This is a genomic window from Paenibacillus tyrphae (genome assembly GCF_024158745.1).
GTDB classification, from domain to species: domain Bacteria; phylum Bacillota; class Bacilli; order Paenibacillales; family NBRC-103111; genus Paenibacillus_G; species Paenibacillus_G tyrfis_A.
This window is the reverse complement of record NZ_JAMZAW010000024.1, coordinates 1-57671: the sequence shown is the minus strand read 5'-3', so window position 1 is coordinate 57671 and position 57671 is coordinate 1. Positions and strand designations below refer to the sequence as shown.

Annotated in this window: 51 protein-coding genes and 1 pseudogene (1 of these 52 running past the window's edge); 22 read left to right on the top strand and 30 right to left on the bottom strand. The window is 55.3% G+C overall.

Going from position 1 to position 57671, the window contains the following annotated elements:
* A protein-coding gene (locus tag NI000_RS28800; protein ID WP_253414799.1) for an NAD-dependent malic enzyme crosses the window boundary here: on the bottom strand, positions 1 to 439 show its beginning. The gene continues 965 nt to the left of window position 1, outside the view; 439 of the gene's 1404 nt are visible here — the first part of the coding sequence; the start codon lies at positions 437 to 439; the stop codon falls past the left edge of the window.
* Positions 440 to 570: 131 nt separating this feature from the next.
* Positions 571 to 1617: a peroxiredoxin family protein gene (locus NI000_RS28795; protein WP_253414798.1), complete on the bottom strand. Its 1047-nt coding sequence runs from the start codon at positions 1615 to 1617 to the stop codon at positions 571 to 573.
* A gap of 159 nt (positions 1618 to 1776) precedes the next feature.
* On the opposite strand from NI000_RS28795, the gene NI000_RS28790 reads away from it, so the two are divergent.
* Positions 1777 to 2592: a C40 family peptidase gene (locus tag NI000_RS28790; protein ID WP_253414797.1), complete on the top strand. Its 816-nt coding sequence runs from the start codon at positions 1777 to 1779 to the stop codon at positions 2590 to 2592.
* Positions 2593 to 3102: 510 nt separating this feature from the next.
* Here NI000_RS28790 and NI000_RS28785 read toward each other — a convergent pair.
* From NI000_RS28785 to NI000_RS28760, 6 genes are all read right to left on the bottom strand, one after another.
* On the bottom strand, positions 3103 to 4572 hold the full coding sequence (locus tag NI000_RS28785; RefSeq protein WP_253414796.1) for an ABC transporter substrate-binding protein: 1470 nt from the start codon (positions 4570 to 4572) through the stop codon (positions 3103 to 3105).
* Positions 4573 to 4595: 23 nt separating this feature from the next.
* Entirely contained in the window at positions 4596 to 5510 is a 915-nt protein-coding gene (locus tag NI000_RS28780) for a carbohydrate ABC transporter permease (RefSeq protein ID WP_253414860.1), read from the bottom strand.
* Positions 5511 to 5571: 61 nt separating this feature from the next.
* Positions 5572 to 6501, bottom strand: coding sequence for an ABC transporter permease (locus NI000_RS28775; protein ID WP_375541016.1), 930 nt, complete (start codon positions 6499 to 6501; stop codon positions 5572 to 5574).
* Between the two features lie 156 nt (positions 6502 to 6657).
* Positions 6658 to 8259 (bottom strand): response regulator transcription factor, encoded by a 1602-nt coding sequence (locus tag NI000_RS28770; protein ID WP_253414795.1) that lies wholly within the window; start codon positions 8257 to 8259, stop codon positions 6658 to 6660.
* Entirely contained in the window at positions 8237 to 10090 is a 1854-nt protein-coding gene (locus tag NI000_RS28765; RefSeq protein ID WP_253414794.1) for a sensor histidine kinase, read from the bottom strand. The genes NI000_RS28770 and NI000_RS28765 overlap by 23 nt, the downstream gene beginning before the upstream one ends.
* A gap of 168 nt (positions 10091 to 10258) precedes the next feature.
* Positions 10259 to 12922 carry an endo-beta-N-acetylglucosaminidase gene (locus tag NI000_RS28760; protein WP_253414793.1) on the bottom strand — a complete coding sequence of 888 codons (2664 nt, stop codon included), beginning with the start codon at positions 12920 to 12922 and terminating at the stop codon, positions 10259 to 10261.
* 431 nt (positions 12923 to 13353) lie between these two features.
* Between NI000_RS28760 and NI000_RS28755 the strand changes: the two genes are divergently transcribed.
* The 7 genes from NI000_RS28755 (at position 13354) to NI000_RS28725 (ending at position 19978) form a co-directional block, all read left to right on the top strand.
* On the top strand, positions 13354 to 14970 hold the full coding sequence (locus tag NI000_RS28755; RefSeq protein WP_253414792.1) for a transporter substrate-binding domain-containing protein: 1617 nt from the start codon (positions 13354 to 13356) through the stop codon (positions 14968 to 14970).
* The gene (locus NI000_RS28750) at positions 14963 to 16321 is read left to right on the top strand and encodes a sigma-54-dependent transcriptional regulator (protein ID WP_253414791.1); all 1359 of its coding nucleotides are present in this window, start codon (positions 14963 to 14965) and stop codon (positions 16319 to 16321) included. The genes NI000_RS28755 and NI000_RS28750 overlap by 8 nt, the downstream gene beginning before the upstream one ends.
* On the top strand, positions 16290 to 16613 hold the full coding sequence (locus NI000_RS28745) for a hypothetical protein (RefSeq protein ID WP_253414867.1): 324 nt from the start codon (positions 16290 to 16292) through the stop codon (positions 16611 to 16613). The genes NI000_RS28750 and NI000_RS28745 overlap by 32 nt, the downstream gene beginning before the upstream one ends.
* Positions 16614 to 16700: 87 nt before the next feature.
* The gene (locus NI000_RS28740) at positions 16701 to 17474 is read left to right on the top strand and encodes a transporter substrate-binding domain-containing protein (RefSeq protein ID WP_253414790.1); all 774 of its coding nucleotides are present in this window, start codon (positions 16701 to 16703) and stop codon (positions 17472 to 17474) included.
* A 38-nt stretch (positions 17475 to 17512) separates the two neighbouring features.
* Complete coding sequence (locus NI000_RS28735; RefSeq protein ID WP_253414789.1) at positions 17513 to 18190, top strand: amino acid ABC transporter permease; 678 nt, start codon at positions 17513 to 17515, stop codon at positions 18188 to 18190.
* Positions 18187 to 18957 (top strand): amino acid ABC transporter ATP-binding protein, encoded by a 771-nt coding sequence (locus tag NI000_RS28730; RefSeq protein ID WP_253414788.1) that lies wholly within the window; start codon positions 18187 to 18189, stop codon positions 18955 to 18957. Before NI000_RS28735 ends, NI000_RS28730 begins: the two co-directional genes overlap by 4 nt.
* A gap of 40 nt (positions 18958 to 18997) precedes the next feature.
* Positions 18998 to 19978: an agmatinase family protein gene (locus NI000_RS28725; RefSeq protein WP_253414787.1), complete on the top strand. Its 981-nt coding sequence runs from the start codon at positions 18998 to 19000 to the stop codon at positions 19976 to 19978.
* 409 nt (positions 19979 to 20387) lie between these two features.
* Here the strand turns inward: NI000_RS28725 and NI000_RS28720 are convergent, their stop codons facing one another.
* Positions 20388 to 21143 carry a J domain-containing protein gene (locus tag NI000_RS28720; RefSeq protein WP_253414786.1) on the bottom strand — a complete coding sequence of 252 codons (756 nt, stop codon included), beginning with the start codon at positions 21141 to 21143 and terminating at the stop codon, positions 20388 to 20390.
* 28 nt (positions 21144 to 21171) lie between these two features.
* Entirely contained in the window at positions 21172 to 21819 is a 648-nt protein-coding gene (locus NI000_RS28715) for a helix-turn-helix transcriptional regulator (RefSeq protein ID WP_253414785.1), read from the bottom strand.
* Between the two features lie 275 nt (positions 21820 to 22094).
* Between NI000_RS28715 and NI000_RS28710 the strand changes: the two genes are divergently transcribed.
* The 3 genes from NI000_RS28710 (at position 22095) to NI000_RS28700 (ending at position 23792) form a co-directional block, all read left to right on the top strand.
* On the top strand, positions 22095 to 22289 hold the full coding sequence (locus tag NI000_RS28710; protein ID WP_253414784.1) for a hypothetical protein: 195 nt from the start codon (positions 22095 to 22097) through the stop codon (positions 22287 to 22289).
* Between the two features lie 53 nt (positions 22290 to 22342).
* The gene (locus NI000_RS28705) at positions 22343 to 23005 is read left to right on the top strand and encodes a sugar phosphate isomerase/epimerase (RefSeq protein WP_253414782.1); all 663 of its coding nucleotides are present in this window, start codon (positions 22343 to 22345) and stop codon (positions 23003 to 23005) included.
* Positions 23006 to 23105: 100 nt separating this feature from the next.
* On the top strand, positions 23106 to 23792 hold the full coding sequence (locus NI000_RS28700; RefSeq protein WP_253414781.1) for a class I SAM-dependent methyltransferase: 687 nt from the start codon (positions 23106 to 23108) through the stop codon (positions 23790 to 23792).
* Positions 23793 to 23870: 78 nt separating this feature from the next.
* Here the strand turns inward: NI000_RS28700 and NI000_RS28695 are convergent, their stop codons facing one another.
* The 6 genes from NI000_RS28695 to coxB form a co-directional block, all read right to left on the bottom strand.
* Positions 23871 to 24332, bottom strand: a complete 462-nt coding sequence (locus NI000_RS28695; protein WP_253414780.1) for a DUF420 domain-containing protein — start codon at positions 24330 to 24332, stop codon at positions 23871 to 23873.
* 46 nt (positions 24333 to 24378) lie between these two features.
* The gene (locus NI000_RS28690) at positions 24379 to 25248 is read right to left on the bottom strand and encodes a cytochrome c oxidase assembly protein (RefSeq protein WP_253414779.1); all 870 of its coding nucleotides are present in this window, start codon (positions 25246 to 25248) and stop codon (positions 24379 to 24381) included.
* Positions 25249 to 25369: 121 nt separating this feature from the next.
* Positions 25370 to 25684, bottom strand: coding sequence for a cytochrome C oxidase subunit IV family protein (locus NI000_RS28685; RefSeq protein ID WP_036683386.1), 315 nt, complete (start codon positions 25682 to 25684; stop codon positions 25370 to 25372).
* The gene (locus NI000_RS28680; protein WP_253414778.1) at positions 25685 to 26308 is read right to left on the bottom strand and encodes a cytochrome (ubi)quinol oxidase subunit III; all 624 of its coding nucleotides are present in this window, start codon (positions 26306 to 26308) and stop codon (positions 25685 to 25687) included.
* Positions 26305 to 28116, bottom strand: coding sequence for a cytochrome c oxidase subunit I (gene ctaD / locus NI000_RS28675; protein ID WP_253414858.1), 1812 nt, complete (start codon positions 28114 to 28116; stop codon positions 26305 to 26307). Before ctaD ends, NI000_RS28680 begins: the two co-directional genes overlap by 4 nt.
* A gap of 69 nt (positions 28117 to 28185) precedes the next feature.
* Positions 28186 to 29193 carry a cytochrome c oxidase subunit II gene (gene coxB / locus NI000_RS28670; protein WP_253414777.1) on the bottom strand — a complete coding sequence of 336 codons (1008 nt, stop codon included), beginning with the start codon at positions 29191 to 29193 and terminating at the stop codon, positions 28186 to 28188.
* Between the two features lie 297 nt (positions 29194 to 29490).
* Between coxB and NI000_RS28665 the strand changes: the two genes are divergently transcribed.
* The 5 genes from NI000_RS28665 (at position 29491) to NI000_RS28645 (ending at position 34854) form a co-directional block, all read left to right on the top strand.
* A complete protein-coding gene (locus tag NI000_RS28665) occupies positions 29491 to 30201 on the top strand; it encodes a YhcN/YlaJ family sporulation lipoprotein (protein WP_375541015.1) in 711 nt (236 codons plus the stop codon).
* A 152-nt stretch (positions 30202 to 30353) separates the two neighbouring features.
* Positions 30354 to 32291 (top strand): DEAD/DEAH box helicase, encoded by a 1938-nt coding sequence (locus NI000_RS28660; RefSeq protein WP_253414775.1) that lies wholly within the window; start codon positions 30354 to 30356, stop codon positions 32289 to 32291.
* 99 nt (positions 32292 to 32390) lie between these two features.
* Positions 32391 to 32981 carry a guanylate kinase gene (locus tag NI000_RS28655; protein WP_253414774.1) on the top strand — a complete coding sequence of 197 codons (591 nt, stop codon included), beginning with the start codon at positions 32391 to 32393 and terminating at the stop codon, positions 32979 to 32981.
* 93 nt (positions 32982 to 33074) lie between these two features.
* Complete coding sequence (locus NI000_RS28650) at positions 33075 to 33596, top strand: DinB family protein (protein WP_253414773.1); 522 nt, start codon at positions 33075 to 33077, stop codon at positions 33594 to 33596.
* Positions 33597 to 33657: 61 nt separating this feature from the next.
* Positions 33658 to 34854: a virulence factor gene (locus NI000_RS28645; RefSeq protein ID WP_253414772.1), complete on the top strand. Its 1197-nt coding sequence runs from the start codon at positions 33658 to 33660 to the stop codon at positions 34852 to 34854.
* Positions 34855 to 35026: 172 nt separating this feature from the next.
* Here NI000_RS28645 and NI000_RS28640 read toward each other — a convergent pair.
* From NI000_RS28640 to NI000_RS28600, 9 genes and pseudogenes are all read right to left on the bottom strand, one after another.
* Positions 35027 to 35495 (bottom strand): annotated as a pseudogene (locus tag NI000_RS28640) (Gfo/Idh/MocA family protein); the annotation flags it as partial.
* A gap of 56 nt (positions 35496 to 35551) precedes the next feature.
* On the bottom strand, positions 35552 to 37231 hold the full coding sequence (locus NI000_RS28635; protein ID WP_253414771.1) for an alpha-L-fucosidase: 1680 nt from the start codon (positions 37229 to 37231) through the stop codon (positions 35552 to 35554).
* A gap of 20 nt (positions 37232 to 37251) precedes the next feature.
* Positions 37252 to 38439: a glycoside hydrolase family 88 protein gene (locus tag NI000_RS28630; protein ID WP_253414770.1), complete on the bottom strand. Its 1188-nt coding sequence runs from the start codon at positions 38437 to 38439 to the stop codon at positions 37252 to 37254.
* A 43-nt stretch (positions 38440 to 38482) separates the two neighbouring features.
* Positions 38483 to 40507, bottom strand: coding sequence for a heparinase II/III domain-containing protein (locus tag NI000_RS28625; protein ID WP_253414769.1), 2025 nt, complete (start codon positions 40505 to 40507; stop codon positions 38483 to 38485).
* Between the two features lie 105 nt (positions 40508 to 40612).
* Positions 40613 to 42151: an extracellular solute-binding protein gene (locus tag NI000_RS28620; RefSeq protein WP_253414768.1), complete on the bottom strand. Its 1539-nt coding sequence runs from the start codon at positions 42149 to 42151 to the stop codon at positions 40613 to 40615.
* 83 nt (positions 42152 to 42234) lie between these two features.
* Positions 42235 to 43113, bottom strand: coding sequence for a carbohydrate ABC transporter permease (locus tag NI000_RS28615; RefSeq protein WP_036683427.1), 879 nt, complete (start codon positions 43111 to 43113; stop codon positions 42235 to 42237).
* Positions 43114 to 43123: 10 nt separating this feature from the next.
* The gene (locus NI000_RS28610) at positions 43124 to 44071 is read right to left on the bottom strand and encodes an ABC transporter permease (protein WP_253414767.1); all 948 of its coding nucleotides are present in this window, start codon (positions 44069 to 44071) and stop codon (positions 43124 to 43126) included.
* Positions 44072 to 44244: 173 nt separating this feature from the next.
* Positions 44245 to 46554: a helix-turn-helix domain-containing protein gene (locus NI000_RS28605; protein WP_253414766.1), complete on the bottom strand. Its 2310-nt coding sequence runs from the start codon at positions 46552 to 46554 to the stop codon at positions 44245 to 44247.
* Positions 46555 to 46738: 184 nt separating this feature from the next.
* Positions 46739 to 47683 carry an MBL fold metallo-hydrolase gene (locus NI000_RS28600; protein ID WP_253414765.1) on the bottom strand — a complete coding sequence of 315 codons (945 nt, stop codon included), beginning with the start codon at positions 47681 to 47683 and terminating at the stop codon, positions 46739 to 46741.
* A 152-nt stretch (positions 47684 to 47835) separates the two neighbouring features.
* On the opposite strand from NI000_RS28600, the gene NI000_RS28595 reads away from it, so the two are divergent.
* Positions 47836 to 48504: a thiamine diphosphokinase gene (locus tag NI000_RS28595; RefSeq protein WP_253414764.1), complete on the top strand. Its 669-nt coding sequence runs from the start codon at positions 47836 to 47838 to the stop codon at positions 48502 to 48504.
* Between the two features lie 24 nt (positions 48505 to 48528).
* On the opposite strand, the gene NI000_RS28590 is transcribed toward NI000_RS28595, so the two are convergent.
* On the bottom strand, positions 48529 to 49167 hold the full coding sequence (locus NI000_RS28590) for a Crp/Fnr family transcriptional regulator (RefSeq protein WP_253414763.1): 639 nt from the start codon (positions 49165 to 49167) through the stop codon (positions 48529 to 48531).
* A 97-nt stretch (positions 49168 to 49264) separates the two neighbouring features.
* On the opposite strand from NI000_RS28590, the gene NI000_RS28585 reads away from it, so the two are divergent.
* The 3 genes from NI000_RS28585 to NI000_RS28575 all read left to right on the top strand — a co-directional run bounded on the left by NI000_RS28585 (position 49265) and on the right by NI000_RS28575 (position 51330).
* The gene (locus NI000_RS28585; RefSeq protein WP_253414762.1) at positions 49265 to 50218 is read left to right on the top strand and encodes a nucleoside hydrolase; all 954 of its coding nucleotides are present in this window, start codon (positions 49265 to 49267) and stop codon (positions 50216 to 50218) included.
* A gap of 8 nt (positions 50219 to 50226) precedes the next feature.
* Entirely contained in the window at positions 50227 to 50703 is a 477-nt protein-coding gene (locus tag NI000_RS28580) for an NUDIX hydrolase (RefSeq protein ID WP_309247942.1), read from the top strand.
* A 162-nt stretch (positions 50704 to 50865) separates the two neighbouring features.
* Complete coding sequence (locus NI000_RS28575; protein ID WP_253414761.1) at positions 50866 to 51330, top strand: hypothetical protein; 465 nt, start codon at positions 50866 to 50868, stop codon at positions 51328 to 51330.
* Positions 51331 to 51348: 18 nt separating this feature from the next.
* Here NI000_RS28575 and NI000_RS28570 read toward each other — a convergent pair whose 3' ends face one another.
* A complete protein-coding gene (locus tag NI000_RS28570) occupies positions 51349 to 51945 on the bottom strand; it encodes a stalk domain-containing protein (protein WP_253414760.1) in 597 nt (198 codons plus the stop codon).
* Positions 51946 to 52139: 194 nt separating this feature from the next.
* On the opposite strand from NI000_RS28570, the gene NI000_RS28565 reads away from it, so the two are divergent.
* Complete coding sequence (locus tag NI000_RS28565) at positions 52140 to 52319, top strand: hypothetical protein (RefSeq protein ID WP_253414759.1); 180 nt, start codon at positions 52140 to 52142, stop codon at positions 52317 to 52319.
* A gap of 41 nt (positions 52320 to 52360) precedes the next feature.
* Entirely contained in the window at positions 52361 to 52789 is a 429-nt protein-coding gene (locus NI000_RS28560) for a hypothetical protein (protein ID WP_253414758.1), read from the top strand.
* Positions 52790 to 52819: 30 nt separating this feature from the next.
* Here the strand turns inward: NI000_RS28560 and NI000_RS28555 are convergent, their stop codons facing one another.
* The 3 genes from NI000_RS28555 to NI000_RS28545 form a co-directional block, all read right to left on the bottom strand.
* Positions 52820 to 53041, bottom strand: coding sequence for a hypothetical protein (locus NI000_RS28555; protein WP_253414757.1), 222 nt, complete (start codon positions 53039 to 53041; stop codon positions 52820 to 52822).
* A gap of 154 nt (positions 53042 to 53195) precedes the next feature.
* Positions 53196 to 55319, bottom strand: a complete 2124-nt coding sequence (locus NI000_RS28550; protein WP_375541014.1) for an ABC transporter ATP-binding protein — start codon at positions 55317 to 55319, stop codon at positions 53196 to 53198.
* Positions 55320 to 55349: 30 nt separating this feature from the next.
* Entirely contained in the window at positions 55350 to 57101 is a 1752-nt protein-coding gene (locus NI000_RS28545) for an ABC transporter ATP-binding protein (RefSeq protein WP_253414756.1), read from the bottom strand.
* Between the last annotated feature and the right edge of the window lie 570 nt (positions 57102 to 57671).

Below are 57671 nucleotides of genomic sequence, written 5' to 3'. Positions count from 1 at the left end.
CGAGCACGGCGGTCCCGTCGGAAATGACCGCTACGGTATTCCGTTTGATTGTCAGCGAATACGCTTTTTTCGGATTTTCGTGAATTGCCGTACATACCCGCGCAACCCCCGGCGTATAGACCCGGGACAAGTCGTCGCGGTTTTTGATCGGAAGGTTCGGCTGAACGGACACTTTGCCGCCCAGATGCACAAGGAACGTGCGGTCGGAGACGTTGATCAGCTTGATGCCTTCGTGCTGCTTTAGCGCTTCCACCACTTGCGATTCCACGGATTCCGCAACATCCACAGTGATGTCCCGGATGGAGGAATCCTTACCCGGCCGAATCACGTCGATCGAAGTGATGTCTCCTCCGGATTTGCTGATTGCGGCGGCTACATCCCCGAACGTGACCTTCTCGTGGTCTAACTCCACACGCAAGATAATACTCGTCTGTGCCATGCTGATATCCTTCCTTTTATATAAAATGATGTATCGAACCTAGTAATATGACCTGCAATAATCACATGTTATCACGACATTTATTTTTCGCGCAAATGAAAAACTCTATAATCCCCTATTAAATTCTTTTTTCACCCGCTCTTCTTCGCTTTCCCGATGGCTTGCTCCAGCATCTCCTTATTCATCGGCCCGGGATGCTTCTCCCGGATCGTACCTTGCGCGTCGATGACGAACGTCGCCGGATAAGCGTTCACACGGTACGCCTTGCCGACTTCGCCTTGACGGTCCAGCACGATCGGGAACGTAAGCCCCCATTCCTTGACCCATGCGCGCACGACCGGCTCGCTGACCTCCGTCGACGTAGCGTTGACGCCGAGAATCGTCACGCCATTGCTCTCCTGCTCCGTATGCACCTGCTGCATATGCGGCATTTCCGCCTGGCACGGCGGACACCACGTCGCCCAGAAATTGAGCACGACCGTCCGTCCCCGGTAGTCGGACAGCTTGACCGTTTGGCCGCCAAGCAATTGCAGCTCGAAGTCCGGCGCCTGCTGTCCGATTTTGAGACCGATATTCGCCCCCGCTTCCACCGTACCTGTCGAAGGCTTATCCCACACATTGACGGCCAGCGACGTGATCAGCGCATATCCGACGACGAAGACGACCGTCCGCTGGAGAAGGGGCTGCCATTCCCTCTTCGCTTTGGATACGAGCCAGAATGCCGTTAGACCCGCCGCAAGCAGTGCCTTGAGTCCCCAAGTGATGCGGCTCTCCTCTTCCGTAACAAAAATCAGCGCCGCGTAGACGGCATACCCCCCAATAACCGAGACAAGCACCGAATCCATATAAACGGCTGCATTCAATTTTGCCTTTTTGGCGCTCAACCATACATAGATGCCGGACAGCAGCGTCGCCAGCCAGACGCCTTTGTCGCCGCCGCTGAAATAGAGCAGCGACATCGGATTGGACAGCACGCTCCCCGGGTCGAAGACAACGACACTTAGCTTCCAGTTGACCACCCATATAAGAAGCGCGTTCGATACGATCGCGCCGAACGTTCCTCTGATGGAAGAACCTTTTAACCGCAGCCTCGAAATGACGTAACCCGCCGCAACTGCCACAATGACGACCAGCATGCTTTTTTGCAGGATGAATGGCCCCCATGTCCACGTTTCCATTGTTTGCTCACCGTTCTCTCGTCAAATGTCCTGCTTTCATTGTGGGGCGGCGGCCGGACATTGTCAAATGGTGTCCCAGCTTGTGGAATCGGACGTTTTCCGTCCATGGATTCCCGGGCTTGTACATAAAACAACTAGAACTGCAGGAGGGATTTCCACTTGAAAAAGCAACTTACCGCACTGTTACTCGCCACTACCGTCACGTTCAGCGTCGGAGCTTTGACAGCCGAACACGCCCTTGCCGCGTCGGATGCCACGATTGTCAGCGGCGTGAATTTCCGCAAGGCGCCGAATACGGGATCAGCCACCTACGGTCTTCTAAAAACAGGTGAAAAAGTAGACATTCTCGATAAGGTTAATAATTATTGGTATAAAGTTCGCGACGATCAAGGCAGAGTCGGCTATATCTCCACAAGCAGCAAATACGTCCGCACCGACGGTTCCGGCGGAAGCACGTCTAATAGCGGCAGCACGTCCAATACCGGAGGCTCGTCCAGTAGCGGCAGTACGTCCAAACCGAGTACGGGCAATAGCAGTGAGCTCGTTAACAAGGTTATTGCCGCAGGCAAAAAATATATGGGCACTCCCTACGAATTCGGCTCCAACCGTTCGAACACCAGCACGTTCGATTGCTCCGACTTCACCCGCCAGGCGTTCAAGGAAGGCGCAGGCATCACGCTGCCCAGCGACTCGCGCGGACAAGCCGCTTATGTCAAGTCTCTCGGCGGCACGACAACCAACTGGCGCAATCTGAAGCCGGGCGATCTGATGTTCTTCATGGATTACAAAGGAACGAAAGCGTCGGCCTACCCGTCGGACAAGTCGAATCAGCGTATCTCGCATGTGGGCATTTACCTCGGTGACGGTAAAATACTGCATACGTTTTCGAAAGCATCGGGCGGCGTACGCATCGACTCGATTGCGGGAAAGCATTGGGAATACCGCTTCGTCTTCGGCGGAAGCGCGTTGAAGTAATCTTTATCGAAAGCTCCGGTTCTCCCCTTATCAAGGGGGCCGGAGCTTTTTTTATGCCGAGACATTGCGGGGCTCGCCGGAGACGTTGGGGCAGTCCCTTCCGCGAGCCGAATCAGAAATTAGAGGAACTGTGATGCCCTATCCCCTCGAATTTGCCAATGTGCACAAGAATAGCGAATCCCTGGTGCTCTATAGCCCCCGTTCCGGCAGGCACAAACATTTTTCGACACGCTTAAATGATCTCTGTTCCGCTATGCTCGGAAGAACTTCCCCGCATTCAGCTTAACGCATCGTGGTTCCTTTATTTTCAAGCTTGGCCTGGTCAAGGCTCGCCTGCTCCATGTTTGGTCCGTGCCAGATGCCGCGTTCGAGTCCGCGCCCGCCTCCGTCGCCCCTGCGCGGGATACGCCTCCCTCTTCCCTTCCGGAAACGGGGAAGAAGCTCGCGACAGCTCCCAAAAAAGCCGCCCCCGCGCAAAATGCCTGCGTCAGAGACGGCCATTCTCTACATTTATTTCTTCGCTCTCCACGCGTCGAGCTGCTTCTGCGCCTCGTCCATCACCTTGTTGATTCCTGCGGCTTTCAGCTTGTCGATCGCTTTGGGCAGCACCTCCGACGGCTCGACAGAGCCGGTCTCCAGCGCTTTCTTGAACTCCTCCGACACGCTCTTGACGGCGGCAAGCTCGTTCTCCACCTTCGAGGAGTCGAACTGGAAGCCGAGCAGCGGCGCGTTTTTGGCCGATTTGTTGAACTTGTCGTACTGCTCCCACTTGTCGGACGGGTCCTTGGGGAACCGGTTCAACAGGAACATGTTGCCAAGCGTAAACGACGGCATGGAGTAACCGGAATCCGGGATCATCTCGATGACGCCCTCGGAAACTTTTTTATAGTGCGTGCCTTCGAGGCCGTAGTTCACCAGATTCCGCAAGTGCGCGTCGGAATTCAACAGGTTCAAAAACTCCATCGCTTTCTCGGGATGCTTGGAATTCGCGGAAATCGACATCATGGAGCCGGTCACCGACCAGTTGAACACGATCGGCTCGTGAATCGGCTTCGATACGATCTCGTATTTGAAGCCTTCCGACCATAAATTGTCCGCAAACGGGACCGTATGCGCTTTGTCGACGAGCCATTTGCCGGTTTTCTCGTGATCGTTGCCCGTTTTGGTCGCAACGTCGGGCGGTAAATAGCCCGCCTTGTAATATTTGCGCATCGTTTCACTCATTTGCCGGTACTCGGGCGTCTCGAATACGTTGACGATCTTGTAATCCTGCGTATCGAGCCGTACCCCGAACGGGATGCCCTGTACGACGAAATCGAACGGAACGAACGGATCGACGTTGCTTGGAATCGGGTATACGCCCGGTTCGTTTTCCTTCATCGTCTTGAGCAGCGGCTCCAGACTTTCCAACGAACTGACGTTCGAGAGGTCCAGCTTGTATTTGTCAATGTATTGTTTGTTGAACCGCCATACCGCCTGCGCAGGCAGCTCCTTGTTGGTCGGTACCCCGTAGTTGTGTCCGTTCACCTTGGAACCTTCGAGGAACGAAGGGTGTACGGCCTTTTTGATGCCCTGCCCGTATTTGTCCAGCAGGCCGTCCATCTCGTAAAACGCCCCTTTGCGGGCATTCTGCACGTAGTCGAAAGCCCACGAGCTCGTAAACGCGATGTCGTAAGGCTCGCCGGATACGGAGATGACCTGCATCTTCTGCGAGTAGTCGCCCCAATCGATCATCTTCATTTTCACGGTGGCGTTGATTTTCTCTTTCGTATATTTGCTGACGGCCTCCATCACTTTGTCGGCATCCTTTTGCGGTCCGCCGATCGTGTACCAGATCAGCTCGACGGGCTGGCCGTCCGCTTTTCCGGCGCCCGCTCCTTCTTGGGCAGGGTTACCTGCACCGCCGGAGCAGCCGGCGGCCAGCGCGGACAGCATCAGCACCGAGGCGAGCCCGGCGGCGAGTCGTTTTCGTTTGAACATGCGGCGTTCCTCCTAGTACAATATTATTCTTTGACCGCTCCGATCGTCAGGCCCTGCACGAAATACCGTTGGAAGAACGGATATGCGAGCACGATCGGACCGGTGGCCAGGACGACCATGGCCATTCTTGACGATTCCTGCGGCAGCGACTTGGCGATTTCGAAACGCTGGGTGGCGTCGCTGAGACTGGAGTTTTGCACGATAAACTGAATGTTGCTCTCGATCTTCATCAGCAGCGACTGCAGCGGAATCAGATTCGGGCTGTCGATGTACAGCAGCGCATTGAACCAATCGTTCCAATAGCCGAGCGTGCTGAACAGACCGATCGTCGCCAGCCCCGGCAGCGAGATGGGCAGCACCAGATGCGTGAACACCTTCCATTCGCCCGCCCCGTCGATCCGGCCGGACTCGATGATCGCATCGGGCACCATCTGCTTGAAAAACGTGCGCATGATCAAGATCGAGAAAGCGCTGACGCACGTGGGCAAAATAAGCGCCCATATCGTATCCTTCAAATGCAGCACCTGCGTCGTCACGATGTAGGAAGGCACCAGCCCGCCGTTAAACAGCATCGTGAAAAAAGCGAAAAACGCAAAGGCGTTCCGGTACGCGAAATTGTTTCTGGACAGCGCATAAGCGTACAGTGCGACAGTCAGCACGCTGAGCAGCGTTCCGACGATGGTGACGAAGAGCGTCACCCCATAGGACCGGAACAGCTGACCTCCGGTTCGAAAAAGGTACCGGTACGCCTCGAAGCTCCACATCTCCGGAAACACCTGATAGCCGTTGTTCGCCAACGCTTGCTCGTCTGTCAGCGAGATGATGACGACGAAGATGAACGGAAATACGCAGGCAATGGCAAACCCGCCGGCGATCGCGTGGCATACGCCGTTCCAGAACGGCGACAGCTTCGTAAAGTCCCGGCTCTTCTTCCGCATGACAGCGGTAGGCGCATTCTGACTTGGCAAGCCGACTCCCCCCTTCCTTTTCGTCGAGTGTTTAAAATAAAGCGTTCTCTTTGTTGATCCGCTTCACGACGGCGTTGGTCACCAGCACCAGAACGAGTCCGACCACCGATTGATACAGCCCGGCCGCCGTGCTCATGCCGATATTGCCCGTCACCTTCAGTCCCCGGTATACGTACGTATCGATGACGTTGGTCACAGGGAACAGCGCGCCCGTATTGCGCGGCACCTGATAGAACAAGCCGAAGTCCGCGCGGAAAATGCCGCCAATCGCCAATACCGTCAGAATGATGATCATCGGCCGGATAAAGGGCAGGGTAATGCTCCAAATTTGCTGCCATTTGCCTGCGCCGTCGATCATCGCGGCTTCGTAATACGACTTGTCGATGCCGATGATGGCCGCCAGGTAGACGACGCTGGAATAACCGACACCCTTCCACAGGTTGACAAATACGAGAATGTAAGGCCAGTAGGCCGGCTCCGCATACCAGGAGACGCGCTCCATGCCGAGCGCCGTCAACGCCTGATTCAGCACCCCGCGATCCACGCTCAGGAAGCTGAACAAGAAATAACTGACGATAACCCAGGACAAAAAGTAAGGCAGGAACATGCCGGTCTGGTAAATTTTCGCCCACCGGCGGTTGACGATTTCATGCAAAATAACGGCCATAATCACCGATAAAACCGTGCCCAGCACGATAAACGCAAAATTGTACAGCAGCGTATTGCGCACGATGATGTAAGCGTCTTCGGATTGAAACAAAAATTCGAAGTTTTTGAAGCCGGTCCACTTGCTCCGCCATATGCTCGCCAGAAAGCCGTCCCGGTCGAAGCGGTATTCCTTGAAGGCAATGATCGCCCCCGGCATCGGCAAATAGCTGAACAGCAGGAAATAGAGGGCTCCCGGCAGCACCATGAGCAAAAAGGTTTTGTTGCGGTTTAGCTTCTTGAGTGTACGTCCAATGGTTCCCACAAGCTTTTCACCCCCGTTCTTTTGCGTCCGCAAGCTCCATTTCAGAAAACGCATACATCGCTTTCTTTTCTAACTTTACCCAATGCGGAGCGCGGCAGAAAGTTAAGAAACTTTAGAACGGGTGGAGAAACTAAAGAAACGTTTTCATCAGTCTCCCAGCTTGCTCCAATTGCGGTATTCCGTCGGCGAGAAGCCGTAATATTTGCGGAACTGCTTGTAAAAATAGCTCGTATCCGTATACCCGACCCGGACAGAAATGTCGCTCGTTTTCAGATTCGATTCGACGAGCAGCGCCTTCGCTTGGGCAAGCCGGTACTTGTTCACGTAATCGGAGAACGTCTCTCCCGTCTCCTTATGGAAAAGCTGGCCCAAATAAACCGGGTTCATATGAAAGGCCTGGCTTAGCGTCTTCAAAGACAGCTCATCCCCATAGCGGCGCTCGACCTCGCGCAGCACCTGCCGGATGACGGGGCTGTACTCCCGCTCCGCCGCATCGGACGCGAAAAGCACACGGTCGACGAAGCGCTCGACCAGCTCCTCCAGCTCCTGCATCGTCTGCGGCTTGACGACCTGCGAGAACAAGTGCTTGTAATCGCCAATGCCGCCTTCGTGCTCCTGCCGCACCAGATTCGCATGATGAACGGCGGCCGCAAGCACGGCCATCGCCGTGTTCTGGACATCGGACGGCGCAAGCCCCTCCGTCTCCCGAAGACGCGCGAACGCTTCCCCAACCCAAGCGAGCGCCTCATCCTTCTTCCCGGCCGACAGCAGCTTGCAGAAATGGGCCAGCTCTGCCTGCGCAGGCGCCGCAGGTTCCGCCGCTGCGGTTAGAGTAGGCGCTTCGTAGACAAGCGGCCCATCGTGCGGCGCGAGCACATAGTAGTCCTGCATCCGCTTGGCGGTGCGGTAACTGCGATGGGCGGACGCCTCGCCCTTGGACGCTTCGCCGACCGTCACCAGCAGCGGCAGGCTCCACCGCTCGCGGATTTCGGCTTGCAGCTCCGCCATGAAGCGGACGAAGCCGGTCCGCTCCGCATCGCCGTCGTTCAGCCCCGCGAGCAGCACAAGATCGCCTTCGAGATCGGCGAACACGGCCTGCTCCGGGCCGTAAGACTGCGCCGTCCGCTGGCAATACGTCCTTACGGCGGCAATCGTCTCCGCCCGGGACGACACTTCGGCGGTCTCCGCCTGCTCTTGATCGAATAACAGCTTGACGATGCCCACGACATACCCCGGCAGGCCCAGCCGGATGCCGAGCAGCTCCTCGCGGTTTCTCAGCTCCTCCGGCTCGATGGCCGCCGTGACCCAGCGGTACAGGAGATTGTCGCGGATGATTTCCAGATGGCGCTTAATGCTCTCTTCCTTGTAAACGGACTGCTCGATCTTGGCAACGGTGCCGGTCAGCGTCCGGATCAATTCTTCCGTATTGACCGGCTTCAGCAAATAATTTTCGATGCCGAGCGTGACGCCTTCTTTCACATAGTCGAAATCGTTGTACCCGCTTAAAATAATGAATTTTACGTCGGGCTGCATCGCTCTTACGCTGCGAATCAGCTCCAGGCCGTTCATATGGGGCATCTGGATGTCGGTAATCAAAATATCGATCGGCTCGCCGGCCAAAGCTTCGAGCGCTTCCGCCCCGTCCCCGGCCTTGCCGACAATCTGCAGCCCGTGCCGCTCCCAGTCGATCAAATAAGCGAGCCCCTCCATAATGAACGGCTCGTCGTCAACCAGAAATACGCGATACATACTCGTTCCCCCTTACGCTTCCCGGAATCGTTATGGTCACTGTCGCCCCTTCGCCGGAACGGCTGTCGATCTGCAAGCCGTACGCTTCCCCGAAGCTGTGCTTCAGCCGCTCGTTCACGTTCGTCAGGCCGATGGACGCACCGGACGGCGAAGGCGGATGCGCCAAATCTCGCTGAAGCTGCGCCAGCCGTTCGGGCACGATGCCCGAGCCGTTGTCGGCAACGGTGATGCGGACGTCGGAGCCTTCGGCCCAGCCGCGGATGACGATCCGCCGCTCCCGGCCGTCCGGAGCGGCGCCGTGGAAGGCATGGCGGATGCAGTTTTCGACGATCGGCTGGAGCGTCAGCTTCAGAATCGCACAGCGGCCCACGGCTTCGTCGACCGCAATCTCATAGTCGAACCGGTTCGGATAGCGGGCCCGCAGCAGGTTCAAATATAACCGGCACAGCTGGACCTCGTCCTGAACGGTCACCATCGTCTCGTGCTTGATCAGATTCTGGAACAGTGCTCCCAAGCTGTAGATCATATCCCCGACATCCCGGTTGCCGTCCATCACCGCTTTAAGCCGTATTGCCTCCAGCGTGTTATACAGAAAATGGGGCTGGATCTGCGCCTGCAGCGCCAGCAGCTCCGCCTGCCGCTGCTTGATCTCGGACAAGTATACCCGCTGGATGTGCTCCTGCAGCGTTTCGCACATTTTGTTGAAGCTGGTGGCGATGTGGAACAGCTCGTCTTCCTTCTGCACGGTTACGCGAACCGAGAGATCCCCGTCCTGCAGCTTGCGCATGGCGCGAATGACCGTCTGCGTACGGCGCGAGAAATTGATCATCAGCAAATAAGACAGCAGCACGGCGGCGGCCACACATAAGCCCGTGCCTACGATCACCGTTCGCTTCATCCCCTGAAGCCCTTCGCTTACCTTCGTTACCGGCACGATGCTGGCGAGCACGACGCCGCCTTGGTTCAACGTCTTCAGCTGCACATAGGCCGGCTCGTCCAGCGCGACCGGGTCCGATTGGTCCCGCAGGGCGTGCATGTACGGGTAGCTCTGCCCCGTATAGCGCCGGGAGGAGTCGTACAGCACGGTCCCGTCCGCCGTCAGCAGAAGCAGCTCCCCCTTGAAATCGCTCCGGTCGTTCTGCACGATCCGGTCCATGCCGGTCCATTTCCAATCGACAAGCAGGGTACCGTGATTTTGCAAGGTGATCGGATCGTTAATGTCGTTAGCCATCGTAAACATGCGATTGCGGTCCCCGTCCGTTGCCGGCTCGAACGATGGCGGCGGCGCAAAGGACTTGGTCTGGCGGATACGGCGGATCGGCTCGGCATATTTAGGATTTTCCGGCCCCGGATAGACGAAGCCCTGTTCCTCCAGCCCGCGGTACGCGTACAGGAAGCCCTTGACGCTGCTGTACAGCCAGATCGTCTGAATTTCCCGGTCAAAAGTTAGTGACTGGAAATACGAATCCATGTTTTTGTCGACAAAACCGGCATTGTCCGCAAAACGATCCAACCGGTAACGGAGATAATCGGAAAAATCGTTGTTGAGAAAAAACAGCACGTCCCGAAGCAGCCGTTCGTCCTTGTACAATTGGAACACCATCTGCTGACCGGCCTCATACCTGCGCTCCACTTCGTGCGTCGCCCGCTCCAGCACCTGCTTCGCCGCTTCCAGCTCCTTGCGCGTCGATTGCTCGGCGGCATTGCGGTAAATCAGAACGGCGAGCGCCGTCAAGGAGACGACGATAATGAGCGAATACAGCAGCAAAATTTTGTTGAACAGCTTCTTCTCGATATGATTTTTGTAAAACGTTCGGACCCCCGAAACCATGCTGCGCCTCCCTCTGTATCCGATTTTTCCCGTAAGCTATATGTATTCGCGGCCGTCCGGTAATATCGTTTTCGGCCTTCGCGGCTCCGGACAGCGTCGTATTCGGAAAGGGGCAAAAAGACCGCCTGTCTCCTTATCCGCAGATAAGAGAGACAAGCGGCCTCCGTGCTATTTTGCCAATCCGTTCACTTCGAACTCGTAAATACGAGCGGCCGTATCGCCGCCTTGCGTGGCTTTATCGATCGTCAGCTTCACGTATCTCGCCTTCGTCAGCGCGATCGGATGCTTGCTCTCCGCGGCCGTATTGCCTTGAACCTGAACGACGTCGCTCCAAGTACTGCCGTCGTTGCTCACTTGAATGTGGAAGTCGCGGGTATTGAACGCGGCCGCTTCACCGCCCGCTTCCGCATGCTTCACCACAAACTCGCTGATCGTGTAGCTCGCGCCCAGATCGACAGACAACCAGTGCGGCCCGCTGCCGAGCGCGCACCACTTGCTGTTGCCCGTCACCTTGCCGTCGAAGGCGTAGGCCGCCGCTTCGTTCGGTCCGCAAGCGCCGTCCGCCGTCGCCTGCTTGTTCAGCGCGAGATTTTTCACCCCGCCGGCAGCGTCCTTGGTCACCGTGATGAATGCTTCCTTGGTCACGGTGCTATCGCCTACCGAGTTCTTCGCCGTCAGCGTCACACTGTACGTTCCTTCGACGGCATAGGTGACGACCGGCTGCTTCTCGGTGCTTGTGGACGGCGTTCCGCCCGGGAACGACCATACCCGCTGCTCCGTCACCTCGGACGATTGGTCGATGAACGTCACCGGCTGTCCCGGCGCGACGAGCGTCTTATCCGCCGCGAACGCCGCTACCGGCTTCGGATACGCCGGCCAGGTCACCACGGTCTGCGCCGCTTTGCCGCGCCGTCCGTCTGCGCTGAGAGCGACAACTTCCAGCTTCGTCTGCGCTTCCGGTCCGATCCGGCGCAGCATCGGCACGTAGTACACCCGGTTCGGAGTGACGCCGAGCAGCTCTTTGCTGCCGTCCGGCTTCACCCGGTACACCTCGAAATAGCGGACCGGACGGTCCGTCGCCGACCATTCCAACCGGGCATCACTGTAGATGCCGTCCTTGAACTCCGCTTCCTTCACATTCAAGCCGCGTACCTCGGGTACCGGGTTCGGATCGTCTTTTGCGTTATAGACGGAAAGCTGCCCGATGTTGACCGAGAAGTCCGAAATCGTCTGCTTCGCGTCCGCATACAGAGAGATGGCGGCGATCCGCTTGCCGCGGTACGGATTCAGATTGAACGTCTGCGTATCCCACGTTCCGGGATGCAGGCCGCCCGCGTCGAGGAATACGAACTTATCAGGCTGATCGGCGAACGACAGTCCCACCTTCAAGTCCGCGTGCTTCGTCTGCGTCTTGAAGGTAAACGACAGCTTCGTGTTCTGCTCTACGAGCAGGTCCGTCTTGTACAGCTTAAGATTTGTAGCGTTCTGAGGGCTGAGCGTTCCCGCCAGCTTCAAGGAGCTGCCGCCGTAATAAGCGGTCGTGAAGTCGAAGCTCGGCTTCAGCGCTTCCCCTTTGCTTTCCGTAATCCAGCGCCAGGTCGGCAGCACATCCTGCAGGCTCCGGTTATTCCACGGCGTCGTCCGCACGACTTCCCCGTTCACGGCGAACAGCTGCCCGTTGCCCGTATTGAAATTCGTCGTAAACGGCAGGTCGTTCACCGACGACTGTTCTACGACATAGTGCGCGATGCCCTTCCAATCCGCCGTGCCGGACGTATTGGCCGGATTGCCGGTCGGGCCGACCCAGAATTTATTTTCCTTCGCGTAAAATTGCTCTTGATTTTCCGACGAGTTGAATGCCCAGTCCGGGCGATAAATGCCGAGCGACGTAACCGCTTTCTTGCCCTCGGGAAAGATCGCGTTCCAGCTAATTTTCGTATCGTAGCCCTTCGCTTCGACATCGATGCCCGTGAACAGCTCGTACGGGCTGCGGCCCAGGCTCTTGGCCTTGCTCGCGGACGGCTCCAGCGATCGCCACCAGAAATTCAGGAACATGCTGTCGGAGCGGCGTTCGCTGCCCTGCTGCAGGAACATTTGGTTGCGGTCCGTCAGCGCGTTCTGCCAATCGATCGATCCGCTGGATGTCATCGAATCGTACCACATGATCTGCATCCCTGCCGGCTTCTTCGCTTGCAGGTAAGCGAGGAACTTTTGCATCGTCGCGGCATCTTCCGGCGTAGCGCCTTCCGTCTCCTGGTTAATAAACCAGCCGTCGAAGCCGTAATAATTCGCCACTTCGAGCAGCTTATCCGCTACCGGGAACGTGCCGTCCGGGTTTTGCCGAATCGTCTGTTTTACCCATTCGAACTTGCCTCCGTATACGCTCGGCGGGAAAAAGACGGTGCCCAGTACCGGAACGCCGTTCTTATGGGCCGCATCCGTCACGTCCGCGCTCGGCGGCACGATGATGCCTTCGCCCGACGATCCGCCCCAATAGACGAGTTTGTCGACGTAAGCCCAATAGCCGAACGTATTCACGTCGAACTTCTCCGACCCTTGCGACGGCACGCCGCTGGTTTGCCGGTTCATCGCCGAAAGCGCTGCCACTTTAGGCTCGACCGTAGCTTGCTTGTTAACCTGATATCCTGTGAAGCGGTCCTGTAAAGCAATCGTGCTGCGGTTGAACTCCGCGTCCTTGTCACCCTGCGGCGTCCAACGGAGCAGATCCTCCGGGAACCAGTAGGATGAGTGCGGCTGCGCCGCTTGAGCGCCCGCGGCAAACACCAGGCATGAGAACATGAACAGTAGAAGACCGGTCCATCGTTTTTTCATCGTGTTCCTCCCGTTTGGTATTAATTTCGGATTGTCCGGCATCGAGTCCGGGCATCCCCCTCCGCCCTTCAGAGGATTCGGAAACGCTCCATATTCCATGAAAGCGCATCCTTGCATCCCATTGTATGGAAAACATAGCGCTTCCAAAAGTGGAATTATTAAAGATCCAGTGGACGAAATGAAGAAACTTGATCGATGAACCGCTTTTGGAGATATAATACTAGGTAAAAGCCCGGCGAATAACAGCGGAGCGAGCGGAATCGTTCTGGAGAAGCGTAAGCGGTCGCCTTTGTCCCCGGATTCTAACCGCTGAAGGTGTTATCCAATTTAAGAATCCGGGGACAAGAGCGATCGGAAGAATGATCCGCTCGCGCAGCGGCCATTTATTCGCCGCACTTTGACCCCCTCTCGGCAGAAAGGATCGAACATCTATGAAGCTTGTCAGATTTATTGCCTTTATTCCGATACTCTCCGTCCTGCTCCTATCCGTCATGCTCCCCGGAGCCGCCGCAGTCGATATCGTTCCTTCGGAGCCGCGCAAGGTGATGCGTGTCGCCGGAGACAACAATTTTCCGCCGTTCGAATTTGTCGCCAACGGCACGTTTCAGGGGTTTAACGTCGATATGTTGAATGCGCTCTCGCTCGAAACCGGCATTTCGTTCGAATTTTATCCGATGCCCTGGAGCGAAGCGATCAAAGCGCTGGAAAGCGGCAAGGTGGATGCCATTCAAGGGATGAAGTACAGTCAGGAGCGGGCTCAGAGCTACCGCTTCTCCGAGCCGTATTTTACAAGCTCGCAGGGCATCTTCGTACGGAAGGACTCGTATTCCGTCCATTCGCTGACCGACCTGCAGAACCGTAAAATCGCCGTGCAGGAAGGCGACATCAGCAGCGAAGCGATGCAGCGCATTCCGAACGCCACCGTGCTCGCGGCGGAAAATCAGGAGGAAGCGATCCGGCTTCTGCTCGGCGGGCAAGTGGACGCCTTTATCGGCAACCAGATTACCGGCCAGTACGTGCTGCAAAAAAACCGCCAACAGGACCAGGTGAAGCTGGTCGGCGATCCGATCGCCCCGACGGACTACGGCCTTGTCGTGCTCAAGAAGAACGAAGCGCTGCTCGGCGAGATCAACCACGGGCTGCGCGAGTTGAAATCGAACGGCACCTATGCCAAAATCGAACGAAAATGGTTCGGCGAATATATTTATCCGTCCGCTCCGCGGCTGAAGGAGCTGCTATCTTATGTCGTGGCGGGACTCGTCATTACGGCCGCCGTTCTGCTGCTGATCCTATGGTGGAACTTCACGCTCAAGCGGGAATTGAAGAAGCGGCTGGACGCCTACAAGAAGACGCTGGACGAACTGGCTCGGCGGGATCGGCTGCAATCGCTCGGCCAATTGGTCGCAGGCATCGCCCATGAAATCCGCAATCCGATCACTTCGATTTTGTCGTATTCCCAAGCGCTGCCCTTCAAGTACGACAACAAGGAGTACCGCGAATTTTTCACGATGCACGTCACCGAGGAAGTGATGCGGCTGAACCGGATCGTGACGGAGCTGCTGGACTTCGCCCGCGAGAAGCCACCCGAGAAAACGCTGTTCAAGCTGGAGGAGCCGGTACGGGCCGTCGCTTTGTTTTTTCATAATCTCTTCGAGGAAAGACGCATTGTCGTACAGCTCGATGTGCCGGATTCCGCGTACGTGTGGGCGGATGCCCAGCAAATCAAGCAGGTGCTGATCAACCTGATCCGCAACGCCATCGACGCGATGCCGGGCGGCGGAACGCTCCGCATCGCCGCGCAGGAGCGGCAGCCATTCGTCATTCTAGAGGTGGAGGATACCGGGGAAGGGATCGATGCGGACGATTTGCCGAAAATATTCGAGCCGTTCTTCACCAAAAAGGCCGGGGGCGTCGGGCTCGGGCTGTCGATCTGCTACCAGCTGGTGCGGGATAACCGCGGGGAAATCGAAGTGACGAGCGAAAAAGGAGCCGGAACCCGAATCGTATTGAAACTACCGAGCCAATTGGAGGAAGACGAGCATGCCTAAACCGAACCTGCTTATACTGGACGACGAAATTTCGATCTGCAAATCGCTTTCGTTTATTTTGGAAGACGATTACGAGGTTTATGCGTCCACCGACCCCGACGAGGCTATCGCCCTGTTCTCCCACGTCGCCTTCACGATCGCCCTGCTCGACCTGCGGCTCGGGATGCGCGACGGCATCGAGGTGCTGAAGCAAATCCGCAGCATCTCCCCCCGGACGGTCGTCATCATCATGACGGCGTACGGCAGCATCCCGTCGGCGGTGGAAGCGATGCGGCAAGGCGCATTCTATTACGCTGCCAAGCCGATCGATATCCACGAGCTGAAAGTGCTGCTCGAAAAAGCGATGGAGCAGTTTCAACTGCAATCGCGGGTCGAATGGCTGAACGAAGAGATTCAAAAAGCCTACGACGTGCACGGCTTGATCGGGCACAGCGCGCAGATGCAGAACGTCTTCTCGCTGATCGACAAGGTCAAGAACATCGACTCCAGCGTCCTGATCATGGGCGAAAGCGGTACGGGCAAGGAGCTGGTGGCGCGCGCGATTCATTTTGCCGGCGACCGGCAGAAGCAGGTGTTCTCGACGATCAACTGCGCCGCCATCCCCGCCAATCTGATCGAGTCGGAGCTGTTCGGCTATGAGAAGGGAGCCTTTACCGGCGCCGTAGCCCGAAAAACGGGCATTTTCGAAACGGCCAACGGCGGCACGCTTTTTCTGGACGAAATCGGCGAGCTCGACATCGGGCTCCAGAGCAAGTTGCTCCGCGTGCTTCAGGAGAAAGCGATCATGCGGATCGGCGGGCAGAAGGAAATCGCAATCGACGTGCGGATTATTGCGGCCACGAACCGGGATTTGAAGAAGGAAATTCAGCAGGGCAAGTTCCGGGAGGACTTGTACTACCGGCTGAACGTCATTCCGATCCTGCTGCCGCCGCTGCGTGATCGGCAAGAAGATATCTCTTCGCTGATTCAGCACTTCATCAACAAAATCAACGAGCGCATGTCGAAGCAAATCAAAGGCATCGAGCCGGATGCGCTTCAACTGCTGCTGGACTATCCGTTTCCCGGCAACGTGCGGGAGCTGCAGAACATCATCGAACGCTCGATTGCGCTGGCCGACGGCGACCGGGTGACGGTTAGCGATCTGCCCGGAGATCTGCAGACGAAGCCGGCGCAGCCCGCCGAAAGCAAGCTTGTACCCGTTTACGTCGGAGAAACGATGGACGCGATCGAGCGCAAGGTCATTCTGTCCACGCTCCAAGCGATGGACGGCAACCGGCGCAAGACGGCGGAGACGCTCGGCATCGGAGAGCGCACGCTGCGTGACAAGCTGGCCCGTTATCGCGCCGAATAAGGACCGGGCGGCAAAAACCGCCCGGCAGATTTCGCCGCCCCGGCAATTTCCGCCGCTCTTTCAAAACTGTACACCGTTCTTCCGCTGCATCCGCCTGCCGCTCTACTTCATCGATTTTCTCCTGCCCACCGCCTACTTTACCGGTCCTCGCCTGCCTGCCGACTTTCCGCCCAGCTCGCCGCTTTTCCGTTCCATGGCCCTCCCATCTTCACCCGCTACTTCCCCCAATCCAAGCCAAGCCCTCCTGCCGCTCGCTCTGCCGAAAACCTATTGGCACGATATTTGCTTATAGAAAAAGCGTAACGACAAAACGATATGCAGGGGGAATTATACAATGATGTTCAAAACAAAAAAACCGGTTTATTTGGCAGTAATCTGTATGTTGACGCTTATGGTTTCGGCGTGCGGCAGCAAGCCCGACGCTTCGGCAGGACAGCAAGCTCCGGCGGCGGCTGCGAGCAGCAACGAAATCCTTTCTAAAATCGCCAAGACGAAAACGCTTACGGTCGGAACGGACGCCACTTTCAAGCCGTTCGAGTACAAATCCGGCGATCAATTCGAAGGCTTCGACATCGAGCTGATCCGTGCGGTGGCCAAAGAGCTGGGCGCCGACAAAGTCGAATTCGTGGACACCGAGTTCAAAGGGCTCATTCCGGGGCTTCAGGCGAAGAAGTTCGATCTCATCGTCTCGGCGATGTATATTACCGACGAGCGCAAGAAGACGATCGACTTCTCCGATTCGTATTTTCCGGGCGGCCTTTCGATCATGGTGAAGAAAGACAACGAGACGATAAAAGGCTTCGACGATCTGACCGGAAAAAAAGCGGCGGTGCAAATCGGCACGAAATCGGTCAAATTCGTGGAAGAAAGCCACAAGAACATCGAGCTGGTCAAAGTAGAGAAAAACACGGAGATGTTCCTGGAGCTGGAAACCGGCAAGGCCGACGCGGTCATTACGGGATTCCCGGCCGCCAAAGCTTACGCCAAAGAAAAAGGCACGGTCAAAGTCCTGCCCCAAACGCTCACGGAAGAGTACTACGGCTACGGCATCCGCAAGGATAACCCGGAATTCGTGAAGGCTATCAACGATGCGGTCAAGAAGGTCAAAGACAGCGGCAAATACAATGAAATTGTTAAGAAATGGTTCGAATAACCGAACCGGCAGCTTAGCTCGCGATTAGGAGGGAAACTATGCAGCATTTTGACTTCAGCGTCCTTGGCGAGTGGCAGAATATCCGGCTGCTGCTGCAATCGTTATGGTATACGGTCATTTATACGCTGGGCGGGTTTGCGCTCAGCCTGATCATCGGGGCGTTCATTTCGTTCGGACAAATGTCCAAGTTCAAGCCATGGAAATACGTATCGCTCGCTTATCTGTCCTGGTTCCGGGGCACCCCGCTGCTGGTGCAGCTGTTCCTGCTCTATTACGGACTGCCGATCGTGTTCGGCATCGATACGGTTCCATGGGTATCCGGCGTCGTCGCCCTGGGCATGTACAGCGGGGCGTACGCTTCCCAGGTCATCCGCGGAGCCATTCAATCGATCGACAAGGGGCAGATGGAGGCCGGGCGTTCCCTCGGCTTCTCCTATGCGCAGACGATGCGCAAAATCGTGATCCCGCAGGCGGTGATCCGCATGCTGGCGCCGATGACCAACGAGTTCATCTCGCTCACGAAAAACTCCTCCCTGCTGTCGACGATTACGGTCGTCGAGCTGTTCCGGCAGGCGAACCTGCTGATTGCCGACACGTACAAAACGATCGAGTTTTTGCTGGCTATCGCGATTCTTTACTATTTGGTCAACAACCTGATCGGGTTTATCGGCCTGGTGCTGGAAAGACGTCTCGGGACGGGGGATGATATGCGATGATACGAATAAACGGGATTCACAAGTCGTTCGGCAGCAACCATGTGCTGCGCGGCGTCGATCTTCAGGTACAGCAAGGGGAGGTCGTCGTCATTCTCGGGCCGTCGGGCTCGGGCAAAAGCACGCTGCTGCGCTGCATCAACTATCTGGAAACGTATGATAAAGGCAGCGTCGTCATCGAAGGCAAGCCAATCGGCCGCATTCCCATGCAAGGACAAGCCGGCCTGTCCGTTGAAATGCTGCAGAAGGACCTGAATGCCGTCCGTCAGGATGTCGGCATGGTGTTTCAATCGTTCAACCTGTTCCCGCACAAGTCGGTGCTGCACAACATTACGATGGCTCCGACCTCGCTGCGGGGGATGAACAAGGAAGATGCCGAACAATTGGCGCGCGAGCTGCTGCGCAAGGTCGGCCTGCAGGACAAGGCAGAAGCCCGTCCATCCAGCCTGTCCGGCGGACAAAAGCAGCGGGTCGCCATCGCCCGCGCGCTCGCCATGAAGCCGAAGGTGATGCTGTTCGACGAGCCGACCTCCGCGCTGGACCCGGAGACGGTCGGCGAGGTGCTGCAGGTCATGCGCACCTTGGCGAAGGAAGGCATGACCATGGTCATCGTCACGCACGAGATGGGCTTCGCCCGGGACGTCGCGGACCACGTCGTCGTGATGGACGGCGGCGTCATTATCGAGGAAGGCAAGCCGTCCGAAATTTTCACGAAGCCGACGCACCCGCGTACCCAAATGTTCCTGAGCCAAGTGCTCGAAAGCAAGTAAGGAAGAGCGTAAAATCGAACGAAGGAGAAAAAGAACCGTCATGCACAAATTCACTCATCTGCAGCGGCCCGGCGTAGTATTTACCCCAGGCGCAGGCGACCCGCATGTGACCCGTCTCTGCGACTGGATTACGGAATGGGACGGGCAGCGCCCGCTCGACGCCGCAATCGTCGGGGCTCCCCTGTCGAAAAGCTCGATCAGCTTTTCGGGCGCCCATTTGCATCCCGCTACGCTAAGACAGCTGTTCAGCGCCTTTACGACGTATAACTTCGAAGCGGATCTGGACCTGAGCAGCTTGCAAGTCGGCGACCTCGGAGATGTCGGCATGCACGTCACCGACATCCCGCAGTGCCACCGTAATATCGAACAGGCGTTTCAAGAAATTTCGCAGCAGCTTCCTTCCACGATCCCGTGTCTGGTGGGCGGCGACCACTCGATTACATTCCCGGCGCTGACAGGCATTCAGAGTGTGCGCAAAGAACGCATCGGGCTGATCCAGTTCGACGCCCATCTCGATGTCCGGGATACAGCCTACGGCGGCAGATCGAATGGAACCCCCATCCGCAGTTTGGTGGAGAACAGTGTCATCCGAGGCGAGGATATCGTGAATATCGGGCTGCGCAGCTTCGCGAACTCCAAAGCGTACCGCGACTTCGCCGAGCAGCAGGGCATTACGCTTTATACGGCAAGGCAAGTCCGGGAGGAAGGCATCAAGCCGATTCTGGAACGGACGATCCGCGAGCTTGCCGCCAAGACGGATTCCGTCTACGTCACGTTCGATATCGACGTGCTGGACCAAGCCGACGTCCCCGGCGTGCCGGCGATCGGACCCGGCGGCCTCTCGCCGGTGGACCTGTTCACCTGCGCCGAGCTGCTCGGGGAGTGGAACCGCGTCATCGGCATGGACATGGTCTGTGTGGACCCGAGCCGGGATACGCGCGACCGGACGTCGCGCATAAGCCTGCACGTCCTGCTGTACTTCTTGACCGGACTCGCCAGACGACGGCTCGCGTTTGCTTAAAGCGGTGTTAAACGGGACCTGCTGCCGTTACAGCAGGTCTGAGCTTGTTGGGAAATCCGCTTCGCGTAGAAATTCTCTGCATACGCCGGTGGGGTATATCCCTCCAACCGCTGCCCTCCCCCAGAAAGTGAAGTAACACTTGGAAGCTTATTCCGATTACTTTCCGGGGACCCCCCTATCTACCCGTGAACTTGATTAGAATTAGCGGTATTTTCACGGGTTTCAAAGGCGGACGTAAACTCTTACGGGATATACCCCACCTCTATTTATCTGAGTTTTTCTACTTCTAGAGTTTCTCAACAACCAAGAATCTGCTGCGTGACAGCAGGTCTTTTTGTCATAATGATAGAATGTATAAGTTTTCAGCGAAGCTGAACCGTTTTATCATTTCACCGACAAGAAGCTTTTCTTATAACCTTGATTTGCCCTGCATGTAGTTGTCGTGCGCTTGCTTGACCCAATCGAACAAATAAGCGCTGCCTCCGTGATCGGGGTGAAGCTTTTTCATTAACGTCCGGTAGCGCTGCTTCAGTTCCTTGGGCGAGGCATCGTCCGCAGCGCCGATCACCGTCGGAAAAGACACCGGTCCCCTGCTTGGCCCCGCCGTTCTCGCAGAATCCCTCGCAGAGTCCGACGAGTTGTCTCCATAATGCCGGTTATACGACTTTTTCTCGTCCGATGCTTGCCGATACAGCTCCTGAAATTCCGCTTCCAGCCTATCGAGATACGGCGCCAGCTCCTCCTCCGCCCCAGGCCACTCCCCTTCCCAGAATTCGTGCTCGAACCGTTCGTGAAGTGCATCGAACCGCTCCATCCAATCGTTCAGCATGACCATCGAAGCTTTGATCTTCTCCGTGAGACGGAAAATCCGGATCACCTGATGCACCGCCCACTCGGGCATATTCCGGGCGAAGGCGTGGAGCACCCTGCTCATATATTTGTCGGGCAAGCGGGCATCCTCCCAAAACTCAAGCAAGGCCTGCTGCCGCTCATGGCTTAGCTTCTTTCCGATCTGTACGGCCATCGGAAGGCTAACGGCGCCTTTGTTCAGCTCCGCTTTCCAGCTTTCCGTCAAATTCATCAGCGCAGCCACGACCGGAATCAACCGGTCGTCCGTCACTGTAATGGTCTCCGGGTCGGGGCGGCCCTTCATCGTATCGTCCATTTGCTGCCCTCCTCTTCCGCTTCCAAGTCTAAGCCTGACCCGAGTTGATCATATACTGGCACCTCCGCCCGCCTTCGGCCATGCATTCCGTGCGCACAACGGGCACGGCAAGCAATGCTTGAAACAACGACAGCTCGCATTGGCAAGCCTGCCGGTAGCGGACAGCCACCTGATAGATCGGGCAGTTCGCTTCCTCTAAGACGATCGTTCCGTCCCCTCTCTTTTCTACCTTGACCATATACCCTTCCTGCTCCTGCAGCCGGGCCAACCTCTCTACCCGCTTTTCCAAATCAAGACCTTGAAACGAATCCTCATGCTTCCGCAGCCATTTCTCTTTCCGCCGGTCGAACAAGCGGCTGACTTGGCTAGTCCCGAATTTATCCTTCACTTCGTCGATCAAATCATTGACTAACGCGTCGTAGCCATTCGCAAACAAAGTGCCTGCCTTTTCCGTAAGGCTGTATAAATAAGTCGGTCTCCCAGCACTTTGGCGTTGAATATTCGTCTGCACATATTGATCCTTTTGCAGTTCGTGAATATGTCGCCGAACGGCTACCCCCGATATGCCTAGCTGCTCCGCCGCTTCCTGAATGCTGATTTTGCCCCGCTTCTTTAACAAGATGAGAAGTGCTCTGCGGGTCGAGCGATCCTCTTGATATAAGCTTTGAATGTTCACGGTTCGTTTACACCTGCCTGTCTTTCGTCATTTTAATCTCCGCTCGATTCCATTATTCCCCATTATATACTTAACGGAATAGTTTTGTACATGGAAAACTTTTTTGTCCAAAGGAAACTTTCGCAAATCCATTGTTCACCCCAAAATCTACGTCATTATATTAAAAAAAACTCTCAACGGTGAAGGCCATTTTTATCAGGTGATTGGGAAACAACTTCGGGGGATGGTAAAATATGTAGAACCTATCATTCTATCATTCATAAGGGGATCGGGGCATGAACCGAAGAAGATTGCAGATTGGCATGTGGAATGCATTCAGCGAAGAGGATATGGAACGTTTCGGTTCCGATGCGATTGGCGGCATTGAAATTTGCCAGTATCGCGATAACGAAAGCTTATTGTATACAACGAATATCTGTAAAGAGAAGGGTCTTTCCTTTGGCATTCATACGCCGGTTTTCGGCGGATAGCCGTACGGCTCCCGCGGATCACATCCATAGACCGCGAGGAGCGGGAAGAAGCCTTGCGCCGCGTAGAACGTGAAGTCCGTACAGCAGCGGAATATGGCGCCGATTATAATTTGTTCCATTATCCTTTTGTGCCGATATTCCCGTTGGAAACAAAGCAGATTTACTCCAACATGCCGAAGCCGGGCGAACGCTATGATGCAGATCAGATCGATGCGGCTCAGCTTAGGGAAATCTCCCTTCGATTGTTCGATACGCTTTGCAACCTTCAACACCGCTGTGGACAACGTATCATATTGGAGCATGATTTTTGGGGAGAGCATGAGGAACTGCTTACGACGATGTTCCGGGAGCACCCGGAGATCGGACTAGTCGTGGATACGTCCCGGCTGGATATTTCCGCAAGAGCATTTCACAATGTCGAGCCGATGCGCTGGCTCGAAGTCGTGGCGCCGTATGTTTATTTGGTCCATTACAGCAACGTCCGGTACGAAACGGACCGGTTCATTCATCATCTTCCCGTTCTGCCGGAGCAAGACGATGACGACGGCTTCGGAAACGCCTACGCCTATCTCGCCTACCTAGCACAGCGGAACGAACGGTTTCACGTGACCTTCGAGCACAAAGCCAATCTCATCGACCGCAATCGGCTGCTTGAGCTTTATGCCCGGACGGAACGGCTGTTCAAACCCTCTCTAAAAGAGTCCGATCCAGTCTAAGCGTATAAATGCACAATCGGGTTTGGTTCCCCCTTGACCTTCACGTAACGGAAAGGTGTACGCTATCGGTGCAACGACATACGATGAAGGAGAGGTACTTATGCCGAATCATGATCAAATTTATGCCGAGCAAGCTGGGCGTTACCACCGCTTAATCAGCAAGCAACCCGAATTGGCGCACATCGTGCAGTCCATCAAACCTTTCGCAGATCTCGACATTGTCGATCTGGGCGCCGGAAGCGGCAGGTTGTCGTCCGTGTTGATCGGACAAGCGCGGTCGCTGACGGCAACCGATGCATCCGCCGCGATGCTGAACGTCTTGAAGGAGCGCATCGCCGAAACGGATCGTCCCCGTTTGCGCACAGTCGTCGCGGATCACCGCGAGCTGCCCCTGCCGGACGCCAGCGCGGACTTGATCGTTTCCGGTTGGAGCCTGGGCTACTTGGCGAACAGCAACGATCCGATCTGGTTGTCCAACCTGGAGCGCATCCTGCTTGAAATAAACCGGGTGCTTCGTCCCGGCGGAACCGTCATCATCTTCGAAACGATGGGCACAGGCTTCGAAACACCGAATCCGCCCGATTTTCTTTTGAACTATTATGCGGCTTTGGAGCGGCAGTATGGCTTTACCCACCAATGGATCCGCTCGGATTATACATTCGAGAGCCTGAGTGAAGCGGAAGAACTAACCCGCTTTTTCTTCGGCGATGAACTGGCCTCCCAAGTCGTCGCAAATAGCTGGACGACCGTTCCCGAATGCGCCGGCATCTGGTTCAAGCATTATTAAGCGCTCCCGGCATGGCAAAGAGGCTGTTCACCCGAGCATTACCACTCGGCAAACAGCCTCTTCTTAGTTAGCAACGATCTACAGCCCTAAAATCGCATCAATCATCGACTTCGTATCCCCGCCCGGGTACAATAGATAAAGCAAAATGTACACGGCCACACCCGTCGGCGCCGTCAGCAGCCACATGACTGCCGTCCAACGGCCGATTTTGCGATGCTTGGCAAACCTCTTATTGAACGCATGCAGCAGCGTCACAATGCCGAATACACCTGCGAGCGTTGCGAGCGTAATATGGAAAAACAAAAACAGATGATAAGCCAGCTTCAAGTTCTCCGGTCCGCCGAAAGACGTATTGCCGACAAAGATCGTACGGCTGGCATAAATCAGAAAGAACGCCAGCGCAAATCCTGCGCCCCAGAGCATCAGCTTTTGGTGCGTTTCCCGGTTCCCCTTCACAATATGGTACCAGCCGAACGCGACAAAGATAGCGCTTATTACAATAAAAGACGTACTGATCGTTGGCAAAATCGCTATTTTCACGTGTACCCCACCCGTTCACTTTGCAATAAACATTCCAGCTTGCCAATTAGGCCCGATTGGCGCTTCCTGCCGGAAAATAAGGCTCATCGGGCAGCTCGTCGTCCTGCTTACGCTCCCTCCGATACCAACGGAAGAAGGTAAAGCCCAAAGCCAAACCGTATACAATTTCCTGCACGATCTTCATGATGACGCCGCCCAACTGCTGATCGTCGAGCATCGGCAGCAGCAAGAGCTGCTCCGGAACGGCCGAGTACATCGCGTACATCGGATCTCTGGCGAAAATAATCAAAGCACAGGCCGGTGTCAGCAAAATCCCGTTTACGAAAATGTACGCCATCCGTTTCATCTCGGACATCGTGTTGTATTCCGGCAGCGGGCAAAACACCGGGAACCACATTTGGAAGGCGGCCAGCAGGAAAAAGATTTTGTAAATGAACAACGCTGCAGCGTTGGCCATTAAAGCATCCATGATCATCGGAATGTGATACATAGAGAAAATGAAGTTAAACAGAAACAGCGACAGCAGCGGATTCGTCAAGAATCGCATGACCCGTTTGGATGTCTCGCCTTTTAACACGGGGCGCAGCAGCCACCCCGGCAGACCGAGCAGCAAACACGGAGGCATGACCAGATACAGAATCGACTGCTGGAACATATGGACGCTGAAAAAGTAGTGATGGCCGTAATAGGAAAGCGGGCTGCCTTCCGCCGCGTACCACAAAGCCAGTCCGAGCCAGAACCACAGCTTTTGTTTCAATGCGACGGGTTCGCTATCCGCAAAGTCTTTACGCCAGCGGCCTACCGCAAGCGTATATAATACACCGACAACAATCAACAGCAGCAAAAAACCGGGGCTCCATAATGCTGCAAACGTAGGGCCGGTTTCGTGCCCTCCATGGGACATCGTAGGGTCCAAGACGATTATGCTCCTTTCCCAACCCGGTTCTTGCGCCGGGAATTGTGTCGAAACGGTGAAAATGTCTGCCGTTACGCAAAAGAGAGGGGCCTACGTAACGCAGCCTCCTCTCTCCTCTATCCTACCACCAAACCCAATATACGGCCATGATGACCGCGGTTAATGCGATAAACGCGCCGAATGCCAATCCCATAATCGGGAATAAGTGCCCCCGATCTTTCATGTGCATCCAGTAAGCCAATTGAAATATAATCTGAACAATCGCCAAGCCGACGATAAAGAACAAGATAAACGAACGGTCCAACCCGCCGTACAGCACGACGGCAAATGCCAGCATCGTGAGCACGATGGAGATAATGTACGATAAGTAGTGATTCTTCGGACCTTCCAAACGATGACGATCACCGGCAGACGACGAATGGTGTTGGTTGCTCATTTATGGACCCACCTTCCCCATCAGGTATACGACCGTAAAGATGAATACCCAAATGACGTCGATAAAGTGCCAGTATAAGCCGGCGACGTAATATTTGGGCGCCGTAACTACAGTCAAGCCTTTTTTGAAGCCGTTGATGATCAAAAGCGAAATCCACAGAACACCGAAAGCCACGTGAGCTCCGTGAAAGCCTACCAACGTATAGAAGGAGGTAGCGAACGCGCTTTTCGAGAACGTATGACCTTCATTGACGTAGTGTACGAACTCGTAAATTTCAAGGCCCAAGAAAGCGAGGCCGAGCAATACGGTAACAGCCATCCAAGCTTGAAGCTTTTGGAACTGATTGCGGTGCAGCGCCATCGTGGCGAACACGCTGGTCAAAGAACTGGTAAGCAGGATAAACGTCGATATACCGACCAAATCAAGCGAGAACAAATGCTGAGCCGTCGGGCCGTCCGGCACCTGATTGCGCAGTGCGATGTAGGAGGCGAAGAGCGAACCGAACAGTACGCACTCGCCGCCAAGGAACAGCCAGAAGCCCATAACTTTATTTTTGCCTTCTAATGTTGCCGTTTCTGCGTGAGGTGGCAAAGCGCCGCCCGCTTCATGATGTGCTGCACTCATGCCTTCGCCCCCTTATCGTTTAACTCCTCCGGCTCGATATGGAAACCGTGATCATCATACACCGAACGGAAGAACATGCAGATTAACGTCATACCGATACCGAGGATGCTGACAATATACGTGTGATACATAAATCCATATCCGGCAATGAACAAGCCGACGGACATCAGGAACGGCAGAATCGAAGGCGACGGCATGTGAATCGAACCGATCGGTTCGGCCGGCGTCATTTCTTTGTTGCCTGCCATTTTTTCTTTCCAGAATGCATCATATCCGCGAACAAGCGGAGTTTGCTTGAAGTTGTACTCCGGCGGCGGCGAAGGAATCGTCCATTCCAGCGTACGAGCATCCCACGGATCTGCCGGGGCCGATATCGGTTTTCTCAACGAAGAGAAACAGTTGATCAGGAAGACGATCGTACCGATCCCCATCAGGAACGCGCCGATGGTACTGATAAAGTTCCCTTGTTCAAGCCCGACGCCCGGCTGATACGTAAACACGCGGCGAGGCATCCCCATCAAGCCCAAGAAGTGCTGCGGGAAGAACGTCATATGAAACCCGATAAAGAAAGTCCAGAAATGAATTTTACCAAGCGTCTCGTTCAGCATGCGGCCGAACATTTTCGGCCACCAGTAGTACGAAGCTGCGAACAACGCGAGGACAAGACCGCCGACGATAACGTAGTGGAAGTGAGCTACGACGAAGTACGTATCGTGATATTGGAAGTCAGCTGCCGGTACGGCAAGCATAACCCCGGTAACACCACCCATAACGAACGTCGGAATAAATGCCGTTGCAAAAATGTTAGCCGTTGTAAAGCGGATTTGACCGCCCCACAGCGTGAACAGCCAGTTAAAGATTTTAACCCCTGTCGGTACCGCGATCGCCATCGTAGCAACCCCGAAGATTGCATCCCCAACGGGACCGATCCCTGTCGTAAACATATGGTGGGCCCATACCATGAAGCCCAAAAATCCGATAAGAGCTGTAGCGAATACCATGGAGCTATATCCGAACAAACGCTTTTTCGAGAACGTCGACACGATATCCGAAATGATACCGAACGCCGGCAAAATCAAGATGTAAACTTCGGGGTGCCCGAAAATCCAGAAAAGGTGTTCCCAAAGCACCGGGTTACCGCCCTTCGCCACATCGAAGAAAGCGCCGCTAAAAATCCGGTCGAACATCAATTCGACAAGCCCTACCGTAATGGCCGGGAAAGCGAAAAGAATGAGCAAAGATGTAATGAACGCGGCCCAAGTAAACATTGGCATTCTCATGTAAGTCATGCCTGGCGCACGCATGTTGATAATTGTGACGAGGAAGTTAATCCCCCCGATCAGCGTACCGAGACCCGCGATCTGCAAGCCGAGAACGTAGAAGTCTACGCCCTTGAACACGCCGCTTGGATCAATGATGCCCGCAAGCGGCGGGTAAGCCGTCCAGCCCGCTGCCGGCGCGCCGCCGAGAAACCACGAGGTGTTCAGCAGCAAGCCGCCGAAGAAGAACAACCAGAAGCCCAATGCATTCACGAACGGGAACGCTACGTCGCGGGCTCCGATCTGAAGCGGTACGATCGCATTCATAAAACAGAAGATGACCGGCATCGCCGCAAGGAAGATCATCGTCGTACCGTGCATGGTTGTCAATTGGTTAAACGTATCTCCGAAAAAGATTTTCTGATCGGGGTAAAGCAGCTGAATCCGGATCAAGATGGCCTCAATGCCGCCCATCAGGAAGAAGATCCCGCCCGCGATCAAGTATAAAATTCCGATCTTTTTATGGTCCACCGTGGTAAGCCAATCCATCAGCCCGGTGTACCGTTTTGCCGTGTGTCCGTGAGCCACCGTATAAACCTCCTTTTTCCGCGATGCTCGTTACTTTAACTTCAACGAATTCAAGTATTTGATTACATCATTGATTTGGTCGTCCTTCAATCCGAGAGCAGGCATTTTGTTACCCGGTTTCACCGATTGAGGATCGGCAATCCACTGCTTCAAACTTTCATCGTTGTGCGGCAAAATGCCAGCAACGAGCTCACGGGAAGCAAAGCCGTTCAAGTTCGGACCCGCGCCGAGTCCCTGTGCGTTAACCGCGTGACAGGACAAACAGTTGTCTTTGAAGATCTGTTCACCTTTTTGCGCATCGGCCGGAACGGAAGCAGGCGTTTTCATTTTGGCGACCCATTGATCGAAATCGGCTTGATCCATCGATTTCACTTTAAAGTCCATCAAGGAGTGAGAGGCGCCGCAAAGCTCCGCACACTTTCCTTTGAAGACGTCCACTTCGTCTGCTTGCAAGTAGTATACGTTGGTGTTACCCGGGTTCGTGTCCATTTTACCGCCGAGCGACGGAACCCAGAAGGAGTGCTTCACATCGGAAGCGGTTAATTCGAAGGCGATCTTTTTGTTTGTCGGAATGACTAAGTCTTGGGCTGTTGCGATCCCCAACTCCGGATATTCGAATTGCCACCAGAAAGCGTGAGCCGTCACTTTAACGTGCAGTGCTTCTTTGTTGTCTCTGTGGTCTTCCAAAAGCTTGAAGGTGTACTGTACGGTAGGAACGGCCAAAATGAGGAGCAATACGATCGGAATAACCGTCCAAATAATCTCCAGCGTGTGGCTGCCTTCCACCTGTTTCGGAATGATGTCTTTGTCGCCTTTTTTCTTTCTGAAGCGGACCAGGACATACAAATAAAGAACAAAAACGACCACGACAACCAGAAGCATGATCCCGAAGCTGAGCTTCATCAGGAACAGCTGATCTCTGGCGACCGGCCCCCTTGGCTTTAAGGCGGAAATCGTCTGGTCTCCACACCCCGTTAACAGCAACATCATCAACCCAAAAAGAGGGATGAATCGCCACAGATTTTGCCATCGAATCATCTTAATCAATCCCACCTTATAAAGCAAATATTTTTCGATCAAAATAGGTCATAACTTGTCAATGAACCTAATCACCATATTAACTATAAATTCGTACCTGTTTTTTGTCAATGAATCTGAAGAAGTTCACAAATTGTTCGGAACTCTCGAATTTGCTGGGATTAAGCGTTTTCGCCTCTACTTGGTTATTTCCATATAGAGGTGCTTTTATGCATCATTTGGACCTTGCTTTCCTGCGCATAAATCGTCCCCGATAATCAATCCTAAGAAGGAGATTTTCAAAGGAGGGCACTCATGATGCGTTATTTCCGATGGATCGGATCGGCGGCCGCCTTGGGCCTCGCCATGGCGATGACCGGCTGCTTTTCATGGTACGACTACAACAGCGCCCAGAATTACGGCAGCAAGCGGGATATGCCGAGGCAGGACACGTCGCGCGCTTATCAAACTCAGCAGCAGTATGCCCCCGTTTCCCACAAAGTAACCAAACTTGAGATGAATCAGCATTTGTCCGATCAGGTGGCCGCCATGGACGGGGTCAGCAGCGCGATCGTCATGATGGGCGATAACACCGCCTATGTCGCCATCACAATCGACAGTACCGCCAGCGGGACGCGGGGAGGCGAAGCCAAAGGGACGGAAACCAATAGTTACGGATTGGTCAAAGGGCTGTACAGCACGTACGGAGATCAAAGCGATTATGCCCCGCCCGACCAGTTGATCAGCGGCAGCAGCGGTGCGGAGACGGAAATGCACCACGAGCATTTGTCGCATTTGTTCAAGCAGAAGATTGCGGAAAAAATCCGCCTGAATCAGCCGACGGTGCATGACGTCTACATTTCGGCGAACCGCAACGTCGTCAACGCGTTTAACCGGATGGCGCAGGACAGCTGGAGCGGAAGAAGTCTGGAGCCGTACCGTGCCCAATTCGCGGAAATGATGGTACGGACGTTCGGAACGGACGTTACGATTCCGAATCAAGCGGAAGGGAACGGCCGGGAATATTGAGCCTCAGTCCCGTCATCCCTTCAGCGGAAAGCAGGCTGCACCCGGCTTTTTCAGCCCCGTGCAGTTTCTTTTTGCCGCCGGTTCCTGTAGAATTGCATTTATAATTGAAGGTTCTCTTAGAAGAATAATTCGAATTACGGGGAGATAATATAATGAAGAAAAATAATTTTGCCCTGCTCGGGATCGGGAGCGACTTGGCCGAGGCCATGCAAAAACATGGATACGACGAGCCGACGCCGATCCAACGCGAGGCGATCCCGGTCGCCCTTGCCGGGCACGACATCATCGCTCAAGCGCAGACGGGAACGGGCAAAACGCTGGCTTTTGCGCTGCCGATCCTGGAAAACGTCAATCCTGATAACCCTAACGTGCAGGCGCTGATCGTTACCCCGACCCGCGAGCTTGCCATTCAAATTACGGAAGAAATCAAGCGCTGGGCTCCGCTCAAAGGCTTGCGCGTGCTGTCCGCTTACGGGGGGCAGGATGTCGAACGCCAGATCCGCAAGCTGGAAGGAAATATACATATTATTGTAGCGACGCCCGGACGGCTCCTTGATCATCTGCGCCGGGAAACGGTGCAGCTTCATAAGCTGTCCGTTCTTGTGCTGGATGAAGCGGATCAAATGTTGCACATGGGCTTTTTGCCGGAGGTCGTGGAGATTATTTCGGTGACCCCGAGCCGCAGGCAGACGCTGCTGTTCTCGGCTACGATGCCTCCGCGCATCCGTCAGCTGGCCAAAGAGTACATGCGGCAGCCTGTTGAAATCGAAGTGAAATCGAAACGCGTGACGCTGGACGAAATCGAACAGGTCGTGATTCAGACCACCGACCGCGGAAAGCTGGAAACGCTCTGTAAATTGATCGACGAAGAAAATCCGTATCTGGCGATGATTTTTTGCCGTACGAAGCTTAGAGCGAGCAAGCTGATGAACGAGCTGGCGGAACGCGGGTATTCGTGCGACGAACTGCACGGAGACTTGACGCAGGCGAAGCGCGAGCAGGTCATGAAGCGGTTTCGCGAGGCCAAAATCCAGCTGCTCGTAGCGACCGATATCGCGGCGCGCGGACTCGACGTCGAAGGCATCACGCACGTCTTTAACTACGACATCCCGCACGATGCCGAAAGCTACATTCACCGCATCGGGCGGACGGGACGCGCAGGCCAGACGGGCAAAGCGTTTACGTTCGCCGCGCAGCGGGATGCCATGTACCTGGAGCAGATCGAGCGTGGCATTAAGGCGACGATCGCGAAGCGGTCGGGGAAAGCGGCGGCAGAGCGCGCGGACGCGGGTGAAGGCGCAGCGCGCGGGCGACGTGGCGGCGCGGATGCGGCAGCAGGCGCAGCGCGTGGGCGACGTGGCGGCGCGGAGGCGGGCGCAGCGCGCGGGCGGCGCAGCGGCGCGGATGCGGGGGCTGGCGCGACGCGCGGGCGGCGCAACGGCGCGGATGCGGGAGCGGGAGCGGCACGCGGGCGGCGCAGCGGCGCGGAGGCGGGCGCAGCGCGCGGGCGGCGCAGCGGCGCGGACGCAGCGGTGGGCGCGGCGCGAGGGCGACGCAGCGGCACGGACGCGGGTGCTGGCGCGACGCGCGGGCGGCGCAGCGGCGCGGATGCGGGTGCTGGCGCGACGCGCGGGCGGCGCAGCGGCGCGGACGCAGCGGTGGGCGCGGCGCGAGGGCGACGCAGCGGCACGGACGCGGGGGCTGGCGCGACGCGCGGGCGGCGCAACGGCGCGGATGCGGGAGCGGGAGCGGCACGCGGGCGGCGCAGCGGCGCGGATGCGGCAGCGGGCGACGCGCGAGGGCGACGCAGCGGCGCGGACGCGGCAGCGGGCGACGCGCGAGGGCGACGCAGCGGCGCGGACGCGGCAGCGGGCGACGCGCGAGGGCGACGCAGCGGCGCGGACGCGGCAGCAGGCTCAGCGCGAGGGCGACGCGGCGGCGCAGACGCGGGAGCGGGCGCGACACGCGGGCGGCGCAGCGGCGCGGATGCTGGCGCAGCGCGTGGGCGACGTGGCGGCGCGGACGCGAGCGCGGGCACACCGCGCGGGCGCAGAGGCGGCGGCGGCAACGGCAAGCAGCGGAAGCGCTGAAACGCTTTCAAGAGCATCTTTACCTCGTCTGAGAAACCATGTAAAATAAAGGATAGCACTCGGCAAGGAACTGTACTTCCCAAATAAAGGAGGGTTTCTATGTACGAACTGAAAGACAAGGAACTTATTTTTGTATTCACGGGTCCGAATGGAGCCGGTCGCCGAACCATCGCTCAGATGTCCGGCAGCACGCTCGGCATCAAACAGGTAATTTCGTACACGACCCGCCCTCCCCGCTCTTCGGAGGTCGACGGGCAAGATTACCACTTCGTCACTCGGAAGCAATTTGAGGAAGCCGAAGCAAACCAGGAGTTCATCGAAGTGATCGAATTGGACGGGAACCGGTATGGGGTCAAAGAATCCGACGTAGCCGACATGGTCCAAAAGCACGGGGCTGTCTACTTGATTTTGAACCGTCAAGGCGCGGAAACCCTGAAGTCCCTGTACAGCGATCGAGCCGTGCGAATCTTCATCTACGCCGATCGGGAGACGGTCAAGCGCCGCGAGAAGGAGCGCGGGGATTCCCCCGATCTGATTGACCGCTATATGTCGCATTACGAGGAAGAAATGGCGTATAAAGACTCCTGTGAGCACACGTTCGAAAATTTGGATCTGGCACACACCGTCTTTGATCTGACCAAAGCGTTGGACGACAACTACCTGCACCGCAATCTGCTTGACCTGGATTAAGAGTTACACCCAAGCTAATGCTGACAAGAGACCGGCCTGCTCTTTCGAGAGCGTCGGTCCTTTTTATTCAATCCGGAGGAGAGCAGCCGAACGATGAACAGACCAGAAACGACTGAATATGGAGCGCATTATCAGGAGTATATTGCACAGGTTCCCGATGGGGATGTTCAGGAACAGCTCCGCACTCAACTGAAAGCAACGACCGAGTTGCTCCATTCGCTAACCGAGGAACAAGCTCTCTTCCGTTATGCCGAAGGCAAATGGAGTTTGAAAGAAGTGCTCGGCCACGTCACGGATACCGAGCGGGTCTTAAGCTACCGATTGCTGTGCATTGCACGTGGCGATCAGACCCCGTTCCCTTCTATGGACGAGCATCTCTACGTTTCCGGTGCAAATTTCGACGACCGGCCGCTTACTTCTCTGACGGAAGAATTCATGGCAGTCCGGCAGGCGACGCTGGCCCTGCTTGCGGGCTTGTCTCCGGAAGTCTGGCTGCGCCAAGGAACGGCGGCCGGCTGTAATACATCCGTGCGAGCACTGGCCTATATTATCGCGGGACACGAGCTTCATCACGTTCGAGTCATCCAAGAACGGTATCTCGCGGCGCAGTCATAAATACCGACCCGAACGGAAAATGCCAAAATCCAAACAACCAGGCAGACAGGAGGTATGACCGATGCCTATTCTCTCGATCGAACCGACACCCAGCCCAAATACCATGAAAATCAATTTGGATACTTCCTTGCCAAAAGACGTTCGCGAAACGTTCAACCGCGAGCAAGCCGGCCAACTGGCAGATCCTCAGCTTCAGCAGCTGCTTGCCATTGATGGCGTCAAAAGCTTATACCGCGCGGCGGATTTTATCGCCCTGGACCGGATAGCCAAAGGAGACTGGCAGCACATTCTCGCTGAAGTCCGGGACATCCTGGGCGTCGCGCCGTCCGGCGCAGCGCAAAACCAGGCGGAAGCAGCCTCACAAAAGCCCGCTTCCCCGGACAGCCCGGCGGAAACAACCGACGCGACATTCGGCGAAGTCAAGGTGCTTCTGCAGCATTTTCGCGGCATTCCGCTGCAGGTCCGGGTAACGAATGGCGCGGAAGAACGGCGGGCTGCCTTGCCCCAACGGTTTAGCGACGCTGCCATCCGCGGGGCGGCAGCCGCGCCAAACCTGATCAAAGAGCGTTCCCTGGACGATTGGGATACGCGCTACGGCGAGCTTCAGGACGTCTTGGACGAAGTCGTTCAAGAGCTGGACGCCGCCTACAGCGACGAGCAGCTCGAACGGTTGATCGCCCAAGCCGAGCAAGGTCCGGCTCAAGGCGACGCAAAGGAGCTGGCGGCTTCCGGCCGTCCGACGCTGAGCTATGAGGAAACCGAGCGAAAGCTGCAGGACCCCGATTGGAAGCAGCGGTATGCGGCGCTGGAGCAGATCAAGCCCTCCGAGGAAACGCTCCCGCTGCTGCTCAAAGGTCTGGAAGACGAACGTTCGACGGTCCGGCGCTTGGCTACCGTCTATTTGGGAGATTTGAAAGAGCCGCATGTGCTTCCCTACCTGTACCGTGCTTTGCTGGACTCTTCCTCCTCCGTCCGCCGGACCGCAGGGGACACGCTGTCGGATATTGGGGATCCCGCCGCACAGAATGCGATGATCGGAGCTTTGCAGGACTCCAATAAGCTGGTGCGCTGGCGGGCAGCCCGCTTCCTTTATGAAGTAGGCGATGAAGGAGCAATACAAGCCCTGCGAGCAGCCCAGGACGACCCGGAGTTTGAAGTGCGGATGCAGGTGCGCATGGCGCTGGAGCGTATCGAGGGCGGCCAGGCGGCCGTCGGATCGGTCTGGCAGCAGATGGCCCGACGTAACGAGAATGCATGAACGACAAAAGGCCAAGCCAACGGATAACCGCCAGAGGCTTGGCCTTTTGCCACCTAAGCTCGAACAAAACTTACGATCGAATCCATTGCTTGTAGTAGGCGTCAAGCTCAATCGATTGACCTTGACGGAGCCTCGACTCCTCCGCCGCGAACGCCATGAGATGGCTCCTGACGGATGCAGAGGCCGACGTCAAGCTTTCTCCCCCGCCGTAGCTGTGGGCCATATGCCAGTAGCCGACATTTTAATGCCGCACTTCGTGAAGGAAACTGCGCATAATGGTCGTTCTCCCGCGCCGCCTGCTCCATTTCGACGCATTCCTTGGGACTCGGCGACATCGGCTTTTCCAAAAGCACGTGGTATTTGGCCGCCAAAGCCCGCAGCGTCGGTTCGTAATGCATCCGGTCCTGCGTGCAGATGATCGCAATATCCGCCAGCCGCGGCTCCTCCAGCAGTTGTTCCCATGAAGCATAGCATCGCTCAGAGGGAAGTCCGTGCGCTTGCGCAAACTTTTCTCTTCGCAGCGGATTCGATTCGGCCACCGCCACGAACTTCAGCTCGTGAGGATAATCAGTTGCGTAGGGCGCGTAGCTGTGCGCCCCTCTCGCGCCGGCGCCAATCAATATCGCAGTAAGTGGTTTCATGTATGAGCCTCCAATGGCATGCCTTCAATAAAAGCAGCTTTTTCATGGTGGACAGGCTACTGCCGCTTGATCAGCTTCACGGCCCGCAGCTTCACCGGATCGGCCTGCCATATTTCCGTGAATCCGGATTTGGGGCGGATCAGCGCAGAGCGAAGCGAAAGCGTGCATGTGCCCGGCCGGTCGAAGACGATCGTTCCCAGATGCGAATGGACTTCGCTGTACGGGTGCTGGCAGGCCGTGGAATTTTTGACCACCTGGTCCGGCTTCGGCTGCGCCGTGAACCGCCGGTTCCCGGAAGCCGCTTCGATTCCTTCCCGAAACGCCTCATCCCATGAAGCGCCTTCCTTCTGAAAACAAACAAGCTCAAGATCGAAGGTGCCTGGAGCGACGATTTGAAAGCTCCACTCTACCGTTTTCGCTTCCGCATCGATACGGCCGTTGGCCCATTCGAGCTTCACATGACCGGACGGCTGCTGGCTCAAACGCATATCGACGGAAAGCTCTCCTTCGATGTCAACGGCGATGACCGTCATGCAATCATTGGCCGGCTCGTCCGGCAGTCTGATCGCCATCGTGTGGTGATCCATTCCGGCATCATAGTTTTGTGCGGTCACAAGCGGCGTTCGGCTTGCATCGCTTAGCACATAAGCTTGTTTGATTTTGTTTTTGAGCCCGTACAAGCGCAGTTCTTTCCGCCAGTCGTCGCTTGTCAGATGCAGGTAGACGCGGCCGGGCTTCACGGTAACGGAGCCCCATTCCATCTCGTACGGAAAAGGACTGGCCGCCGCGCCGTACACCGCTTCCCCATGAACGCTCAGCCAAGCGCCCACCTCGCGCAGCCTTTCGGCGGACAAATCCGGGATCAGTCCTCCGGCGTCCGGACCAACGTTGAGCAAAAGGTTGCCGCCCTTGCTTACAATATGAACCAGCTTCCGGATGATGGCTTCCGGCTGTTTCCAGACCTGGTCCTTCGTGCTGAAGCCCCACGATTGGTTCAATGTCATCGGCGTCTCCCATGCGCGGGAGTCTTCGCCGTACATCGGAATTTCATTATCGCCCTTCGACTGGTAGTCCCCCATGCCCGGGTAATGACTAACCCGGCTGTTGATCAGGCAGTCCGGCTGGAGGCTTCGCACAAGCTCCACGAGCTCCTCGCTATCCTCTTTTGACAGCCCGCCCGCCGTATCGAACCAGAGCAGACCGACAGGTCCGTACTGCGTAAGCAGCTCACGGATTTGAGGCTTGGCCAGCCCGTTCCAATACGTCGGAAAATGCTTCGAGTCCGTATCATAGTCCCACACGTTGTTATATTTGTTGTGTACGGCATGCGGATGATGCCAATCAATGACGTGGGAATAATAGAAGCACAGCACAATGCCCTGCTCACGGCATTCCTCGGCCAGCTCCTGCAACGGGTCGCGCCCGAACGGCGTAGCGTCTGCAATGTTGAACGGCTCCGCCTGCGAACGGAACATGGCGAACCCGTCATGATGCTTCGCCGTGATGACGATATATTTCATGCCTGCCGCTTTAGCCAGCCCTACCCATGTCTTGGCGTTAAAGCGAACGGGATTGAACGTCTCCGCAAGCCGCTCGTAATCGCGAACCGGAATGTTCAATTCGTACATGACCCACTCGCCCCGGCCCAAAGCCGCATATAAGCCCCAGTGGATAAACATGCCGAATTTGGCGTCCTTCCACCATTTGATTTTGTCCTCACCGCTTGTCACCGTCATCGCGCATCTACCTCTCGCTTCTACCAATATAGATTCCAGTCTTTCAATACCCGGACAAGCCCTTCGAAATAGTAATAATCGCCCCAGATGCAGCATTCGTCGATCCCGTTGCCCAGAGGCTTGCCGTACACCGCATGAAGCAGGATGCCGTTCGAATGCGGAACCCCGGCTGTCGTATACCGCCGCGCCAGCGAGTCCAGCATCCCCAGAGCGGCATTCTCGTAGGCCCGCTTGTATTCGTTAGACAATGGCAGATGCTTGGCTAATTCGAGCAAGCCGCAAGCGGCAATGGCCGCCGCCGAGCTGTCCCGCTCCTCCGGCCCGTCCGTAAAGATCAGATCCCAATAACACACCGAATCGTCGGGCAGCCGGTTTAAATAGTAGTTGGCCGTCTTTTGCGCGATAGCGAGATACGAATGATCCCGTGTATAGTTGTAGCTGAGCGGAAAACCGTAAATGGCCCACGCCTGCCCGCGCGACCAGCACGAATCGTCGGAGAAGCCTTGCGACGTCTTGCCGTATTTCGGCTGTCCCGTATCCACGTCCATGTAGAACGTATGATAGCTTGAAGCATCTTCGCGGATGATATGTGCCGCCGCTTGTGTGGCATGATGGATGGCGATCCGGCGGTATTCCGGATTGTCCGTCGTCTCCGTTGCCCAATACAGCAAGGGCAAATTCATAAGGCAATCGATAATCATCCGCCCGCGCTGGTTCGGCTGGTTTAAATTGCCCCATGCCTGAATGATGCCCGCCTTCTCAAAATAACGCCCGATCAGCAAATCGGCGGCTTGAAGCGCCGTGTCCTTGGCCTGTTCGCTGCCGGTCAACTTATAGGCCGCTACGCAGGACAGCGAGTACAAGAAGCCGAGGTCGTGCGTCTCCGTTGCGATTCTTCGCTCGACCCTTTCCCGGTAGCTGTCGAGCTGCGCTTCCGCCGCCCGGCGGTAACGGTCGTGACCGGTCATCTCGTAGGCCAGCCACAGCATTCCCGTCCAAAAGGAGGACGTCCACTCGGTATTGCCGATCGGCTGGTACACATTCCCCTCGCTTGCAGGCGACGGAAATTGCAGCGCGAACGTCCCCAGATTGCGGTCAATTTGCGCCAGCACGTATTGTACGGCGCGCTCCCAATCGTCCCGCTGCGCCGCAGGCGGTTCCGCGTAGCGATGCCGGGCTTTCAGCCCTTCGTCGACGACTTGTTTCATAGCAGCCTCCTCATTCTTCTTGCGTTTCCAACTTAAAACGGGCTCATACGGTCCACAGCATCGCCTCGCCCTGCTCTCCGTCCCTCACTTCGAGCAATAGACCCTCGCCGTCCGACGGATCGCCGATCAGCCGGAGCGAGAGCGGGGCATCGCCTTTCCGGCAAGCCCGGAAGACCGTAACAAACGCCGCCCGAGTACACGACGGCACCCTGCGAATGCAGGCGCTGCGAACTTGAACGGGGGGCATGAATGGCGATTCGGCCAAATAGACGCTGGCGTCCCTCGGCTCGGCCAAGGCGTAAACCTGCAGCCGCTCGTCTTCCCCGCCTTCTCCGTTCCAGCTCCATTCGAGCATCCAATCGTCCGGCAGACCTTCCAGACGCCTCACCTTCCGCAAATGCGGGTACCCGTCCGTGTCCGACAGCGCCTCCGCCGAAACAGCGGTATATCGAATGTGCGGCGCTTCGACCGGATTCCCCTGGGTATGCATCATCCAGTCCACGGTCGAAGGCTCGCCCGCTGTCACCCGAAATACGTCCACCAGCAGCCCGCCGGCCAGTGTCAGCCGCCGGTCCAGCCGGACACCTTCGTAAGCGTCCTCCGCTTCGGCCTCGACCCGGATAATGCCGGCCTCGCCCACCGCCTTGCGCAGCCGGCCGCAGGCTTCCTGCTGGGAGCGGCCGTTGACCGCCACCGTGTTATGCGCCACAGTATGCACATACCATGCCTTGTGCAGCTCGTGTCCGTACGGAACCATGCCTGCGTCGGCTAGCCAACTGCGGCCCCTTGCGTAATACAGCAGATTCAGCTTGTCATAATGTCCGTGCCAATCGCCATGCTCCCCGTAATCAACGAGAAGCGCCTGTGCCTCTTCGTCTGCACCGTACGTCACGCTGACCATCCCGGGCTTGCTCAATACCGTAATCGCAGCGGCCTCGCTTGCTGCATCCGCCCCCTCGGCGCACCCTTCCCCCGAAGGTATCACCTCCGACAATGGCGCTCCAAACAACACGCCGTACAAAGAACCTCGGTCGCCGCTCCGCACAATCTCTCCTCCAATGCCATAAAACGCATACGCCCATTCATACAAATGCGCGTAAGAACGAATATCCACGACCTTGGAGTCGTGAAGGGCGGGAAACGTCCCATCCGGCAGCATCGCCTTCAGCGGAATATCAAACATCGCACGCAGCCTCGGATGCTCGTACAGCTTCTCACCGAACCCCATGGCGGCCCAAGCGATCACCGCCTGCGCTTCAAGCGTGTAGAAATGGTAGCTCCATGCGCCTTCGAACCAGAACCCGTCTTCGCCGACGCCGCTTTCCATCTGGAAATGTAACCCATTCGCCGCGTCATTCAGCGCCCGCTTCAGCAGATCCACGTCGCCGAGCGCTTCGGCAATCGCCGCCAGAGCCGCATTATGGTACGTCTGCCAGTTGGAGCGGTCCCTCGGATTGCGGTCGATGACCCGGACTACCGGGCGGAACAAACGTTCTTCCATTTCGCCCAGTTCCCCCGCGCTCAGCATAGAAGCATGGCGTAAGATTGTACACGCTTGGGCTAGCGGATAAATCCAGCTGGCTTCAGACAGCGTCTGGTTTTGGACTTTCGCCCCGTACTTGCCGGCCTCCTCACCAACCTTGCCGAAAATATCGTGGAGCGGGAAGCGGTCGTAATGCCGGGCGTAAAACAGCAGCACGCTTTTCGCCCACTGCGCGTACACGGACTCGCCCGACGCCGCGTACACCACAGCGGCCAGCCGGGCGTCCTGCGCGAAGCGGTTATGCTCCTCAGCCACGGCCGCGTCGTCCCACGGGGACCCGCTCCAGATGCTGTGGCAGCACGGGCATTCGTGATGATGCCGGTCCACGCGCACAAGTGCAGCGCCGTCATCGGGGCAGATGTAGCGGTGGCTCCAGCCCCCGCCCAGCAGCAGAATGTCCGGAGGCCGGTTCACTTGAGCGCTTAACCGCACTTTCCACTGCTCCACCCCCCGCTTCACCCAATCGCAATCCCGCATCCGGGTTCGAAGGCGCTGCGTCCATGCCGGCGTGCCTATTCCATCCATCGCTTTCCCTCCTCGAACGCGCTTTTCAAAGCAGCAAGCCGGAGGTCGGAGAGCATCCGTCCCCGGCTTGCCTTACGCCTATACCGCAGCAGACGGCAGGCCTGTTTATTTCTTCTTGCTTTCGTTGTATTGGTCCATGTACTCTTTCATGATCTGCGCGCCCAAGCCTTTGCTCCAAGCTTCGACTTCCGCCTGCACGGCTTCCCAATTGCCGGTGCCCATCACATAGTTGACCGCGGCGGCCGACAGCTTTTTCTGATGATCCGGATTTTTGCTGGCCGTTTCGGAGACGAAGGCAATGAACGGGTTCGGCACGCCGACCTGATCGAAGCCGTCCAGGACATCTTTCTGCGCCTTCTTGATCTCGGGAACCTGGGAATCCGCATAAATGTATTTGTCGTAAGCGTTCTGCAGCACAAGCAGCATCGGCTTTTCTTTGTCATACAGCTTCTTCTGTTCCTCGGTGCGTTCCACAGCGCCGGACTCTTTGTCGTACTTGGTATAGTGCACGCCCGGTATGCCCGCCTTCGCTATCTCCGTTCCTTCATCGGAAGCGGTCCAATTGAGGAACTCAACGATTTTCTTCACTTTTTCCTTCGCCACGCTCGTCGGAACGACCCAGATACCGTAATAGCCTTCGATCATCTGCACGCCCTTCTTGCTGCCCGGTCCCTCCAGATATGGCACTCCAACAAGCTCCGCTTTCGGATCGGTCTTTCGCATCACCGCCAGATTGTTCTCGTTCATCATGCTGACGTTGTCGACCATCATGCCGGCGACGCCGGACTTGAACTTGTCCTTCACCTGCCCGGTTTTGAGCACCGGAGCGTCCTTATCGATCAGCCCGGAGGTGTACGCCATGCGAAGCCAATCGAGATAAGCCTTGTATTCCGGCGTTTGGAAATAAGCTACCGGCTTGTCGCCTTCGATTTTGTACGAGTACGGAAGGCCGAAGGCAAAAGCGACCGGGTTAACCGAACCGAACCACGGCGTCGTGAACGGACCTGCGATCATCGGGACCGTTTTGCCGCCCCCGGCCGGGTCTTTCTCCTTGAACACCTTGAGCACGTTCGTCAGCTCGTCTACCGTTTTGGGCACCTGCAAATTGTACTTGTCCAGCCAATCCTTGCGGAGGAAGAAGTTCGCATTGCCTCCGCCGTGCGTGCTGCGCGGTCTCGGAATGCCGAAAATCTCATTTTTCACCGTCGTGTTGTCCCACGTGTATTGAGGAATCTTTTGCAGATTCGACATGTCCTTCACCAGCGCCGTCAAGTTGTGGAACGCTCCCTGCTTGACGAGCTTCGTGTACTTCTCGTCCTTGCCATCCGTCAGCAAAATGAGGTCGTACTGGCTTCCCGAGGCGATGGCAATGTTCACTTTATCCGGATACACGTCACCCGGCACGAATTCGAGATTCAGCTTGACGTTGGCTTTCTTTTCGATCTCCTTGAGCGCCTGGCTGTTCTCAAGCACGGGCGGCTCCCCGGCGGACAGCACCGCGAGCGCCTTGATCGTCGTCGGTTCGTTCGAACCCGCTGCGGGCTTGCCCGCTTCTTTCGTTCCGCTCCCGGAAGCACAGCCGACGACGCTGCCCAGAGCCAGAATGGTGACGCATGTCCCTGCGAGCCATTGTTTCGTTTTCATCGTAGAAAACCCCTCTCATCGTCTTGGAATAAGTACAGCCTGTATGGCAAGCTCGAACCGGTCGGACGAAATCCCTCCCCCGATTACTCTTTAATCGAGCCGAGCATGGCTCCTTTGGCAAAATGCTTCTGCAGGAAAGGATAGACGACGACGATCGGAATCATCGCTACGATAATGGCCGCCATCTTCACATTGTCGCCGACCTTGCTGGCCAGCTCGAAATCCAGATTGTTCTCGGAAGCGATATTCGCTTCACCCGCGATGACCATCAGGCGCAGCAGCACTTGAATCGGCCATTTGGCGTTGTCGCTCAAATAAATGATCGCCCCGAAAAATTCGTTCCAGTGCCCGACCATAAAGAACAGCGAAAACGTAGCGATGATCGGCATCGACAGCGGAATGACCACAGAAAGCAAAATGCGCGGTTCCCCTGCCCCGTCGATGCGGGCGGCTTCGTCCAGGCTTTCTGGCAAGCTTTGAAAAAACGTCTTCATGACCAGCACGGTAAAAGCATTCGTCGCGCCCGGCAAAATCAAGGCCCAATAGCTGTCCAGCAGCCCAATCGACTTGATCAGCAAATATTTCGGAATGAGCCCGCCGCTGAACACCATCGTAAAGAGCATCATCAGCAGCATCAGCTTGCGGCCAGGCAGCGTTTTTTTGGACAACGCGTAAGCCAGCGTAATCGACACCAGCAGGTTAACGGCGGTCCCGACCACCGTAATGTAGACCGTATTCCCGATGCTCCGCACGAAGCGGTCGGTCGAGAACAAGTACCGGTACGCCTCGAAATTCAGCTGCTCCGGGATCAAATAAAACCGGCCGCCGAGCGATTCGCTGACAGGACTGAGCGAAACGGTCAGCATGTACCAGAACGGGATCACGACAGCCAAGCACAGCACAAGCAGCAACAACATATTGACGGCATCAAAGACGGAAATGCGCCGCAGCCTCAGTCCCATGGTTCCCCTCCTAGAATAAGCCTTCTTCTTTAAACAGCTTGGATACGAAGTTCGCCGTCAGCATCAGAATGAGTCCGACAACCGAATTGAACAGGCCGACGGCGATGCTGAAGCTGAATTCGAACCGCTGCAGCCCCACTTTGTACACATACAGATCGAATACGTTGGATACGTCGTCGTTGAAATTGTTCCACATCAGGAACACCTGCATGAAGTTCGAATCCAGGATCGAACCGAGCCGCAGAATAAGGAGCACGATGATCGTGCTTCGAATCCCCGGAAGCGTAATATGCCAGATCCGGTGCCAGCGGTTCGCGCCGTCGACCGTCGCCGCTTCGTACTGCTCGGGGTTAATTCCTGCAAGCGCTGCCATAAAAATGATCGTGCCCCACCCGGCATCCTTCCATATTTGCTGCATGACGATTAAGGGACGGAACCATTCGCTGCTCATCAGGAACGGAACGTTCTGATCAACCCATTGCCCCAAGTAGTGGTTGATCACCCCCGACGGCCCGAAAAAGATGAACGTAATGCCGACAATGATGACCCAGGATACGAAGTGCGGAAGATAGACGACTGTCTGCACGAGCCGTTTATACAAGCTGAACCGGACCTCGTTGAGCAGAAGAGATAATACGATCGTAAAGGGGAAGAAAAAAATCAAGTTGTAAAAGCTGAGCAGCAGTGTGTTTTTTAATAATTGAAAGAACGTCGGCTCCGAGAAAAATTGCCGGAAATGCTCGAACCCTACCCATTCGCTGCCCAGCACGCCCTTGTATGGGCTGTAATCCTGAAACGCCAGCAGCACGCCCCACATCGGCACATAATGAAAAATGATAAAATACGCAATGCCCGGGGCCGCCAGCATATAAAACCAGAGGTGCTTTCGAAACGCCTGCTTTTTGAATAAAGTCGCTTTCCTGACGGACAGCCGCTTGTCCGGCACCGCATGCTCCATGTCCGAACCTCCTTCGCTTGTCTGGTGCTGTAGCTCGACTATATCCGCTCTGCGAAAGCCGTTGCAATAGTAAACTTTTACGGCAGGTGGACTTTTTCGTCCGAAAAAAAAGTGCAGTCGGCCGCAAAATAGTGCACATCCCGCCGAAATAGCGCAAAAAACCCGCAAAGCGGTTAAGCTTCGCGGGTTTCGCTTCGGAACATTTCGCGGTACCGGGTCGGGGTCACTCCTTCGTGCTTTTTGAACACGCGGTAGTAATACGATGGCTGGTAGCCGACGCGATAGGCAATGTCATTCACTTTTTCGTTCGAATAAAGCAGCAGCTCCTTGGATTTATCCAGACGCAGCTTGGTCAAATAGTCGATAAAATTGACGCCGGTCGTCTCTTTAAACCCGGCGCTGAGCTTGGACAAGCTGATGCCGAACCGGTCGCAATACGTCTCCAGCGAAATATCTAGCGCGTATTCCTCCGTCAGAGACTGCTTCACTTTCTCGACCGTTTCCTGCATCAGCCGGTCCTGGGTGTCGTTCAGCGTGTTCGACAACGCGCCCATGTAAGCGCTTAGCTTCGCATGAAACCAGGAGGCCATCTCATCGGGCTCGCGCAGACGGTTCAATTGCTCATACAAGTCGACATTCGGGTACAAAAGCTGCGGGCTAAGGCCCGACAACAGCATATGATGCAGCAGCGTGCCGAGCAACTGGTTCATGCCCTGCCGGACCTGCATCTCAGTCTGACCGTGCTCCGTCAGCTCCTTCATGAACGTCTCCAGCGCACCCGTCACCGCTTCCCGGTCGCCGGAACGCATATGGCGGATCATCTCCTTCTCCGCGGAGAAGGGGTACAGGATCGGGGTGTCGTTGAGCACCAAGCTTTCCAAATCCAGAATCTGATTCATTTCGTTCAAATTCCGGTAACCGAACGAGCGGACGACCTGTTCGTATACCCGCGGCAGCTCGGACAGCAGCTCCGTTTCCTTCGCCAAGCCGATCAGCAGGTTCATATGCAGAATCGCATGCAGCGAGTGAATCAACTCTTCGCTGAACGCATGCAGCTGCTTCCGCATCTCGCCCATGTCCTCACCCTTCGGCACGAGCAGCAGCAGGCTGACAGACAGCTCCTGCTCGTTCACGACACCGAACTGCTCGAACCGCTTCTCTGCCAGCTCCCCGATCACATTGGCCGCGGCAAACGTCACGAGCTGCTCGTCGCCTTCGCCGAACCGGCCCTGCAATTTGGAAAAGCCGAGCAGCCGGACATTCATGAGTATGAACGTCCTGCCGCCGAGCTCCCACCCGTACTGCTCCATCCGGTGCCGCAGCTCCTCCTCGTTCAGATGGGACAAGTGGTCGTTCATGAGCTGGAACAAGAACAATTCCCTCAGCGTAAGCAGATGCTGCTCGACCCGTTCGTGAAGCTGCTTGCTCTGGCTGTTCAAGTGGAGCCACTGCCGTTCGATAAGCTCCAGCTCGTCCTGCCCCTTCAAATCGCCCAAGCCGTGCTTGTCCGACCGGAACAGCTGAACCACCCGGGCGATCGGCCGGACCAGCCTTCGCGAAGCGATCCACGACATCAAAGCCGCGACGGCGATCCCGAGTCCTCCCATCGCCAGCAGCGCCCGGGAGGTGTTGACGACCGGCTGCGTCAGCTTGGAAACCGGAGTGGCGGAGACGTACTGCCAGCCGTGCTTCTCCAGCGTACCGAACGAAACGGCGTATTTCTCCCCGTTCCACTCCCGGAAAAACGAGCCCGTCTTCGCCTGAGCCGACTCCTTCGCCACTTCGTCGCGGAGAAAATAGTCGAACCGGTGCTTGTCCGCTTCCTTGGTCACGTTCACATCGAGCCAATCCCCGTTCGACTTCAGCAGAAAAGCCGCTCCCTGCAGCTCCCCGTCCATTTGCAGCAGCCGGTTCATCTCGGCCGCGTTGAACTGGACGAGCAAATACCCGAAGGGAGAACGGTCCGGAATCGTCTGTACAAGCGCCAGCGACCCTTGGGAGAAGGTCCAGTACTGCTCCATTTCTTTCAGGAATAACGAACGGAAAAATTCATTTTCTTCCGGATTGTCGATCGGTATCGCCACTTTACTGTTCAGCGCCGAGACGTACAAGGACGAATCGGGCAGGAACAGGCGCACTTCGCGAATTAGGGGGCTGGAGTTGCTCATGACCAGCAGCGTTCGGGCCAGCTTCTGTGTGAACACGATCTCCTGCTGGAACGATTCGAGTGTCATATCGCCGAGTGGAGGCTGCAGCATCGGATTGTATTTCCACATCGTCACCATCTTTTCGAGCTGGCTCAATTGGTCATTCATCCGGAGCACCGTTTGCTCCAGACGGACCTCATGCGTCCGGTTCACTTCCTGCTCGATTTGCCGGACACCGACATAATAAGTCAGGAACGCCAGAAGCGCGGTCGGCACGCTGGCGACCAGCAGGACGAAAACGAGGCTTTTGCGGTAAAAGGCGTTTTTCGGGTTCATAAAATAGTTGAGCATGGCTGCACCTCGGTCGCGTTTCTACCTCCAACATAACGGGCAACGCCTCTCGAAGTCAAGAATGCGTTTTCATTTCGGTGTTAACGCGGGGTGGGCGGCGGCTTCCCCTCCCCGGGAGACGGCCTGCGCACTGAGCCCCGGGGCGGCAAAGCCTCCCGCCATCGCCCGGCTATTGCCGCAGCGTCTCCCCGTGATGCAGCACCCGCAGCCGCTCCGGCTCTAGCTGCCGCCGCGCCCATTCCGCGAGCAGCCGGTCGAGCGCCTCGCGCGGCGTGTCGTCTGCAAGCCGGAACGCGCCGTAGTGCATCGGCACGAACAGCTCGGCCTCGCAGTCGAGAAAAGCCTGAACGGCTTGTTCGGGGCTCACGTGCTGCTGGGACATAAACCATTCCGGCTCGTAGGCGCCGATCGGCATCAACGCCCACTTGATCGGGAAGCGGTCCCCGATCAGCTTGAAGCCCGGGAAATAGCCGCTGTCCCCGGCAAAATAGATCGCGTGCCGCTCCCCGCCGTGATTCGTCGGCCGAACGATCCAGCCGCCCCAATGCGACGTATTCATGTCAAACAGCGTGCGGCGCGTCCAATGCTGCGCCGGAACAAAATGCAGCTCCAGCGAACCGAACCGGAATTCTTCCCACCAGTTGGCTTCGGTCACGTGCGCGAACCCGCAGGAGCGCAGCTTGGCTACCAGCCCGGCTGGGACAAACAGCTGCATTCGGGCGTTGGCCCGCGCAAGCTGCCGCAGCGTCGGAAGGTGCATGTGGTCGTAATGACTGTGCGACAGCAGCACCGCGTCGATCGGCGGAAGCTCCTCCAGCCGCAAGCCGGGCGGCGCAAGGCGCTTCTCCAGCCCCATTCGGGTCGCCCATACCGGGTCGGTGATGAGGTTTTTGCCCCCCATCTGCAGCAAAAACGTCGAGTGCCCGATCCAAGTTACCGTCGTCTTCGTCCGGTTGCTGCGCAAGTAATCGAGCTGCCGCGCTTCGGCTTGCGGCACGCGGTAGGACAAGTCTTTAATTTTCGCTTTGCGCTCTTTGCGCCATTGGCGCAGGTGGGCCAGCTTTTTACGGTTTTGGCTGCCGTCCAAATTTTCGTACCGCCGACGAGTGATCACGTGCCGTCCTCTCCCTTTTCTCCAGCCTTAACTGCTCTTTTATCAAAACTATACCTTACTCGCCCCCTTCATCTCAATTTCACCTGCGTATTCTCTTGATCTCGATCATGGTATAATGGATTCCACTAAGTTTGGTAGGAGGCAGCGGACGGATGGAACGGAAACGGGTGCTTATTTTCTCAGGGGGCCGACTGGGGGGCTGGGCTTTGCGGGAAATCCGCACAGGCGACGTGCTGGTCGGGGCGGACCGCGGGGCGCTCTTTCTAGTGCGGCACGGATACCGGCCGGATATGGCGCTCGGGGATTTCGATTCCGTCAGCTCGGTGGAGCTTGAGGAAATACGCTGTGCCAGCCGCGAGTTCGTCGCCTGCGATCCGGTATGGAAAGACTTGACCGACACGGAGATGGCCTTCACTTGGGCGCTCGAACATAACGCCGAGGAAATCGTACTGCTGGGCGTGCTTGGCACCCGATGGGACCATTCGCTCGCGAACGTCCATCTGCTGCGCAAGGCTTTGGCCGCGGGCATCCGCTGCCGCATCGCCGACGCCTGCAACGAGCTGATGCTGATGGACGGCAGCGCGCCGCTAACGGTCAACCGGAGCCGGTTCACCCATGTGTCGTTGCTCCCGCTGAGCATCGAGGTGACGGGAATTACGCTCGCAGGGTTCCAGTACCCGCTTAATGAAGCGACGCTGACGATCGGGCAATCGCTTGGCATCAGCAACGTGCTGCTCGGCGAAGCCGGTCACATTCGCATCCGGGACGGCCTGCTGCTCGTGATTCAGAGCAGGGATGAAGAGGAAGCGGCTCTGGAGTAAGCATGTGGACAGAAATTCTCGCTTTTAAGTTAGCAGAAATTCCTCCAGGTATTTTTCAATCTCTTCAATAGAAGCTATGGAAAATTTTTTATGTTTATAATGAATCAACCCCTCATGGATACACTGAGCGATGGAACGATTTAAGCTTCGAATGGGCGCACAGACCTCGCTAGACAGCATTTGCTTGGTGAGGCTGTCCAAATCGCCGACTTTATAATGATGAAGCAGACTAAATAAAATCCGGTCTTTCAAGGTCAGCAGCGATAGCTTCGCCGCGGTGTCCGTACTCAGCATTAATTTGGAGGCCAGCTGCTTCACAAGATATAAATTAAAATCAAAGTCGAGCTTCATCCATTCAACCACCTTGGTTTTATGGAGAGCTAACGTTTCGCAGTTTTGTTTGGCAATCACGCCGAGTGTTTTCATTTGATCGTTAAAAATCTCGATCTCCCCGAAGCAGCTATACGCATCGTAAATATAGACGGAAAGCATCGCTCTCGCGTAGCTTTGTCTGTATACCTCCGCTTGACCCGCGGTTAAAATATAAAGATAATGATTTTCCTCATGCGGCCGAAGGAGCAGGCTGCCTTTTTTATGCTTTCTATACCTAAATTCCTTTCTGATCTGCTCCGGCGCGGTATTCACAATCTCTTTGAAATCCATGTGCTCCACCTTCTTTTTGCCTTTTGGTCATTTGACCTATTTTCATGCTCGTTGGATTTATATAATAAGGCCACACCGAAAACAGGAGGTCTTATTTATGAGAAAATTAATTATCGACACGGATACCGGCAGTGACGATGCTGTAGCCATCATTATGGCACTAAAATCAGCCGATGTTAAGGTCGAAGCGATTACGACCGTGTGCGGCAACGTCCCGCTTGAATTGGCTACCAAAAATGCGCTGATGACCATCGAAGTGGCGAACGGGCAAAAGCCGCCTCTTTATGTCGGAGCGGCCAAGCCGCTAATGCGCGATCTGGTTACCGCTGTCAATGTGCATGGCGAGGATGGCATGGGAGATTGCGATCTGATTCATCCTACGCTTTTGCCGGAAAGCCGGCATGCCGTAGATGCGATTCTGGACATTGTCGAAAAGAACCCCGGTGAAATCGAAATTGTCACCATCGGTCCCGTGACCAATATTGCCCTTGCGATTCTAAAAGCGCCCGAAACCATGAAAAAGGTAAAGCATATTTACACCATGGGCACTTCGGGCTTTGGCCCCGGAAATACGACACCGGTTGCGGAATTTAACGTGTATGTCGATGCGGAAGCTTATCGTATTATGCTCAACTCGGGTATACCTATGACCATTATTGGATTTGACGTCTGTTTAGGAGAAGCGGCTTTGACGAAGGACGATATGGATATATTGCTGGCAAGCGGCAAGCCGGAAGCCGTATTTTCCGTAAAATGCAACCGTTCCTTGCTGGAATTTAATATCCAAAGATGCAATGAACCGATTGTTGACTTGCCTGATGCCGTGGCTATGGGCGTCGTGCTCTGGAACGAAATCGTCGTTGAAGACAAATGGTGTTACTGCTACGTCTGCACCATGGAAGAAGCCGCCTATGGCCAAGTGATCCTCAATGACGGCAGTAAGCTGGCCATTTCCGACGGCTTTGGAGGCCATACCCCGAATGCCAAAGTGTGCAAAACGATTAACAATCCTTTATTCAAAGAGAAATTGATCAGCTTGCTTGTAAGGTAGCAGAGGATATGATGAAGATCAAGTATGTGCATTGTTTTATTACCCGGGATGAGCAATTTTTGATGCTTCGAAGGAATAATCCTCCCTTTAAGAATATGTGGAATTGCGTCGGAGGCAAGATGATGCCGGATGAAACGCCCCGGGAGGCCGTCATTCGTGAAGTCAAGGAGGAAACCGGACTGGACCTCCAGTCTGTTCAGTTCAAAGGGATCGCCACTTGGAATCAGGCGGGCGGCATGTACATTTTTGTTGCCGATCAATTTACAGGGGATTTGACGGAATCCGCGGAAGGAACACTGGCTTGGAAAAGCAAGGAGTGGATCATGCAGTCGCCGGAAGTCGTGAGCAGCATCCGGACAATCCTGGATGACGTGCTTGCGACGAATGTCCCTGTAGAATTTGCTCTCTTTTACACGGGGGCGGAGTATGACGGAGATCTATGGAAATATGAGGTGTTCCGCAACTGCGAATATCACGATTCGTAAAGAGTTAGCCCAGGAAAGGACGCACCGTAGGTGAAGACGCGGGAGCGTTCTTTTTTGCTCTTAGCCAGTACTATTAGTAATTAGTACTATTCGATATTCTAATACTGGAATACACTGAGCTCATGAGGTTAATCTGCTAATAAAAACGAGAAGGAGATAAATATGATCATTATTTATTCCTGCATTCTTTTAATCATAGCTCTATTGCTTGGATTCTGTTATTTACTATATAAACTAGTCAGAAAAGTAATAGAAGAAAACGGAACTCGCAAGTATAAGTTGAATAAGTATAGTTTGATCTTTGCAAAATGGGCCATTTCCATCTCTTGTTCTTTAGTTCCTTTACATTTTGGAAACTCCCACGAATACAATATCGCATTTGCCATGTTCATTGTCCCTATTTCAATAGCGGCATTTTCATTGCATATTCTTGAAAAAAAGACGACCTCAACTTTTTTTATCTATGCATTTGTCGGTTGTTCGCTGCTATTTAATTTTTTCGCTTACTGGTTAGATGAAAGCACGGAAGTTGCTGGTGGTTACCTTGTTATTCCAGTTTTAATTCTCATTCTCATTATCACTACTGTATTCTCAATTGTAGGTATACGTCTTGATAACAGAAAATGATAGGCACTGAGGAATAGGTTAGTTCACCTTGACCTTATACCTTAATGCTAAAATATACTTGTCCAGCTCATTTGTTAATGGGGTTAATTCATAGTAGACATCCTCTAATGATAGGGTGCTGGTATACGTTAATTCTTTGTCCCCATCCATGATCGTAAGGTAATATAAGTATCCATAACTACGGGATTGATCGCTCTTTTTACTAAGCTTGATTTCTTTTAGCTTACTCGAAATGTCACCGATCGTCTGCACATCGTTGATCTTTATGACTTTTCCACTATCTCCATATTGCACTTCGATTTTTGTAATGTTATTAAAATCGCTTTTTAATATCGTGGACAAAGGGATCGGAACAAGCGGGGCATCTTTTAAGGTAATTTCATTAAGGTGGGGATTATAATTTATCGATATTCCCACATTTTCTGCAATGAATCGAATAGGGACATAGGCATGATTTTCGTAATTTAATACCTTGTATTCGCTCATATCCATTCTCTTGCCATTGAAACTGATCTTCACTGGAAATAAAAAAGCTTGAATGGAATCCGAGGCATAAACCATAGTAGACATGGAAATAAACGCACCACAAACAAATCCGATTACATACTTCCTCATTTTGTATTAACCCCATAATATTGGTATAATTTGTTTGACGTTACTGGCGCAACAAAGTTGCTTCCTTCGAAATCTGTATGATCATCCGTTGCTGCGAAGCAAAGTACAATTCCTCTTTCAGATGTCCTACTCCACTTAATCAAATTATCGAAAGATCAGACCACTCTATGGATCCACTTTAAAGGAGAAATATTATGGATAAACTATGGCTTTTCTTGGCTATTATTGCTAGCCCAATGATTGCATTCCTTTTTATGTATTTGTTTATTGGGTGCTTTGTCGAAGGAAAAGAAAGGCGGAGGGTGGCAGTTTCGATACTTTTTTCTATCCTAGTTTGGGTAACCTTAGGTTGTATTATCATGTCAGCAGGCTAGATACTAGATTTCATGCTTAGCCTTAAGGGGTGTGATAGGTAATGAAATTGTCAAAACTCATCTTGAGCTTTTCCTTGATAGCCTCATTAGCATTAAATGTTTACTTAATTAAGAATCAAATGACCACGAATAATAAGCAACAAAAGATTGATCTAGACTTTAAAGCGTCTATAGGAAGAATTTCCGGATCTCTTGATTCTGTAACCGATGGAAATTATACCGGTTATTTAACCGCGATCGAACATGCCTCCAAAGCAAACGCATTATCCAAATATTCATCCTATAATCATGAGACCAGCAATATAACAGGCACAACGTCAGAGCTTATTAATCAATTTAGGAATCTCTATGCTAGTCAAAAAAATTTGGCTGATAAAGAAAGACTAATGCATAGTTTTCAGCAATTATCGGCAGATCCCAATCATCGCGAAACTATGGACAACATTCTTATGTTGCTGAATAAACAATAAAAATAACCCCCTTGAGAGGGGGCGCGATCATTACTTATGTGTCTTCGTTCCTTTTTTTCCGGTGTAAGGGTTGGTGTTGCCTTTGGTACTCCAATTGTTCTTGAAGCTCTTGTCTTTATTGGATCGATTATGGGATTGGACGTGAGTGCCGTTTTTCTTGGTGTAACTCTTTACTTTTGTCGCTGCGGAAGCAGAACCGGCGAAACTGAGTGCGAGCACGGCGCTCATCAGGAGCAGGATCAGTTTTTTCATGGTTGTCCTCCTTCATTTCGAAATGAAAATCAGGACTATTTTACCACATTTCCGGTTATTTGCGACTACAATTTTAAATACATATCCGAAAAAAACAAGGGAATTCGCAGCGCAGCATGTAGCGCCATCGAATTCCCTTTTTTGCGGTTATCCATCAAGCCGTCGTCTGAGCCGTACTGCCGGATTGGAGCTGGTACATGCGGTAGTAACGCCCTTGCAGCCGCATCAGCTGCTCGTGATTGCCCCGCTCGACGATCTCGCCGCGATGGAGCACGAGAATTTGATCGGCTTCACGGATCGTGGACAGCCGGTGGGCGATCACGAACGTCGTCCGGCCTTCGCTGACGACCCGCAGCGCCTCCTGAATGAGTCCCTCCGTCTCGCTGTCGATGCTGGCCGTCGCCTCATCGAGAATGAGAATGGCCGGATCAAAGGCAAGCGCCCGCGCGAAGGAGATGAGCTGCCGCTGTCCGGCGGACAATGTGCTCCCCCGCTCTACTACCGGCTCGTCTACACCGCCGGGCAACTGCTCGACGAAGGAGGCCGCGCCGACATCCTTGAGCGCCTGGCGAACCTGCTCCGGCCCAATCCGTTTGTTGTACAAGCTCACGTTAAACTTGATGTCGCCTGCGAACAAAAATGGGTCCTGCAGCACGATGCCCATATGCTTGCGCAGCGCCTGCTTCGAAAGCGTACGGATTTCCGTTCCGTCGACACGGATTTCTCCTTCCGTCGGCTCGTAGAAGCCGAGCAGCAGGTTCATGATCGAACTTTTGCCCGAGCCGGTATGCCCGACAAGCGCGATGGTCTCGCCTTTTCTCGCCTCGAACGAAATGCCGCGGAGCACGGGCTCTCCGGTTTTGTAGGCGAATGTCACGTTGTCGAAGACGACATGGCCTTCCGGCCGCGGTACTGCGTCCGACGAAACCACTTCGGTGCCTTCGATGTCGAGCAGGTGAAACACTTTCTCCGCTGACACGACGGCCCGCTGCGCATTGAGCATTTGGTCGAAAATGCCGATGATCGGCTGGAAAAGCCGCCCCGTATAATCGATAAACGCGTAGAACACGCCGAACGAGATCGAAGTCTGGAGCGATTGCCCGCCGAAATACCAGATGGCGCCGGCGGTAAAAAAGGCCCCGACGAGTCCCGTGAAATTGCGCGAGGACAGCGAAAATACGCGGTTCTGCTTGATATGGTTCCGATAACGGTCCTCGTTGAGCGCATCGAACTCCCGCAGGCGGTTCTTCTCCTGACGGAACGCTTGCAGGATCGGCATGACCGCAATCGATTCGCTGATCATCGCATTCATATCGCTCAACCGGGCCCGCATGATGGCGACGTACTTTTGCGAAAATTTCAAATGAATGAACATAACGACGGCAAACAACGGAAGCAGCAGCAGCGAGACGAGTGCCAGCTTGACATCAAGCAAAAATAAGGCGATGTAGATGCCTGCGATGTTGATCGTACTCACCACGAACGTCGCCATAAAGCTCATGAACAGATCACGGATCGCTTCCGTATCGTTCGCAATCCGAGATACGACCTGCCCGATCGGCGTATTATCGAAATAGCGGATCGGCATCCGCTGAATGTGGCGCATCAGATCCATCCGCATCCGCTGAATGATGCGCAGCGCCGTCGTCTGCAGCGTCAAGCCCTGCACGTAATGCAGAATGCTGCCAAGCGCAAGCAGACCGACGAACAGCCCCAACCAACGAGCGACCGGACCAACGTCATGCTGGTAAAACTGCGCCGTCTCCGTCGCAGACAGCTTGCGCGCCGGGTACATCTCGCTGCGGCCTCCGGGCACCGTGCGCTTCACCTCGGCCGCTTCCCCGTCCTTCGCCGGGCCGACGAGCGACCATTGACCTTCCAACGAAGCCGGCTGGCGTACCAAGTACAAGCCGCCCTCCAGCTGCAAAATCCGCGCGTCCTTCATCACGGACCGGTTAAAGACGGCGCCGCGGCGTTCCGCTTCCTCCATCCAATCCTGACGAATGTAGAATTTCCCGTCTACGTGGGCCTGTTTGACCCCTTCTTTGGGCAGATCAAGGCCGGAGGCGATTTCAACCCATGGCAGCCCGATGGCGCCGATGTGACGATCGATGATCGTTTTGGCGATAAACGGTCCGGCCAGCTCCGCGCCGACCGCACAGCAGAGCACCAGCAGGGCTAGTGCGATACGGTATTTAAAAAGCAGCGCGTAACCGAGCAGCCTGCGCAAAATGGGTTTGCCCGATGATTCGTTCGTTTCTATGGCGATATGACTCACGTCCTTCCCGGTTGGCTTGGAATCGCGGCCCTATGATGAAGCGTCCAGCAAGCTTGCTTCGAGCTGCTGACGCTCGAACTGCTCCTTGTACCAGCCGCCGCGCTGCAGCAGCTGCTCATGTGTTCCTTCCTCCGCAATGCGTCCGTCCTCCAGCACGACGATCCAATCGGCATGCATGACGGCGGACAGCCGATGCGTGGCGATCAGAGTCGTCTTCCCGGCGCGCTCAGCACGGATGTGCCCGAGAATGGCGCTTTCGGTGCGGGCATCCACGGCAGATAGCGAGTCGTCGAGAATGAGAATTTCCGGGTCGGTCAGCAAAGCGCGGGCAATGCTTACCCGCTGCTTTTGCCCGCCAGACAGCATGACGCCGTTCTCGCCTACGATCGTTTGCAGCCCTTCGGGCAGCTGCTCCACATCCTGTGTAAACGAGGCCATCTCAATGGCCCGGCCGATCTCCCCCGGCGAGGCGTCGGGACGCCCCAGCGCAATGTTGTCGCGCACAGACTTGGACAGCAGCAGATGCTCCTGCGATACGTAGCCGATCCAGCCGCGCACGCGTTCGATCGCCAGCTCCTCGATCGGCACATCCGAGAGGCGCACACTGCCAGCCGGGGCCGGATAGAAGCGCAGCAACTGCTTCAGCAGGGTGCTTTTGCCGCTGCCGGTCCGCCCTACGATGCCGAGTGTCTGCCCGCGCTCAAGCCGCAAGGAGACGCCAGTTAAGCTATCCTGGGCCGCTCCCGGATAGCGGAACGTAAGGTCGCGCAGCTCGATCGATTCCGGACGGTCGACATCTACCGGATGAGCGGGATTTTGCACTTCGGGCTGCTGCTCGAAGCTGCGCGTCAAGCGGTCGACGGAAGCCGTCCCGCGCTGCAGTACGTTGATGAACTCGCCGAAGGCGATCATCGGCCAGATCAGCATGCCGAGATAAATATTAAACGATATGAGCTGCCCGAGCGTAATGTCGTTGTGGAACACCAGATACGCCCCGTACCCGATGCCGATAACGTAGCTCAAGCCGACGATCAGCGAGATGGCAGGATGGAACAATGCATTGATGGCGGCCACACGGATGTTCTTATCCATTACGTCGCGGGTGATCCGGTCAAATGCGTCGAGGTCGTGCTCCTCCTGCACGTACGAGCGGATCACGCGCATGCCGGAAATCGACTCCAGCGCTTGGTCGTTCATCCGTCCGAACGCCGTCTGCGCGGCAATGAACCGCTTTCGCGTATGCTTGCCGAGGACGCTGATCAGCACCGTGAGCAGCGGCAGCGGCAGAAGTGCCGCCAGCATCAGCTTCCAGCTGATGAATGAAATCATCGTCACGAGCACGACCGTCGTACCGACAATCGTATTCACAAGCGTCATGACGCCGTAACCGGCCGTCTGGCCGATGGCGGGCACGTCGTTAGTGGCTAGAGCCATCAGTTCCCCGGTGCTGTTTCGCTGGAAAAACGACGGGGACATCCGGGTCAAATGAGCGGTTAACCGACTGCGCAGCAGCTTTTCGAGCAGCAGCGAATTGCCGAACAGCGTCGTGATCCATACGTAGATCATGATATACAGTACAACGGCCAAGCCGATGAGCAGCAGCACGCTCTGCCACAGCCCTTCGGCCGTCAAAGAACCGGTGCGGATGTGGTCAATGACGCTTCCGATCATCCGCGGCGGCAAAATATTCAGCACGCTAACCGCAGCCATCAGCACGATAGCCAGCACATACGGCCCCCAGCGGTCGCGAAAAAACCAGGCAAGACGCCCGACAAACGACAAAGGAATCCACCTCTTTCTCTCTATGAATTGAAATTGCTTAGAGCATCCGACTTCTTTTTTAGGAAACATACATTCGCTTTTTACTCTAATACCATACCATATTATGGGCGTCTTGCCACCGGGAATTTTTTTATGAAATGAATTTTCTTGCCATAAATTTTGCAGGAAAGGTCAATCCAATTCATATCTGGATTTTGGTATCATGGACAAAAACAAAAAGCGCCCTCCCATTGATTCAACAACGGACAAGTGGTAGTATTAAAAGCAATCGTTTTTCAGCATAAAATAAAAAGAGCCTTCGCCGCTGGAACGGCAAAGACTCTAGGACAAAAAAGCTGTGGAAGAACCCCAAAAGATTGAATCTAAGCGAAACCCACCGTTAGGCGGCCAACTTATCAAGACTTTTTTGCAAAGAATATGAGTGCTATTAAGCACTCTTTCTTTGTTTATATGTGTACAACGATATGGGACATAGACTAGATGAGGCTTTATTTCGTACGGATTAATAAGTAATAGAAAATTATTTAATATAGCCATTCTTAGTATTGTCTACTTTTACTTCCACAATTT

Coding starts and splice junctions, on each gene's coding strand:
- NI000_RS28630 (WP_253414770.1), bottom strand. CDS start 38,439: ATGAAACAAGTCGTCGACGAAGGGCTGAAAGCCCGGCATCGCTACGCG.
- NI000_RS28655 (WP_253414774.1), top strand. CDS start 32,391: ATGTACGAACTGAAAGACAAGGAACTTATTTTTGTATTCACGGGTCCG.
- NI000_RS28780 (WP_253414860.1), bottom strand. CDS start 5,510: ATGCGGAAGAAGAGCCGGGACTTTACGAAGCTGTCGCCGTTCTGGAAC.
- NI000_RS28725 (WP_253414787.1), top strand. CDS start 18,998: ATGCACAAATTCACTCATCTGCAGCGGCCCGGCGTAGTATTTACCCCA.
- NI000_RS28770 (WP_253414795.1), bottom strand. CDS start 8,259: ATGTATCGCGTATTTCTGGTTGACGACGAGCCGTTCATTATGGAGGGG.
- NI000_RS28560 (WP_253414758.1), top strand. CDS start 52,361: ATGAAATTGTCAAAACTCATCTTGAGCTTTTCCTTGATAGCCTCATTA.
- NI000_RS28650 (WP_253414773.1), top strand. CDS start 33,075: ATGAACAGACCAGAAACGACTGAATATGGAGCGCATTATCAGGAGTAT.
- NI000_RS28685 (WP_036683386.1), bottom strand. CDS start 25,684: ATGAGCAACCAACACCATTCGTCGTCTGCCGGTGATCGTCATCGTTTG.
- NI000_RS28570 (WP_253414760.1), bottom strand. CDS start 51,945: ATGAGGAAGTATGTAATCGGATTTGTTTGTGGTGCGTTTATTTCCATG.
- NI000_RS28635 (WP_253414771.1), bottom strand. CDS start 37,231: ATGACGGTGACAAGCGGTGAGGACAAAATCAAATGGTGGAAGGACGCC.
- NI000_RS28700 (WP_253414781.1), top strand. CDS start 23,106: ATGCCGAATCATGATCAAATTTATGCCGAGCAAGCTGGGCGTTACCAC.
- NI000_RS28665 (WP_375541015.1), top strand. CDS start 29,491: ATGCGTTATTTCCGATGGATCGGATCGGCGGCCGCCTTGGGCCTCGCC.
- NI000_RS28660 (WP_253414775.1), top strand. CDS start 30,354: ATGAAGAAAAATAATTTTGCCCTGCTCGGGATCGGGAGCGACTTGGCC.
- NI000_RS28585 (WP_253414762.1), top strand. CDS start 49,265: ATGAGAAAATTAATTATCGACACGGATACCGGCAGTGACGATGCTGTA.
- NI000_RS28735 (WP_253414789.1), top strand. CDS start 17,513: ATGCAGCATTTTGACTTCAGCGTCCTTGGCGAGTGGCAGAATATCCGG.
- NI000_RS28625 (WP_253414769.1), bottom strand. CDS start 40,507: ATGGATGGAATAGGCACGCCGGCATGGACGCAGCGCCTTCGAACCCGG.
- NI000_RS28750 (WP_253414791.1), top strand. CDS start 14,963: ATGCCTAAACCGAACCTGCTTATACTGGACGACGAAATTTCGATCTGC.
- NI000_RS28590 (WP_253414763.1), bottom strand. CDS start 49,167: ATGGATTTCAAAGAGATTGTGAATACCGCGCCGGAGCAGATCAGAAAG.
- NI000_RS28645 (WP_253414772.1), top strand. CDS start 33,658: ATGCCTATTCTCTCGATCGAACCGACACCCAGCCCAAATACCATGAAA.
- NI000_RS28605 (WP_253414766.1), bottom strand. CDS start 46,554: ATGAACCCGAAAAACGCCTTTTACCGCAAAAGCCTCGTTTTCGTCCTG.
- NI000_RS28595 (WP_253414764.1), top strand. CDS start 47,836: ATGGAACGGAAACGGGTGCTTATTTTCTCAGGGGGCCGACTGGGGGGC.
- NI000_RS28720 (WP_253414786.1), bottom strand. CDS start 21,143: ATGGACGATACGATGAAGGGCCGCCCCGACCCGGAGACCATTACAGTG.
- NI000_RS28565 (WP_253414759.1), top strand. CDS start 52,140: ATGGATAAACTATGGCTTTTCTTGGCTATTATTGCTAGCCCAATGATT.
- NI000_RS28555 (WP_253414757.1), bottom strand. CDS start 53,041: ATGAAAAAACTGATCCTGCTCCTGATGAGCGCCGTGCTCGCACTCAGT.
- NI000_RS28795 (WP_253414798.1), bottom strand. CDS start 1,617: ATGGAAACGTGGACATGGGGGCCATTCATCCTGCAAAAAAGCATGCTG.
- ctaD (WP_253414858.1), bottom strand. CDS start 28,116: ATGGATTGGCTTACCACGGTGGACCATAAAAAGATCGGAATTTTATAC.
- NI000_RS28760 (WP_253414793.1), bottom strand. CDS start 12,922: ATGAAAAAACGATGGACCGGTCTTCTACTGTTCATGTTCTCATGCCTG.
- coxB (WP_253414777.1), bottom strand. CDS start 29,193: ATGATTCGATGGCAAAATCTGTGGCGATTCATCCCTCTTTTTGGGTTG.
- NI000_RS28740 (WP_253414790.1), top strand. CDS start 16,701: ATGTTGACGCTTATGGTTTCGGCGTGCGGCAGCAAGCCCGACGCTTCG.
- NI000_RS28620 (WP_253414768.1), bottom strand. CDS start 42,151: ATGAAAACGAAACAATGGCTCGCAGGGACATGCGTCACCATTCTGGCT.
- NI000_RS28610 (WP_253414767.1), bottom strand. CDS start 44,071: ATGGAGCATGCGGTGCCGGACAAGCGGCTGTCCGTCAGGAAAGCGACT.
- NI000_RS28615 (WP_036683427.1), bottom strand. CDS start 43,113: ATGGGACTGAGGCTGCGGCGCATTTCCGTCTTTGATGCCGTCAATATG.
- NI000_RS28785 (WP_253414796.1), bottom strand. CDS start 4,572: ATGTTCAAACGAAAACGACTCGCCGCCGGGCTCGCCTCGGTGCTGATG.
- NI000_RS28710 (WP_253414784.1), top strand. CDS start 22,095: ATGAACCGAAGAAGATTGCAGATTGGCATGTGGAATGCATTCAGCGAA.
- NI000_RS28680 (WP_253414778.1), bottom strand. CDS start 26,308: ATGAGTGCAGCACATCATGAAGCGGGCGGCGCTTTGCCACCTCACGCA.
- NI000_RS28580 (WP_309247942.1), top strand. CDS start 50,227: ATGATGAAGATCAAGTATGTGCATTGTTTTATTACCCGGGATGAGCAA.
- NI000_RS28575 (WP_253414761.1), top strand. CDS start 50,866: ATGATCATTATTTATTCCTGCATTCTTTTAATCATAGCTCTATTGCTT.
- NI000_RS28765 (WP_253414794.1), bottom strand. CDS start 10,090: ATGGTTTCGGGGGTCCGAACGTTTTACAAAAATCATATCGAGAAGAAG.
- NI000_RS28755 (WP_253414792.1), top strand. CDS start 13,354: ATGAAGCTTGTCAGATTTATTGCCTTTATTCCGATACTCTCCGTCCTG.
- NI000_RS28730 (WP_253414788.1), top strand. CDS start 18,187: ATGATACGAATAAACGGGATTCACAAGTCGTTCGGCAGCAACCATGTG.